The following is a 45,710-nucleotide window of genomic DNA, read 5'->3' on the forward strand; positions in this document are numbered from 1 at the left end:
AATGGAATGGTGCCCAGAAGAGGTGACAAACAACTGAGAATTTTCAATCTCTTGCGGCACCGTGGGACAAATTCATATCCACTGAAAAGATTATGCTTTCTGCATCGGGTGTCCCACAGCTCCGGAACTGTGAGGCAGTTTTGGCATGGTGCCCCGTGCCGGCGTACCTGAAGTTTTTGGCTTCAATAGCTTATTGAATTTCTGGACACGTCGGCGTTCAACGCAATCATTTATCTTTTCGAAGAAGTGTCCAGCCGGTTTTGTGGTGGCAGATCGGCATAACCTCTATCAATTCGATAATAATCTCTAATCTTCCCATCATGGGCCACCGCTCTATGTCGGCGAGATGATCGACATTCCTGCCGCGCCAGAAGATCCAAACGACGAAAACCGTAACCTGCTATGTCAGATGGCGGTGGAGCTTCCATTGCAAGATGTGATCGAAGCAGCCAAAGCCGCCGGATGGACCGCGGCGGAGACGCTGGCAGCCATCATCGAGGTCGCGGACAATCTCATGCTGGCGAACGTCAAAAACGCGGAGCTTGATGCTCTTTTGAAGGCGATGAAGCGAAGGCTGGAATGACCGGCGACTGGCAAAAGAAATACCGCTGGATGAGGACATGGCCGGGGGATCGCGGCTTGGACGGAAAGCTGCTGGAGGATTATTCAGCGTACGACGGCGAGCAATATGCGGGGAGGATTCGGCTGGACCAGGAGACCTTGAAAAAAGGTCAGTGGCAGTGGTCGGGCAGCTATCCGAAGGGATGGAGCGGCCAACCAATCATGCCGAACAGAGGGTATGCGCCGACGGCGGCCGAAGCGGCGCGCACCGCCGAGGAATATTGGGACGCAATGAAAAAGAAGAATGGCCTGGACTGAAACGCAAGAAGGCGCCCTGCACCCGGATAAGGGCACAGGGCGAGGCTAGAGAGATGCGGCGTTATCGATCGGCGCGCCTTATCTCCCGGTGGATGCGTAACTCCTCCCGGATGCGGTCGAGCTCGATCGCCATGGTTTCGGTTGCCCTAGTCCGGCGCTCCTCAACATCGATGGCTCGATGCATGGCCGCTGTATGCGCCTCTACGGCTGCTGTTGCTTTGTTGAGAGCAGTAGGATCGACGATGACCGCGGCTACCTGTGCCGACGCAGGCGACGACGATGGTGAGGTTTTCTGCCCCTGCCATAGCCCCAAGTACCGGACGGCGAAAATGACTGCCAGAACGGCTCCAAACGTGATCAGCGCAGGAGCCGGGAGATTAGCGAGTTGATCCATTCCTGATTTCCCCCTCGTCGTGTGCCGCACGGTGAATATTGACCAGCTCGCCAAGCGCAAAAAGCGGATAGATGGCGAGCCATGTCGAGACGACATCAGAGGAAGCGAATCCATATGAGATGCCTGCCCAGATAACACAGCCAACCCCGGCTGATATCTGTCTGATTTGCGGTGTGACCTTTTTTCTTGCTCCGTTGACGATGAGACCCACCAGGCGGAGGATACCTACCCAAAACATGATCCATCCGAGAAGGTCCTCAGATCGGAACAAGTCACGGAACGATGCCCATGCCGGTTGATTGAACGTTTCGGTTGGCAGGAGCAGGATCGAGCCGAACAGGATCAAATGCCCGGCCATGAACCACTCCATCATGCGCGGGCCAAAGCGATGCTGGATCCTTATCCAGATGCCTGGCCCGAGATAACCGTCAGTCATCTGGTGTTTCCTTGATGATTTAATTTGGGGTCGATTGCGGTATTCTCCCCTCCATGATCTGCCGCCGCTGTAGAGACACAACATGGTATGTGAGGAGCATCCCGATCGGCCTTGGGCCGGGACGCATGGGTGCGGCTGCGGAGCGGCGGGGATGCCCTGACCTCGCAATCGTTGTTAAGGCGATGCACTGTCCAGATTGATCTGTCTCTCCACCGTATTTGTTGATGAAGTCCCAGGGCACGCCGATGGTAGCGACCTACACCTTAGTACTTAGTTGCGCGAGGGGGCGAAGAACGTAATGATAACCGCGGATAGGAGAGACTCGTTATGGCAACACTTACAAAAAGCTTCCCCGGGGGCATTTATCCCTACCAGTATACTCCCGCGATCGCGGGTATCGATTACATGCCAACGATGGGCGAGCTAATCAATTTTGATGAAGCCACGCTGGTAAGTCGAAGCGCGACCTTGATGGTCTACAAATTTAGCAATGGGATTGAGTTCCGCGTCATCGGGAGCAGTTTCACCTTCGACGCACAAGGCAATGCTACCGGAGGCACGGTAACGTCTGTACAGACCCGAACAAGTGGCGGTGCCGTCATAGATAACCTGACCGGTCTGTCTTTGAGCCTTCCAGACTTCCAGGCGGCCGCCGAATCGTTCAACGGCTGGAATTTCCAACAATGGCTGATGAAGACAAACGACACGGTGAACGGAAGTTCCGGTAGCGACGATGTCTATGGATTCGCCGGGAACGACACGCTGAACGGAGGCGCAGGCGATGACTTCCTCGTTGGCGGCGAGGGTCGGGACACCTACGACGGTGGCAGCGGCATTGACCAACTAAGTTTCGACGACGCCTATTCGAGCCCAAACGCGCTCCGTGGCGTAATCGTGAATGCTGCTAATGGGACGGCGACTGATCAGTTCGGCAACGCCGAGACCTTCACGAGCATTGAGAGTTTTCGCGGCACCCAATTTGCGGACACTTTCACGGGGTCTTCCCTAAATGAGGATTTCATGGGTCTTGGCGGAGCCGACCGGATCAATGGCGGAGGTGGCTTCGATGTCGTTCGTTATCACCGCGATGTTCGAAGGGGTGGCGATAGCGGGGTAAACGTCGACCTTCAAAGCGGCGTTGCGCGAGACGGCTTTGGAAAGACTGATACGCTAACTTCGATCGAAGGCGTCCGGGCAACCGATTTTGCTGACATATTGAACGGTAGCACTGCCCGCAACATCCTACGAGGTGAGGGTGGAAACGACCTAATCAATGGCAGAGCCGGGAATGATGACTTGATAGGCGGAGGGGGGCTCGACTCCTTTTACTTCAGTACAGCTCTAAATGCCTCAACCAACGTCGACAACATTCTCGATTACTCCGTGGCTGAAGATACGATTAGGTTGGACAACGCCGCCTTTACGGCATTAGTGGGAACTGGCGTCATGACCGCCGCTCAGTTCCATTTTAGTACCGCCGGTACTGCGCATGATGCCGATGACCGCATCATTTACGACACCGACGGGGGTGGCCTCTATTATGACAGCGACGGCACTGGCAGCGCAGCACGTGTGCTCTTTGCAAGGGTAGATCCCGGTTTATCCCTGACATCGGCCGACTTCTTTATCTACTGACGAGCAACTCGTCGCCGCGCCGCGTAGCTCGATAAAGAGGTAGTCACACAGTCTCCCAGCTTGATGAGCATCGGCATCAGCGGGCTCTGCAATTGTATTGCTGGACCCGTCCACGGTGGCGCGCAATCGAGACGGCTGTCTCGCGGTCATTTGCCACGAGATAGCTGTTCGTCGCCGGCTTCGGGTCGATCGGCACCAGCACGTCGCAGGGCTTAGTCAGCGCTGTTGTCTGGCAGCTCGCACCCGCCAAGCAGAGCGCAAAGGCCGGGATCGTCAGCAGTAAGTGCTTCCGCATCGATCTTCTTCCCATCTTCGAGGATTGTGATCCGGTCGTCTTTGAGATCGGCAAGGACGCTTTCCTTGCCGTCAGAGCGCCCACTGAGATAACCGGCAGCGAAGGCCAACGTGGCGCCCGCGAGGGCGCCAAGGCCGATCTTGAGCCATGATGTGAGGCCGAACATCAGTTCTTGACCTTCTGGTAGATTCCCCAGATCGTCAGCCCCAGGATCACTGCCGCAATCGTGATGCGGATCCAGTCCCCACTGGAAAGCTCGTACTGCTGACCCGAGACAGCATCGAGGACATCCGGTATAACCGGAGCGGCCGTCGTGGCCGTCGCAGCCGCACCACCGCCGCCGATCGCTGCGACTTCCTTGTTCGGAACCCGCTTTTCAGCATCGACGAAGTTGGACGAGACAAACTCGCCCTTTGCCCAAAGACCAGCTTCCGCGGCGCGACGGTTGACCAGGCCCTTGACCTTCTTGCCGCCGGCATTGACCCACTTCATCAACTCGACCGGCACGGAATTGTAGTCGCCCTTGTTCAGCTTCTTGAGGAGCGTGGACTTGTGGAGCGCGCCAGTGTTGAAATCGAAGGAGACGAGCGTCGCGAACTGGTTGTCGGATAGCGGCACCTTCACGAGGCGGGAAACCCGATCCTCGAACTTCCGAAGATCGGACTGAAGGATCTGCTCCGCCTGGGTCTCCGAAATGGTCATTCCGTCACGTACCTCCGGAGCGCCGGCTGCAGAGGTGTGGCCGTAGCCGATCGTCAGGATGTTGGCGACATCACGATAGGCGCGGGTCCGTAGGCCTTCGAACTTTTTGATGTGCGAAAGCCCCTCCGCGTTGATGCGTCGGTTCATGGTGTTTTCCTTTTGTGGTGGCGGTTGGGATTGATTTTCGCTACGCGAGGCCGCAGCATCCGTCCCTGAAGAGGAAACGAAATGGACGACCAGACCAGGCAGGCGATTGATTTATTGGCAGAACGGATTGCGGAGCTGCAGGCTCAAAACATCGCGCTTCAATACCTGATGAAGCAGCAAATATTCGTCTCGGCGGCTTCCCAAGAGAACCCGAAAGCATTTTTCCAAAAGATGTTCGAATCGGTCAGTCGACAGGTTGACCAAGGAGAGCCCGCCTTTACGGACCCTATGATCGTCGGACAGATACGTGCGACTGTCGAGCAGGTCTATACAGCCGCCGGCGCAATGATCAAGCGTCTGTAGAAGCACCAAAAAATCTTGGCCGTCGCTTAAAGGACTCCCCCGAATGACCGAAGAACGTGCAAGTGTCGAAATTGGCGATGTAACTTTGATGTTCCGGAAAGGTGACGCCGGAGGCACACACTATTACCAAAGAGGCCATTCCGAGGAATATTACAGCCCGTTCTACGCGGTCTTGCGAGAGACGGTCGACCCAAAGGTCTGCATCGATGTTGGGGCAAATTACGGATACACAGGCATGCTGATGCGGCGGGCCTTTCCATCGAGCAAGCTTACGCTGATTGAGCCAATCCCATGGTTGGCGGATTTCATTGCAGACAATTTCGTAGCCAATGGCCTTAGGTACGACAGATTTTATTCCGCCATTGTTTCGGACGGCGAGGCTCAAAAGACTAAATTCGGCGTCAACGAAAAAGCCTCCCAGGATAGCCGCGTGATAGCCCAGCCCGGCTGGTCGATCGTAGAAACGGATGTTGTCACACTCGATATGCTGACAAAGGACGTCGACGCTGACAGCGGCGTTTACATCAAAATTGACACCCAAGGATGGGAGGAACGAGTGTTCGCCGGTGGTCGGAGGTTCCTTTCCTCGCACAAGAAGTGGTTCATCAAGACCGAATTCGCGCCCCAGTGGATGGACAGCCAAGGCACCGACCCGGTCACGTTCCTCCGCGACCTGACAGCAAACTACGCGGTGCATGAAAGCCCTGGTCGGCAGCGCTGGAACTGTTCCTCATTAGCCGAATTGATCGGACCTCCTCTCAAGGCGGGAAGTGAAGAGGATTTCGTCTCGTATGTCCGAAAGCTCGTATTGAATGGCAAGGGGTGGGTAGATCTTTACGTCCTGCCGAACCCAGAAAAGCGCGGATACCAAGCTAACAGCTCAGGCTTTTGGCGCAATCTTTGGAGACGTTGAAACCTCCCTTCCTAAACATTCGAGGGGCTAGCTACCCGCGTTAGAGAACCCGATCGGGCTACTCGACTCGAGTTCCGACCTATGTTTGTATGCGCCGATAGTAACGGCATGTCGAAAAGAGAGCCTTATGCAAGAGTCGATCAGCGACAAGGAAAAGAACCTCGAGTTCAATCGGAACCGTTGGGGTAAAGCAGAAAACTGGACCGGCAAAGACCAATTTGGTTATCGCTGGGGCGGCGGGGCTCAGCAGACTATCGGCCACATCGCTGATATAGCAGACGACCTTCTCCGCCCACATTTGGGCGGGCGCCGCGACCTCGCAATCCTCGAACTTTCCCCTGGCGGCGGGCGGTTTACGGCAGAGCTTATTCGGTACGCGTCCACAATGGATCTACTCGACATGAACCAAGCGTGCCTGGACGTTTGTCGCGAGCGATTTAAATACTATCCTGTTCCTATGCGGTTCTTCTTGAACGACGGTCAGAGCGTCGAAATGCTCGATCGCGACGATTACGAACTGATCGCGTGCTTCGACAGCGCCGTCCATATGCATCCTGAGATCATCAGAGGGTACGTTCTTCAATTTTCCAAGAGATTGAGGCCCGGCGGCATCCTGTGGATCGATCACAGTGGGAGCGGCCCAGCGGACTCTGGACATCGCACAGACATGACGCCCGAAAAGATGGCTGGGTTTGCGGCCGAGGCTGGCCTTACCGTTGTAGCCCAACCTTTCCGCAACCGTCACGACTGCATTTCAATCATGTCTCAGCCGCTCTAACCCCTACGCGAGATACTGATGCGTTAGCATCCAAGCGATAGTCGAAATCTTCGTCATCACATAGCGCCCGGGCTCTGAAACGCTCTTCATGCCTTGTATGCCGTTGATTTCGTCTGTCGGGTCCGGCGGGACAAACACAACATCGTTCAGTTCAGACGGTTTAAGAACCTCCAATTCATACCCGACGGGGAAAACGAACTTGGCAAGATCCATCCTGACGAGGAGACCGCCAGACTTAGTATCTAGAACGGCTGTCGATATCGCATCGCTGGGCGTGTAGCTTGACGATGTGTGGGTTAACCTCTTCTGAATGCCAGACAGGCAAACCAAGCCTCCAGCGCCCCCCTGCAAGCTCAATGTCCTCTTTGCATTGCCATCATGCCCCTGGATTATGGCCTCGCCCCCTGCGGCACCCAGCATTACCGACGCCTCCCCTTGTCGCCCAAATGACGCTGTCCCGGCCTGGGAGAGATTCTTTCCGTTGATCACTCTTCCATAGAACTGCATCGGTCGGGCCGGACTGTTGATCTCCGCAGAAGCCTCCGCGGCCTTTGGGCCGGCGAGATGCAGCAATTCGGCAGAGGTCATTTGTGCCGATGTCTGAAGGAAGACCTTCGCCCGGGTAACATTTGGGCCAATTATCGGAAGGTCTTTCACTCCGTTTCGCGACCACCGTTCCTCAAATTGGACCGTCTCGAAGCCATCAATTCGCGCTATGCCGAGTCCGTCGCGGTTTCGGTCGCCCCTGTTGTTTATTGCTGTCGCGCGAACGCGGCACTGTGCGAGGGGTGACGCGGAGCCGTTGAGGTCGAGATAGTATTCCGACGGGTTGCCGATGCAATTCCCTTCGAGGAACGCCCCATCGATATCAACCGTGCGCGCCGATCGAACTTTGATCCCACCTTTCTTGCCAAACTGAAAAGTTGCGTCGCCTCTGACAAAAAGCTCGAGGGTATCTGAGCCGACAGCGTGGATCCCATTTTCCTCGAAAACGTCGAAGCGCCCACCGATGACGTGAATTGCTCCATTATTTTTCCCGAGGTAGATGTGGTTGTCAGTTAGGCTCATCACAGCAGCACCTTCGCCGGTCCCGCCTTGTCCTCCACAGTTGGCTAGTTGAAATGTCCAACTCCAATCAATGTCAAAACCGGTTTTGCAGCCCTGATGCAAGACGCGCTCAAGCCCACTGTTGCGGATAAGATTCCGAAGCCTGAATGCCGAGGTCCGGTTGGACGGATCGCGGGATATAACAGTAAAGTCTCGGAACCACATGCCGTTGTGATATCGCCGGGTGGTACCGTCGCTTTCAAATTCCTGGACATCGAAGGCATAGAAGTCGCCGTGGCACTCGAAACGGGTGTGAGCTGGCCCGCGGCCCGCGATTGTTATCCCGAAAGGTATAGGGTTCACAGGCTGTTCCAAATGGATAGACCCGCTGCCGAGATCGATTGTGAACTTCGCCAATTGCAGGCCATTGTTTGCGGCCTGGCCCACAACATCTTCCGCAGCACCGAACATTGAGTTTAAGGCCGCCGATTGATCTCTCGCTACCCCCTTCTGCACCCCAAAATCTTCGGCAGTAAGCGCATCTCCTAGCTTGCTCGACAGAAAGCGCAGATAAGTTCCGCCGTCAGCCGTCACCTGCTCGGAAGACATCATTACGGGCTGCGAAGCGGCTGGAACAGCCGCCGCCGAGGCGCCGAATGCTTGAAGAAGCGCCCTTCTTTTAAATGAACTCATCCCCAGTTCCCTTGTGATCCGAGCGGACCTTAGAGAAAAAGTCAGCCCTGAGGGAGCCCTCTCGGGTGCATCAAATCGAAGAATTGAGATGCCCATACATCATTTGAGTTGCATCGCCACCGTCACATGCCCTATCCGTAACCCGCCTTTCTATGGTGAACGTGGGGTGATCAATGGATAATCCGGAAGTCTCGGTTGTCGTGCCGTCTTATAACTCCGGCCATTTCTTGGAGTGGACGCTAGCCTCTATTGCTGCTCAGACCTTCAAGAATTTCGAATGCATTGTGGTTGATGACTGCTCGACCGATGATTCCATCACCCAAGCCAAAAAACACTTCTCAGACCCTCGGTTCCGGCTGATCCGCCACAAGATGAATGTCGGCCTCTCTGGCGCTCGAAACACCGGACTCCGCGCTGCCAGAGGAGAGTTTGTCGCCTTTCTCGATGCTGACGATCTAATGATGAAGAACAGCCTTGAAGTTCGCCTGGCCACCTGCCGATGGGGTCAACGGACAGGTGACAGGTTCATCGGCTCCTACTGCGGAAGCGTCTCGATCGAGGAGACGCTTAAAGTTGCCCCGGAAAGCAAGGCTCAGTCTCTCGATTACGTCACCTTCGTCGGCTCCAGCGGACACTGCCCGTTTAACGCAAACCAGCCCATGATCCGCCGCGATATCCTTCGCATGGCAGGAGGCTTCAATCATGGCTTGAAGCAGGCCGAAGACTTTGACCTATGGCTTCGAATCCTGCGCGCCGGTTATATTTTTGCGCCCACTCGGTTCTCGTCCGTGACCTACAGGAGACGGGCCGGTAGCATGGTAAGACAGCAGCCCCTTGCCCACCTTGATCTCTCCCTAGCTATCATCAACAGCGCTGAAAAGCCGTTGGCGGAAGATCAACTAGACTGGTCCACCAGATACAGGATGGCTAAGCCGCTAAGCGCCTACACGTCGCAGCAGCGCAAAATTAACCGGACGATGGAGTTCGTCGGCATGAACCTCGCCAGCGATCACCCGGAAACGGATGAGACGCTTGTAAGTCTGGTCCGCCGCGAAATCCCAGATATTCACCTTCTCACCCATTCGGAAACCCACCTGGAGGGCATACTCCACCGTGGTATCCAACGCCAAAGATCAACGAGCGGACCTATCAACCCTGACGACCGTGACATGGCGGCTCGCCTTGTTGCCAAGATAACCGACGCCAAGGGGAGCCAGTTAGAAAGCAACATTGTTGGTACCGGGACCGTCTATGGCGATCCTTCTAAGGATCGTCCGTGGTTTTCCGGTATGCAGGCCCATCAGATCGCATTCATCCCCCATTCTGCCTATCACGTCTGGACTATCTCCCTTATCGGAAATGCTCTGAAAGAAATGGGCATCGATTTTATTACAGTCGATATCTCTGCAGAATGGCGCGATGGAAAGGTGCGCGCCGCTGCCGCCGAACATGGCGTAGAGCTGATTACCTTGAGCGAGTTCGTTCTCGGCCGCTACAAGCCCCGCGCTATTGTCACATTCAACGATTGGGATCCGGTCACTCGGCCTATCATCATAGCGGCAAAGGCTTCAGGTATCCGCACAATCGCGATTGTCGAGGGAATCCAGGACTACGACGACGCCGACGTTCACTGGAAGCGCTATGCCTACAAGACGAGCGACATCGTCCTGCTGCCCGGAGACTTCGACAAGAAGTACTTCGAGGACCACACGGCAATCATCGCCTCTGTCGGCGTTCCCCGGATGGAATCTCTCCGGCTTAAGCCGAAACGCGAATGGTCAAAGGACGTAACGCCTCGCGTCCTCATCAACTGCAATTTTTCCTATGGCGTTCTGGTCGAGCATCGCGACCGTTGGCTGACGGAAGCCGTTGAGGCTGTCCTTGAACTTGGCATGACGCCTATCATATCTCGACACCCGGGCGACACCGGAAACCTCTTCCCTGAATATGTCACGTCCGAAAACTTCTACGACGCAATGGAGCGTTGCGACGTTTCGGTCCAGCGATTTGCCTCCGGCGTTCTGGAATGCCTTGCTCGCGATATTGGCGTTATCTACTTCAACCCCCACGGGGAGAAAGTCGACAAGTTCCAAGCCGATCCAATGAGCGCTTATACCCTGGCGCTCGACAAACCGGCCCTGAAGGAACAGCTTGCCGATTGGTGGAGATTGCACGAGATGGCTGCCGACCGAGGACCTGCTTTCCTCGATCACCATTCCGGTCCCCTTGGCGAAGGCGCCATAGTTCGTTGTGCCCGTGCCCTCAACGATCATCTTGGAGACGAGCCGGACCCCGCAATCCTTTCGGCATTCCGGGCTAATCTTCAAGTTCTCGACGAGCATACCGCGTCGTTCACCCAAGTCCGGATAGACAACGAGCCACTTTTCCCCGATCCCTTTACGGCAGAGGAAAAATTGCTTTCAATGGGTGGTAGATCCTACCACGCAATGGAGCGCATCATGCAAGCCGTAAACAACCACGCCAATGAAACCGCTCCCGACTTCATCAGAAGGATTGCCAGGGACAAGAAGAAGGATGTCATATTCTTGACTTCCCTCGCCTCGCACCTCCTGACTGACGGGAAGAACGCTCTATCTCTCGTGGAAACCGAACCGTCAGTCAAAGAGGCTATCGACCGGGCTTCCGCAAACATTTCGCCCGACAACGCGCTGCTTTCGCACTTCCATAGCGTGATGGAACTGGCGAAGCGAAAGCACGGGTGATTATACCTCCGCTACTAGGTCCAAGGTTGCGGAGGCGTTTGTTGACCGGAGAAGCGTTGCATTGCCGGCAGTCAGGCCCGCGGCTACTGTCCCAACAAGACGACCGCTTTGATCGTTTGCCTGTGAGAGCGAGAGAGCGCTCAAAGCGATGTCCGCCCCTGTTGACCCAAGTGCCGAGAAATGCGCGGCGCTGGATACCGACAATGTGGGGGTCTTCCTCATCCGAGGAAAGCGGATACTGTAAACGGGCGCCGTCGCGCTGATGGCCTGACCTGCAAAACCTGTATGAAGGTCAATGCCGGAGACAAGACGGTTGAAGTAGGCGGAGCAGGCCGCAAACTCTTCCGACTTTGGTTTCTGCCGGTACAACGACGGCCCCCAAGCAGCCATCTCGATCTTAACGGCAGCAAGCTTGAGAGTGAATGTCCCCGACCCCTGATAGCGAAAGCGAATGCCCAGGTAGCTATCCGTCCCGATAGTCTTCCCCGAGATGGATGGTAGATCGATCGCAACCGAATGGCGTCGGAAGGTTGTCGATACACTCGGGTCGCTAAGGCCAACAGTGGTAACGGCAGTGCTGCCGCCTGAGCCGAAATTCTGGGTGGCATCAACCCGGATGCTTTTGAGCGCATCTACTGCGCCCCAGAACGAAACGATAATCCGCCGACCCGCATACTTGCGGACGTCTGCAGCTCGCCATGTCATGCCAGCATTGGCCGCGCCGACGGTCATCGTCATATTGAGGCAATATTCGGGGCTGGGAGCGTCAAATCCCTCCAGAGACCCAACCGTGATAGCCTCCTGGCTGACAGTACCAGTCCCTCCCTGAAAGCCTGCATACCATCGATCCGCCGTGTATCCATCTGCGGAGAACGGGCCAGCCCCACGCTGCCACACCGAGAAATCACCATTGATCATCTCGTTCTGGCGTTCGACAAAAGGTTCGGTTGGCCGACGCGATGAAAACGTGATGTCGTATTGGCAATTCTCCACCCGGTACTTGTCAGTGTTGGAATTGACCTCAAACAACCCCTTCAGATTTTCGAGCAGTATCCACTGATCGGGAAGGTTTGAACCGGCGTCGGTCGTTGCTACGTTGCTGTTGTTCCGGCCTTCGATCTTGATTGTCTGCTTGGCAAGCGAGCCGCCGTTGCCAGGATGGAAGAACCCATCCTTGACCACGAGCCCACCGTCGGAATCGGACTGGACAAGAAGAGGGCCAGCCGAATTTCCTTCGATGTATTCCGGTATGATAACTGTTGGGCCGCCATCCGCACCGCCGACGACAATGCTCTCACCATAGTATGCTCTGCCGAGGTTGCTCTCCGAGGATATATTGACCCGGCTCCCGCGCCCTATCCGTATAAGAGCGCCGCAGCCATATAGATCATACGGCAACGTCTGCCTTCCGGAGACGGCCGGTTGAGACGTCGTGCTGTTCTCGACGAAGGCTCCGCCTTGCCCGTTGTTTGCGACGTGGAAAGTCGAATTGTAAGCAAAGTTGGGGCTCTCGCCGCCGCCCCAACCGAAGATATCATAGCCAATGATCGCGCCCATATTCTGGCATTCGTAAGCAGCGAATACCCCGAAAAACGCGGCGAAGCAGCCTAGGTGGGTATGACCACTATACGCGGCACCCTCAACAGTTATCCCATCAATATTCGACTGGTTGCCAGCCCGATAGATATAGCAGCCAAAGTCCGCGCCGTTGGCATCGATGTGGAAGTTTTTTGCGACGACATTAACCAGATCATCCGTTTCAGGGCCTGCGAAGTCACTGCCGGCAACCCCTACAGCAGTCTGGGAAATACGAACGGCACAAGTATTATCTCCGGTTGCGCCGATATACTTGATAACGGACGCACCTTCAGGATCGGTCGCGTAGTCATAGCCCGTGCGGCGCTTCCAATACCCGCCAGCCCCCTCGAGGTGATATCCATCTGCAAACGGGAGCTCGGCGCTAATCGCATATGTCGTCGCAGGCCACATTTTGGTCGGTCCATGCAGCATCGCGTTCGAGATTGCCGCCAGCATGTCCGTCGTGCCAGGTGTGACGTTATCCGCCCAAAAGTCCGGCGCATGCGGCGTCACCGCCGGCAGCCAGGCGCGCGTCCCACCGTTCGTCGTCAAGGCAGGATTAAGTGTGACGCCGGGCACGCTACGGTAGTTTAACAGCATACCGTTTTGCGCTTTAACCCAAAGGGTTTCCACAATCTCCGGAACAGTAGCGGCGATAGCCGCGCTGCGAGACGGATAATAGGCAGCCGCCTGCACCAGTGCCTCGGCGGCAGCTAGCGCTGCTTCTGCCGCTGCCAGGATGGCTGTGCTTGCCTGGTCGCTCAGCAATCTGAACGTGGTTCCGGAGACCATACCAAGCACAATCATGCCAGATACCAGCCCGCCAGCCACGACGTCATTCCCGCCGTTTGCCTTGATGGTAAGCGCGGACCCGCCATTGAAGGAAACCGTAACCGGCGACGCCGTATTCGTGTCGGCGATGTTCATCCAGATCAGCGAGGACGCCGATACTGGAATCGCGGTGGTCGCTTGGATCGCGTTGGGGGTTCCCGCGCCGGCGTCTGTTGCTACAATAAAGGAGAACGGCAGGTCGCCGCGCCTTGCCCATGATCCAGATCCAGAGGCGCCGACCTTGCCGTAGATTCCATTATATGCAGCCGTCGAGTCTCCAAGTACCCATGCCATGGAGTTCGCGGCATGAGCTAGGTCGGCGAATAGTGCAGCCCTGGTGGAGTAGATCAAGCTGCCGCCAGCGACAAACAAGTCGACAAGCCTCTCAACCTCGGTTCCCCAAACCTGCACATCTTGATTATTGACAGATCGCGGGGTTCCGTTCTCGTCGACAGGCGCAAAGATGAGCTGAGCCAGCTTCGTGAAAATGCTCATTCAGGTCTTTCCTCAATGATATTGGGGTGGGCGGCCTATGGCGCCGTGTACGAGAAGATAAGAGGAGTTCCGGCCGTGCCGTTGCTCGTAAGAGTTTGGATCTGCCACTCAGTCACGGACCCACTGGAGCCATCCGCCAGGCTTTCGAAGGCGACCGGCGCGAATGGCTGGGTCTGGAATGTCGCCACCGTCGACCACGCGCCGAGATTGACCCGCCGCTGCAACCGGATAGCGGCGCAGCGCCCTTCCGGAGCGCTTACGGTAACGGCCAATTTTGTTGGAGGTGGATCTGTGACGACGCCGCCCGATACCAAGTTTGGCGCTCCGCACGGCGCATTGTCGACGCCAACCACAAGACTGGCAGGATCAGAAAAATAAGAGCCGTCATCGCCATTGAATACGCGCACCCGCGCATCAATAGTCTGCCCTAGGAAGTCGCCGTTGATACCGGCAACCGTACCGCCAAACTCGGCCATGCTTTGCCATGCGCCCGGTAGTCCGCCGGAATAGGTGCGGTAGTTTGCTTCGACGGTAGTGTATGGCTGCGCCGGAAGATTGTAGCCGATCCTCATTTCCTTGCCACCGCCAGGATAAGTGATCTGAATGGCGGCACCCGGAGGGTTCGGCGTGATCATGTCCGTCTCGTAACCGAGCTCGGGGATGACATCAGGCGCCGGCGCTTCGTCTGTCGCGGGGTTCCATGCCGCGAGCGTCGGCCAGACGGTGAAGGGAATTTCGACGGACCCGTTTTCATCGTCGATCCGCGGCGGGTCCATCCGAACCTTAATCAGGTCGCCAAGGTCTGGCTCTTCGACCTCGGCATAGAGCAGGCCCCAGGCGGCGAGACCAACCATCTTGGTGACCATTCTGCCTCTGTCCGCCCTTGCGATAGCAAACTTGCGGCGTGCGATCCTCTGCGCTTGAGAAGCAGAGGGGCAGAACGGCAATTCGAGATCGAAAAACTTATCTCCGTATCTGTCCACTTCGTCGTCAATCTTTGCCCAAGCGACGATACCCTCAAGCGTCAGGTCTGACAGCTCGTAGTTCCTCTCCGGAGAGTAATATTTGACCCGGCAGATATTTGGCCGCTCGACAGCCTCCGGCCCTGATTGCCACGAGTAGTCATAGATATCGCGAGGATCAAACTCGATCTCCGGCGCGATCACGTCGTCGATAAACTCGAAATAGATCAGCCCATCCTCATCCAGCCGTATTTCAAGCCCAGCGGAGTCGAGAAACTGCTGCATGGTCTCGCCACGCTCGCTCTCCCATGCCCACATACCCCACAGACGAGAACGCTTCTCCGTGCCGGTCCTGGTGGCGACAAGAACGTCCGCGGCGTTGGCGGTCGTGGCAATCTTCGTCCAGTTGAACCGCTCGAAGGTAAAGGCCGGATCGCGCCGAAGAACATGAGCGCAGATGATCGCGCTATTGTCCGACCAGGCGGTCAATCCGGTACGAGGGTCATAGATCAGCGATCCCCGAATGATCGATTCCGAGTTCGGTGCCCCGTTCTGGTAGAGGCTGAGGTACTTCTCCTCCGTCAGTCCCGGATTATAGAAAAGCAACTGCGATTGCGCGATGCCCCGAACCCGATGGTCGCTTGTCCAGAGTGTCGGGAACAGCGACATAAGCCCAGCCCATGCGGTCTCCGCGCCTGTCCCAAGCTTGTTCTGCCAGTTCGCCCAGGATCCACCGGGACGCGCCCATGGGGGAGAGCTGACATCTCCATTCGATTCGACGATGACCTCTCGCCCACCGAGATAGAACGTCTCGAAGGCGTCTACTGGACCTTGCAGCCGGCAGACGAGACGGGCGCGGGTACTGCCGTCCGTATTACCGAATGCCTGAAGGCCTCCGACGCGGACGCGGCCGACGCCTTCGATAACCGAACTCTCGCCGCTCTCGAACGTATTCTTTGCATCAGATGGCTTGATCGCCCCGCCGCGACGCTGGCCTCCGAGCAGGAGAGAGCCTGCCACCAATGCGCCGCCGACAATCACGTTTGCCGCAATCGTCGCGAGCGTGCCCGCCGCCGTCGCCGCAATCGCCGTGCTGGACAGCAAAAAGCCGTGGATGGCCGTCGCTATGAGCGAAACAGGGTCGGCATGGGCATGCGACACCATGGCGGCCCATGTGGCGCCACTGGCGAGCAAAAGCTTTGTCAGCTTCATTGAATTGACCAGACCTTTACGATCGTGTTCTGGCGCGGCCGAAGGATGCGATATCCTTTTGGCTCTGCTCGCCATGCGAAGTACCCGCCATCAAGGAAGATGCCGCCAGCCTCGCCATGGGCGTGACTGAGGATGACGCCGACATCGCCAATGCCGGCAACAGCAGTTTCATAGATCCCGCATTCCGACAGCGCCTCATCCCAGAGAGCGACGAGTGAACCCGCCTTGCGCATCAACGCATGCGCTTCCTCACGGCTGAACCAGGCCGGAAGCGGGACGCTAACGCCGCGCACCCTCTCCACCCATTTCGCTGGCCAGGTGCTACAGTCGTTTTCCCCCCAGATCATGGGAGCGTCTTCCGCCTCGGCAAGGTAAGCCTTCAGCATCTCGTAAACCTCGGTCATGCCTTGATGACCTCCTGCACTTTCACGCCAACGAACATCAGTCCCTTGTCGCCAGGATAGCGCCGGCGTTGATCGGCATCTGTCCACTTTCCGCCAAACGGGAAATTCTGGCTTTGCCACAGGCTCTCGACCGTGAAGGAGACCGTTCGAAGGCCGATCCCCACGCTCTGGCGTTTGGGTGCGGAGAGATAACCAGGGAACATTTTTTTCAGTCCGCCAGACCAAACCTCCTGCGTCTCCTGATCGAATGCGCACCAGTAAAGGTCCGCAATTGCCCCCTCCGTTTCGCGCGCTTGATCCTTGACGGATCGAAGGAACTCGACATTCACTCCAGAGAGGACGATATCGACTTTAGCGGCTTGACCAAATCGCGGGTCTTCAACGGCGGAAATGGAGACGAGCTGTCGGCCACCAGGGTCCGAAACACCCCGCCATTCCTCGCCGCCTACCGTCTGGCGCCCAACACCGCTATGCAGCCGCCATGTCCCGGAAGGCAGCCCCAATTCCGCAAACCACGCGCGAGCGATATGGGGCCGGCGCAGGAACGCACGATCCTCTTCAGAAAACAGAGGCATCAGCCGTTAGCCCCTTCCCATGCGGCGATCTCGCGGCGGTGCAACGCGACCAATTCGGAGACGCTCAACTGGATTTCAACCTTTTCATCCTGCGGGATAGCGTCGTCATGTCGCTCCGGCTCCGGAAACAGCGCCGCACTCAATTCGTTGGCGTGAAGCCTCGCCAGATCGCGACGCCTCATGGCAATCACCTGTTCGACCGTTCTCTCGCTCATGATCAATCCGCGAAATAATCCCTCACGTCGTAGTCGAAGACTTCCGACATGATGAGAGTGGTTTCCTGCCCGACATCGAGACCTCGCGAGAGATCGGCGGAGGCTTCGCTGTCGAGGGTCATGACCAGAACCGGCAACAGGGTGGCGAAATCTTCAGCACTTATTGCCTTTCGGAGCGGTGGCCATATCCGATACTGCCCGCCGCCAAGCTCTTCGGTGATCATGTATTTCCCGAAGTGAAGCGGAAAAAAGCCGATCTCATCGCCCATTCCAAGGGACAAGCCCCAGTATGTCGACGACAGCGAAATAACCGTCGCATCCATGGCTGCCGAAGCCGTGACTGGAACATTCGGTGGAGAAACGCCCCAGTTCTCGCCATTGGACCATGGCATGCCATTCGACCACGGCATGCCGTTCTGTTCCTGGCTGCTGGTGAAATTGGCACCAGCCTCCTGCAAGGTGAGCCCATCCGGGACAGGCCACGCAACGCGGACAGCATTGGCACCGCCATGCAAGGCGGTGACCAAACCCTCGATCCGGCGATAGAGGCGTCCTTTGGCGGCAGGAAGAACGAACTCATACTTCCAGTAGCCAAAGGCAGACGAAACGGCTTGGTAGCGACCGCCTGTGCTTTCCTGCCGGCCTGTCGCGCCTTTCGCCCTTGGACCGGACAGAGGCCTCCTTGACCGGATGCCAAGACCGTTCGGCCAGTTGAGAAGACGCCCCATTATCCCCTCGTTTTTCGAGTGTTGGAAACCTTCATCCGAGCGTCGACCATCTTCCCGAAGTTTTGGTATTGCTCGTTCACCCGCCGCTCCAAACGGGCCAGTCCCGCCGCATCGGAATTGGGGGCATTGATGACCGGCGCGTAGATCATATTCCCGCCCATCCGCTGACCGGGCTTGGTGACGCTGACGGTCTCGTTCGGAGATGCCTTGAAAGCGACAAGCTGGCTGTCGACGCCACCGGCACCACCCACCTGGAACGAACCGCCATTGGCAAAGCCGAAAAGTCCACTGAGGAGGCCGGTGAAGAGACCGCCGATCCCGCCACCTCCACCGCCAATCTTCGAAAACGCCATGCTGGCAATCTGCTGAAGAACGGTCTTGAGAACATCCGACCATTTCTGCGTTCCCGAGATAGCCCCCCCGATTGCAGAACCGATACTTTGGAAGGAGCCGCTGATATCGTCAGCGACGGCCACGACGCCGCTCTTCACGTCGACGCTGGTCATGCCGTTGTTAAGGCCGGTCATGATGTTGACGCCGATTTCGTGCATGACACGGGAAGGGGAGTGAATTCCTAGGGCGGTTCGAACGCTGGTGCTGATGCTGTCGGCAATGCCAGTAACGCCTGCCTTGACATTCTCCCATCTGGCTTGAATGCCTTGCCATAGGCCTTCGATAATCTGCCCGCCGATTTCCACCATCCGCGCAGGCAGTTCCAGGAAGGCGTTCAGCAGCTCGGCTGCAGCGGCGCGGGCATTGGCCCCGAATTGACGAAGCCGCGTGTCCAGATCGGTGAAAAACTGGACTATGGCCTGTATCTGCTCGCCGAATTGGGTCGCTTCGTTGCGGAAGCGCACGAATTCGTTGATCACGAACTGCAGGCCACTCGCGGTTTGGCCAGCCCACTGGGCAATCGCCGGTGCGTTCTGCACGAGCCAGTCCGTGAATTGCCGCAGATAGGGGAGAAGCTCCTGCGCGACCTTCGCCGCTAGGTTTCCAAACGCCCCCTGCAATCTCGAAATGTTGTCGTTGAACGCTTCAGCATTGGCGCCCATCTCAGCGGTAAAAACCTGTCCGAACTGATCGGCCTCCCCCATAAGCTGCTGGAGTGCCGCTGACCCGCCGTTGAGCAGCGGAATCATGTTTGCGCCGGACCGCCCCATCAGCTCCATTGCAAGCGCCGTCTTTTCCGCGCCGTCCGGCATTGTGGCGAAGCGGTCCGAAATCTCAGTCAGCACCTGGCTGGCGGTTTTTAACGATCCATCGGCATTGGTGGCTGAAACGCCGATGGAAGAGAACGCTTCCGCTGCTGCCTTGGAGCCGTTCTTCGCCTCGTTCATCTGCTTCGAAAGCTTGCCGACAGCCGTCTGAAGCCCCTCGAAGGATACGCCGGACAGATCCGCCGCATATTTGAGGCGCGACAACTCTTCGATCGGAATACCGATCTTTGCCGCCGCCTTCGACATGTCGTCGGCAGCATCGATGGAGCCCTTGACCGCCAAGGCCATTGCGCCGGCCGCTGCGGTTGCTCCAGCAGCAGCCGCGGCCAATCCAGTCTTGGCGAGCGCACCGAACTTGGATAGCCCGCTCTGCGCCTTTTTCAAGCCGTCAGAAAAGGCCGCGCTATCGATACCAAGATTGACGCGAAGAGCGCCGATCACGGAAGATGACATTACCAACGATCCCTATTTTCGGGAGGAAAACCACGCCGAAACGGAGGCGAAGTCACTCTCCCACGAGGAGGATTGGGGTTTCGCCTTGGGCGCCTTGCCTTTCGACAGAAGCTTTTCGAGCTTGGGTAGTTTTTCCTGACGAGCCAGCGCTTCGATATGCCAGGCGAGAACCATGTTCTCGTTGCGCTCTCGCTTTAGTTTCTCGACCGCGCCGTCCAAGATGACGGCGATTTCTTTAAGGGTGAGGCCCCAGAAGTGCGAAGGGTCCTGTCCGCTTTCTACCCATGATTTGAGCAGCTCTAGCGGGCGGAAGCCTTCGCTTTCCGAGGGTTTCCCGAGCCTGCCTTCGCCTCCGGAAATGCGAGGGAGAAGGCCTTGCCGATGGCTTCCATCGTCACGCCAATACCGGCGGCAGTCCCGATCACGCCAGCCCTATTCTCGTCGACGTCCGGATGATGGTCATGCAAGCTGACCATGATCAGCTTCCGGATATCCTTCATGCTGGTTTTCTCTTCATCTTCGAAGAGAGACGAAACCTTCGACGGCGGCATTCCGAAAACATCCTCAAGCTCACAAAGAGCATTGATGGAAAAGGAAATGGTGTAAGCCGTACCCCCGGCCTGGAGCGCCACCGAGCCGCGCTGACTATTCGTCATCGTTACCTCACGAAGCGGCGACGGCAGCCGTCTCGGTCGAATTGACCGACGTGCTGAAATCATCGTTGGAGCCGGTAACCGCCGCGCGGATGTCGTCGCCGACATCATCGGTTACGGGTACGTAGGCGAGGCCGGTGGCGCCGGTTATGTTCGCAAAGGTGCCATTGCCGGCATTGTCTTTCTGCCATTGGATGGCAAACGACTTCGCTCCAGCCCAAACCCCGGGATCGAGCGTCAATGGGGCGCCAACGACTGGCGTACCGGAGATTGCCGGCGCAACGATTGCCCTTGGCGCAGTGGGGTCCGTAAGAATCGGCTGCCCTGAGCGCTTGAACTCCACGGAGGCGGTCATCTTGTCGTCATGCGGGGCGGATGGCTCGTAGTTTTGCCGCGACCCGTACGTCATGAACTGGCAGCCATTCGGGAAGGTGATGCGGATCCACTTCCGCTTTCCTTTTGCGGCGGCAATCAGTCGATCAGAAGCCGATCCGGGAATGTAGTTCATTTCGAACGAAAGCTCTCCGGCGTCAGTGAACCCGTCGAGATACTCCCGGAACTTTCCAGGCGATTGGTAATGCGAGGCGTCGATCTGGTCCGTCGCCTCAGATCCGAGCGACAGATTGTAGACCTCGTCGACGTAGTCGAATACCGTCGGTGTAGCAGCATCGGCCATTTCGAAGGTCGTACCGTATCCGATCGATGCTTGGGTATCAGGCATCTCATTTCTCCGTGTGATGAACAGTGATATCGATGGACGTGCGGAACAGGTTGGTGACGTCCCCCGCGTCCGCGACGGGCAGGCTTCTCTCGCTCTCGATGAAAATGCCGCGGATCTTTCCGCCGCGATAACCAGACAGCAGCGCTTTGACCAAGCGAGCTGTGCCGGTCGCATCGGTGTACTTGTCGGCATAGACATCCATCTGCACGCGGCTGGAAACGTAGCCGGACGCGCCCTGCAGATGGTAGTCTGGCACACCGTCGATCACATTCATCACGATGAATGGCCGCGTCGCTTTCTGCGGCGCTCGGCCCCAATACCGCCGCCCGCTTGCAGCCGGAGCAAGTAAAGCCGTCAAAGCCTCTTCCATCACTGCCCCTTTGCGGCGAGTCGTGCAGCTTTGCGAGCGAGGCGCTGTGCTGCTTTATCGATCTCAGTCCAGGTCTCGGTCTTTATGACCTCAAGGACTTCTTTCTGTTTCCCGTCCCAGGCGGGGCGCGCGAAACTCTGGGGGGCATGGTTGATGTTTCCGAACTCCTGGTTCCAGGCAGCCGGATCTGGTCCCGGCCCGACAAATGCTTCCGCAAAAGCTTTGTCATTCCTCACCGCGCGCCGATGAAGCTTCGCCTGGCGCTGAGAGAGCTTCGTTCCAACGGCGATACTGGATTTCAGGTCATTGCCGCCGGTCTCCGGATCATCGGGAGCGAGGTTGCGCATCTCCTGCGCCAAAGGCTCACCCGCTTTCAGAAGAGTCCGGCGCAAAACCGCCTTAGCGGTCGACTTGGGAAGCTCGCCAAGGGCACGATCAAGCTCCCGCAACCCCTCGACCTTAACCTTCGTCACCAAGGTCTGCATCCCGTATGGCTGTGATCTCAAGAAACATATCGGGGGCCTCTTTGAGGCGTTTGATCTCTTTGATGCTCCAGATTCCATCTTCATGCACAAGGCGATCGGTGAACCTGATTTGATCGGCCTCGATAGAGCGACGAATAGCAAAACGCGCCATCAAGAACGCACCTACCTGCCCAGCCGCTTCCTTTTCGCCGGAGCTGGAATCCTCACGTCGCGCTCTGCATGTGTAAAGGTCGGCCCAGGTTTCCACCTGTTCGTTGAATTCATTTGGCGTGGCAGACGCTCGCTGAATAACGATCTTTGCCTTCAGGCTACCTGCTCCCAATGCCATCACGCCACCGTTGGATCACGGAGGGAATAGAGGAGGGACATCACGGGCGCCGGCAGATATCCAGGAATGAACGCGTTTTCCGGGTTGGCGTCGCGGTTCTTGTATAGATAACCAGTCATGATCATTGTAGCGACCTTGACGATGGGGGGCACCGGAGTCAGCGTCGCTGGATCAACTTTGAGGTAGGATGCGACAGCCTCCGTAGCAGCATCGATCATCGTGCTGATTAGAGCATCGTCATCGTCGAAGTCGACTACAAGCGCAGCCTTGGTCTCGGCCAGGGTTGCAAATGCCATCAGTTCTGCCCCCCCGCTATACCTACGCGGACTGGCTGCGGAGGTTTCAGTTCTTTAACCACCCCATCTTTCCCGTCGCGCCCCTTCTTTGCGCAGAGCGTCCATGACTTAGATCCTTCGCCGGGCTTCTCTGTCGTCTCAGCGTCGCAGTGCCAAAGAGAGCCGCCCCAGGTGACGGTGTCGCCACGATCGTACGCCTGGTCATCCTTGTATACGCCGCGGTAGAGCATGATTGGGAAACCGAGCTCGACCTTGTAATCCAGTGTCTCGCTGGTGAAGGACAGCAGCACTGTTCGGTGATCATCCATGACCTTCGCGTCAAAGTCTTCAAGGCTGAAACCGTCGCGTCCGGGCTTCCCGGGTTCGCCGGCTTTCCCGACGACACAGCCCAGGTTACGGGGCTCACCGTTGGTCATGGTGATGATCAGGTTCCCCTCACGGTCGATGAAGGCGCCCGCCAAGCCAACGCCGTCTTTACCGTGGTCCCCGTCTTTTGCTTTCGGAAGCCCAGCGATGTGCTTTTCGACCTCGGAAGAGATCAGCGGCGCGACGTCTTCGACGGTGACGCTTTTTCCGTCCTGCGGCGGTTGTATTGCCGATAGAAATTCACTTACCTGCCGTTCGAGCGTGGGCAGAACATCATCAATCGAGACGGATAGCCCATCTTTTCCTGGAAGCCCAGGGAGCGGAGGCTCCATCTGGTCTATTGCCGCCTTCACCGCCTTGATCTCCTCAGCAATGATCCCGCGGATCTCTGATATGTCCGCATACTTGCCGTCACGCGGCGCCGGCAGGTGGTCGATGCGCTTTTCAACCGCCGCGATTCGATCGATCATCGGCGCGATTGCCAATTGAGTGAACTCGCGAATGACCGGCGCAAGCTCCGCCATCATCGCCTTGATCTCGCGATTGTTCATACTACCGTCCCGTTGAATTTTTAGGCCGCGAGGCCGAGTTCCTTACGCAGCGTCGCACGCATGAACAGGGCCTTATCGGCCTCGACTGCCTCCGGTTCACTCTCATCGACGTTTGGCGACGCCTTTGGAAGGGTCCCAAAAGGATCATCTTGAGCGTCGCGTTTTGCCAGCGCCTCAAGGCTGAAATTCTGCTGCTGCAGCATCGGGCTATCACCGCCGGCAACCGGCTTCAAATCCAGCCGCTTGCGTTGTTCGTTCGGGGCCATGATGCCCTTCGACTTGTCCAGCATGTCCATTTGCGTAACGCTGTCCATGCGCAGAAGATTGTCGGTGTCGAACTCTGTCCCGATCGTCTCGCCAGTGCCGAGCCCCTCGTCCAGGCAGAGCTCAATGGATTCGAGTAGTACCTGCAGACACTGCGAATAATATTCGACGTTGAGGCTCTGGACGTTGTTGTTCGTCGGCATAGGACCGAGGCCGATCTTGTAAGGCGGAACATGGTAGGTCGAGCAGACGACCTCGCCCGACCATTTCAACTGCTCTATCAGCTGTGAGTCCGTCGCCTTCGCCTTCATCCCCTCATATTTCAGGCCGTCGCCGAGAACAGCAACCTTGCCGGAGTTCTTGCCGGAGAAGTTCGTATCCCAATGCGCCTTCAACCGGGCGGCCGTTTCGTCTGAAATAGCGCCCGGGGCGGTCAGGATGCCGCCAGGCTGGGCGCCGTTCTGGAAAAACAGGGCGCTGTCGTTCTGGATCGCAAGGCCCTGCATTGCAGCAAGGCCACCGGCGAAGATCGGCGACAGGCCGACCAGCGGATGAAAGAAGCAATTGAACCGGTCGTGGATGATCTCGCGGGCCGGCACGATCACGCTCTGCTCAAGCGAGGCGAGCCGGTCCTTACTCAGTTGGTAGAAGACGCTGCCATCGTCCGACACGAGCGGCGTCACATTTTGCCAGTCGAGCACGTAAAGGCGCCTAACGACGCCGCCGCCGTCTCGCTGCTTCAGGATGACAGTATTACCTTGCTGGAGCTTCGACAGCACCCAGTTTTCCATGAACTGGATACGGTTTTGGAAGTGGTTTGGCTTCCGAAGCACCGGGGAATAGGCCGAATTGCTCGTCTCGCTCCATATGCCATCGCCATCTTTCGCCACCAACTTAATTCGAAGCTTAGCGATGTCCGACGCGATGAGAGTGCGGCATGCGAAATCGGCGTGGTTCGACAGGACGGAATCAAACTTGACCTCGACGTTCTGCTGCCATGCTCCCGTAAAGGATTCCTTGATCATCGGCCACCACCCACCTCGGTTATCCGGGCGCTGGTATCCGGCAGCTTTCGCACGGGTGATGTTCAGACCAAGAAATCTCATCAGAGACGGACCTTCTTTCGGCGTTCAAGTTCCAGTTCGATCGAGGTTTTGGCGTCGTCCTTCGTTTTGATTGACTCATTGCTGAAAGAAATGGCGAGCGCTTTAAGGGCAGGCCATGGAAGGTCTCGCCATCCTTCTGGAATAGGATTGGCGTCGGCGCCTTGCTCCGTCGCCAGAGCTGTAACGTCGTAGCCGAGCTTTCCGAATATGCGGGCATACCGAGGATCGCGCGCTTTAAGTGCACGGTTCAAGTAGGATTGATGCTTCATAGCCGCCTCCAGAGTGAGGGCCGGCCGCTTGTTGCGGCCGGCGCGTTGACTTAAGGCTGGCCGTAAGCAGCACTGTCGATGTACTGAACGGCGCCCGGACGGCGCTTTGTCCAGTTGATGAAGCGTTCGGCGCGGATACCAACGAGGTTCATCTGCCACAGGCTAACCATGACAGTGTTCGCAACTGGCGGGTTGGTCGGAGCACTGTCCATCTGGAGAGATGCTTGGTTGCTTGCGTCGAGCAGGGTTTCGCCGTCGTCGGCAAGCATGATCTCTGATGCCTTGGCAAGAATGATGCGCGCGCCTGCGCCAACAATCGGGTCGCCCGCCCCGGGATTTGCCGGGATATTCTCCGACAGAACTACCGGAAGACCGAAGAACTTCCCGCCGCTATCACCGTTGATCTGGATGTCCGGGAATTCGCGCTGACCCAGGGGGTTGAGCATGAGGGCCAGCGCCAGCGCCTGCATCTCGGTCATGATAAAAACCGCGCCCGCAAGCGAAAGATTGGCAGTGACGAACTTCCCCATCAACTCCTGAACGTCTGCGCGGACAGCATCGGCATCGGTGCCGCTGGCGACCACCGGCGTCACGCCGTTGGTGATCGAGGCGGGCTTGACGTTCGCGGTACCGGCATTCGCCGGATCAACGAAGTCGCGGTCCATCGTCTGGACGATCGTGTCGATGAGGTCCTGCCGAACGATCTGCTCCGCCGACGGATTGGAGAAGCGGACGAGCTCGTCCGTCATGACGACGATACCCGCGAGCTTGGTCACGCCCAGGCTGATCTGATCAAACGCGAGCGCCGATACAGGCTTGGGAGCGCCTTCTCCGACCCACGAAGCGGACGATCCTCCCGTCTGACGAGGCACTTTGATATTGAAAGGAACGTTTCGCAGGCCGGGAATGCGACCGATAATCGTCTGCGGACGGAGGAGTTCGGCGAACTCAGAAGCCATGTTCTGATATTCAACCAGCGGCTTTGCCCATGCGGCATCGGTGGTGGTACCCGCCGCGACAGCAGCTTTGAGCACCGCCGATACTTCCGGTGTCTGGTCGTCCCAGCGCTTCGAGATCTCCGCCGCCTGCATCAGGTTCCCCTTCGAGGCCATGAGTGCCATGGCATACCGGGTGAACGCGGTTCCCTTTGCGACGTTTGGCTTAACCTGCACCGGAGCGCCGGTCCGTGCAGCAGCACCGTCAGCCGCAGACTTGATCTGATTGGCGACGACCGGCTTCGCGGAAGCGGCCTGAGCCTTTTCTAGCGAACGGAAACGCTTCAAGTCGGCGTCGATCTGTTCGACCTCCCCTGCAAGTGTGTCGAACTCTTCCTGTTCGCTCGCCTCAGTGGACCGTCCTTCATCGACGGACTTGGTCATGATTTCCTCCATGCGAGCGGCATGAGCGGCTCGCTTGGCTTCAAGAGCAGTGATCTGCTCGGCAATCGTCTTCATCTCAATGCCCTCCTTGGGGCGCAGGTTGACGGGGTTGTGGGATTTTCCCGAAGCGCCGGGAGAGGACTTCGCGGATTGCTCGATGGCGCCGGTCGCGGCGGGAGCGTTCGTGTCGAAGGACCTGATAAGCGCGACACCGGCCGCGTCCATATTTTTGATACTCGTCATCACCGCTTCCGGCTGGGCCGGGATGGTGACAGCGGAAAGCTCGTAGACTTCGGATTCCGTGAACTTGATGCCGCCGTTTTCCATGAAGCTGTATTCGACAGCTCGGAAGCCGATCGAGACGGCGCGGACCAGGCCGAGCTTGATCGACTGCCAGGCCTCGTCGATGCGATCCTTGAGGGTGCCAGGTTCGTCCATCACCGGGAGCTCGGCTTCGAACGTGATGCCGTCCTTGGTCGGTGGGTCGAACTTCACGGTGCCGATCGGCTTGCGGGCGTCATGCTGCCAGAGGAACGGCATCGGATTATTGAATTTCACGCCAAGGGGTTCGACGATGTCGCCGACGCGGTCAACGGCCGGCGTCGTGGCAATGCCGCGGATAATCCGCTTCTCCTCGTTCACGGTCTTTATCGTCAGGAACGAGTATGCGCGGCGCGTCACGGTCATGACGTCCTCCATTCATCAAAGGGTTTCGTGTGGATCAGCCGACGACGAGCATTTGATAGCTCGGCTCTTTTTTGACTTCCGGGTTGCGGCTCATCAGGGTGACCGCATTGAACATCGCCATGGCGGGGTCAATTTTGGCATCGCCCGCTGTCTGCTTCGTCGCGCGAATAGCCGTAGCGGTCGGCTCAATCTTCAGATTCGAGACGCACCATTCCATTAGGCCTCCACCGGAATGCCTGAGAAGTCCGCTTTTTAGCCGCCTCTCTGCTGTCTTGATGGCGTTCATCATGCCGATGCCTTGCGGGGCACCAACTAGCAAACCGTTTTCGATCGTCACGTCGATGCCACTGAGGACGTCAATGAGATCGCCGAGGCCCGCCGGGTCAACCGAAACCCCGGCTAGCTTGCCAGCCCGCTTGATCTGATCGACACGCTCGACAATTTCGCCCATGTCGGACAAACCGTCCGCGACGATCGTGAGCGTCTTTTCGGCTTTTAGCTCAAGAAGCTTTGGTGCAATCTTCTTTCGAATGCGCAACACGCCCTCGTCGCAATAGGCATGTGACCAGGACAGCCATCTCTTCATGGAAACTGTCTTTCGAACGCCGTCGACCTCGATCTGTACCTCAATATCCCGAGGCTCACGGCCGAGAACCGAAAATCCGAAGAGGTCATCGAGGCCGCCGCCATCGATCCCGACAACCAGGCACTCGCACCGGCGGATCAACTCCCCGAAGGCATCCAGATGAGGCAGCTCGGCAAGCGCCTTATCAGTTCCGCCGATCCATAAAGGCGCTCCGACCCATCGGTTCGCCCTGTTTCGCATCCCGATCTCGACATTGAGGTGCTTGGCAAGGAATGACTGGATCGTGTCACCTTCCTCGTCGTCACCGGCCTGGACTTTAGCAAGCTTGCGTTCAAGCCAATCCTGGCGGACCGACCTGTTCATGTTCGGATTGGTGACGTAGAAATTTGTCGGATCGAGGTAGGCCTTTTCCTCAATCATTTCATCCGGGAACTCATACAGGACCGGCAGGCTGCGTGGGTCGTCGATTTTTCCGTCCCGCACATCGCGGAAGTAGTTCAGTTTCTCCTTGAACACCCCCGTTGGCGGCTCATCAGACTGGGTCGTAAGGTAAATCACGAACCCCTCGGGTCGAGAGATAAGGCCCCCAGTCGCTTCCTGCAGCATCGAGCCGGCGCCCGCCTGCTTTCCGAACAGCCATAACTCCTCGATCAGTACAAAAGCAGCCTTTTTCCCGGACGATGTTTTTGAGTCGGCCGAAATGATCTTGAGAACAGCTTTCGTTCGTAGATGCGTGATCCTTTTGAGGTTACGGTTGACGTCGAGGAATTCCCGCAATTCCGGATCTGCATCGACCATATCGGCTGCCGGAACAAACGAATTGGCGGCGATTTCCTGTGTCGGCGCCAGGATAAGTAGCTCAGCCGAATGGCGCCAGTTGCGGATCAGCGCCGTAAGCATGATACCGGCAGCCAGAGTACTCTTGATGTTCTTTTTCGAAATGAGGAGAAAGAACTCTTCGATCAGGCGCTGGCCGGTCTTCGCATCATATGCCCCGAAAATGGCGCGAACGAAATCGAAGACATATTCTTCGCAGGCTTCTCCAAAGGTCGGCTGTCCTGCGACATCAACGATCTTTAGAGATTTAAAGACCTCAAGAGCGGCTTCCGCTTCGTCTGGAAAGAGCGGTTCGAACGGAATCAACGATCGACGGTTGACGATCCTCTCTTCCCAGTCGAGGCATGCCGTGGACCATTGCATCAACGGTTATCGACGACGAGCTTCGGGGCCGATGGAGGAGCGTACTTGCCGGATACCTTCTGCGCAGCCAGCTGTCTCTCCTCCTTTTTCCCGAGCTTTTTCGCCTTCTCCTGTTTCGGCTTCTCGCGGCCCTTGAACCTCGCCTCTGCATTTTCGGAGCCAACTTTATCGAGGGTGGCGAGTGCGGCATTGAGTGCCGAGGCATTACCCGCTAAGCCCTGCTTGATCTGGCTGACCCGAAGTCTCGTTTTCAATCGATCGAGCATCAGGTCCCGCTGCTTGATCAAATGCAAATAATGTTTGCGAAAAGTGGGGACCGACAGGCCAAGGCGTTTCGCGACCTCGGCATTCGTCATGCCAGATCCCAGTAAGACCATGACGAATATGATGTTTTCTTCCGTTGGCTCATGCTCCGGCCGGCCACGTTTGGCGTCTGCCGTCAGGAGTGGGTTGCCGAAGAGGTCTAAATCTTGATCCATGGAAAAAAATCGTGTGCGTGAGAAGGGCGCGGGTCTAGGGGGTAGGGCCTTGCAGACTTTTGACCCGCCCCCCCGCTGCAGGTCACCAGCCTTGCCGGCGCTCCTCGCGTTGCTTCAGCCGGTCATGGCAGTCCTTGCAAAGGCACTGCAGGTTTTGATCATCCCAGAACAACCGCTGATCACCACGATGCGCGATCTTATGGTCAGCAACCAGCTTCGATGTGTCAGCCTCGACGCGGCCACATCCCTTCATCTTGCAAGTGAAGAGATCGCGAACAAGAACGGACCAGCGCAGCTTTTGCCACCGTGCCGTCTTATACCAGCTGCGCCATTCGACGTTCTGATCACGATCGCGCAGGCGCTGCTTCTCATCACCAGGCAAACGACCAATGCGAGGTGCAAGTGTGGAGAGCTTCGGCTTGAGCGTGGTGAGGCGAGAGCGTCCCATATCCTTAGATGTGCGAAAGGCGACCCGAAGGTCGCCTTGCTCATATCCGTCCGCATCACATAGCTGTAGCACTGGCCCTGAATCGGTGCCTCGCTGAGGCTGTTAGGGCTGGGGCTGACCGGCGTACCGACCTCGGGATTTCTCCCCGCTGTTTAGGCGTTTTCAGAGGCTCACTTCAGGATCATCAGCTCATCCATTGACACGATCACTCTCACAACTTTTCGAGAAGCGCAAGAGGGATCAAAATTGGCCTTAGGACGCCAAACATTGGAAACTCAACCACAGCATCTCCTTTCCCATCATCGCGACACGAGACAATGACGGCCTTGAAATGAGCAAACGGACCTTCTGTGATTTTAACCTTGTCGCCCTGTCTAAACACCGTTACCGGCTTCTCCCAATCATATCGGCCTTCGTCTGCGTTTTCGTTGAAAAGCTTGACTTTTTCCGCATCAGAAAGGATGGGGGAAATCCATCCACCGAGCACGTCACGGACGTGGTCAAAGCTTCTCAGACCTGCCAACGCTCGGTCAGAAACTAAGCATCGAACAAGCACGTAACCTACCATAACCGGGATTAAGGTAGGGGGTATGATCCTATGCCTACGACGCAATTCCGGGCCTCGACGCATCGGCACAAGGCACTCGATACGAGCTTCCTCCAGAGCATTTTTCACAGCCTTTTCTCTCCCACTGTCGACGCGAAGCACCATCCAAGGAGAATCACCCGTAACAGGGCATGATGCAGCGGTGCGATGCGCCATCGCGATTCGCTTCATCCTGTCCTTAAAGCGCTCGCCAGCGTTGACGCCGATCGGTGTCCCAAAGATGTCCTTATGCTGCATCGTCATTGTCCGCCTCGCTGATCGCCGAAAGGAATTTCAAGAGCGCTTCCTCGGCAGCCTCACCAGGGCTGTCTGCTCCGTCAGGAGCTGCGGGAAGCCAAACATATTCGGGAGGGTGTTCGATGAAGGGCCAGCCACGCCGCTCGTGCAGATCGGCCCATGCCGCAAACAGCTCGCTGTCGCGATGCACCTGCCGGAAATCGGCAACGTATGGCAGCAGCACGAGCGAGGTCACGAACGGCTCCTTCCGCCGCGCGAGATCGCGCATGGTGGTCACCAGCGGCCACCCGTGCTCCATGCGCTTGTGGTGCAGCAATGCTTCCCGGCTCACCTCGCCATCCCGGATGCACTTCTCGTCGAAGGTGGTCAGCACGATCCGGCCTTTCGGCTCCTGCGAAAGCGCGCGCAGCCTCGTACCCATCCAGAGCTTGCCGCAAACCTTGGCAATGCCGCGCGCCGGAGCAGTGACGATCTCTTCGGGAACGTCGCGCCAATGGCGATTTTTGAGATAGACCGCCGCCGCCATCAGGTCGGAAGGCTTGGCCCACCGGAGATAGGCTGGCGTACGCTCGATGCATTCGGTTCGTTCTTCATCCGAAAGCGCGAACCATGCGTTTCTGGCGAAATCCACATCGCCCTTCTTCCAGCTGGCGAACCACAGCGTGAAGTCACGCTCCATCTTTTTCCGATCAGCCCGTCTCAAAACTCCCTCTTCCGCGCCAGCGGTTGGAGAGTTAGCTGGAATGTTAGCTGGAAGAATCTTATCTTGGTGGAGCTCCTCCACCACCTTCATGGAACCATTTCCACCACCTTCGGGAACCATTTCCACCACCTTCGTTTCGGAAGGTGGTGGAACAGCTCCACCTTCCGAAACGAAGGTGGTGGCTTGTTCCCCGGTCAGGTCGCGTCCAGGCCATCTGGCGACATATTCGTTGCGCTTCCATTTCTGGCCGCGAAAACCGTGCTGCGTGACCTCGATCCAGCCCTTTTCCTCGGCGATTTCGAGGTGCTTGAGCACGGTCTTCTTGTCGAGGCCCGTCAGATCAACAAGCTCGGAAACCGGCGGGTAACATGATCCGCCGGTTGCATCCATTTTCAGGCCAAGCGTATGCAGCACCAGCCGCGTGATCGGCGGCAGGCCGGACTTTCCCACCGCATGACGCCATGACCATGCGCGGGATGTGGCGTAATGATCCGGCTCGTTCACGCCGCCTCCCTCTGCACCACGAGGTGCCTGCAGTTGGCCGCGACGATCGCCGCATAGGGATTTGGAGAAACGGAATTGCCGACGCAGGATACCTGCACCGACTTCGCGAACGGCACCCATACCGGCTCGCCGCCGCCCGCGGGTTCAGCCCATCCGCCGTCAATGACGTAGTCCGGCGGGAAGCCTTGCGCGTTATAGAGTTCGCGCGGCGTCAGCATGCGCATGCCGATATCGACGATGACGAATGCTTCGCCGCCAATGTCGAGCGTCACGACCTCGCGTTCGTCCCAGAAGCCGTGGGAGCGTAGGAAGTCTGCCACCGTGCGAGCTCTGGACATCTGGTCAGACGTGAACGGTGGCACGTCGAGCGATGCCTCGACATGCCCGTGCCTGTCCTTCGTCGTGATGGTGCGGGTAGGCTGGTCTTCTTCGCCGCCGTCGCCGGTCCCATAATAGGCTTGCAGGTATGGCGCGACGAGGAGCGATTTCCGGCCACCATCCGCCGTTATGGTTGCCGATGGTTCGTCGACGGCGTGTCCGGTGGAGGTTCCGAACTGCCGCGAGATGAACGCGCTGATAACGCCCTGCTGCGATCCTGAGGCGGTTACGGTAGAGACTGGCTCGTCCGGCGACCGGCCCGGATTGACACCACCCTCCCGCCTGCTGTCCTTGTTGTGCTGCGCCACGAACGCCACCGCGGCGCATACGTCCGCTTTGGCCGTGATGGTTGCCATCGGCTCATCGCCGCCGCGCGGCCGGCTCTGTCCAGCTCTGCCGCCGCATCCGACCAGCGTTGGGATGATGACCGAGTTCTGGTCCTTCTTGCTTGCGGTGATCGTATGGTGGGGCTGCTCGACACTGCGGACCGCCCCGCCCTGCTGCGCATGGGTAAGGACCGGCGTGAGCAGACCGATCGGCGCTGCGCCTCCCGGTTTCTTGATGAAACTGTTCGCGGTGATCGTAGAGATCGGCTCGCGAAGATCCTGGCCGGTCGCGCCTGTGTTAAATCTCGTAATCGTCGTCGCCACTAGCGCGTGACCTATCCCGCCGGCAGTGACCACGCCGTAAGGATCATCGATAGGATACTCCCGCCTTCCGCCGCTGTCGCCGTGGTTGATGCTGACGAGGAATGGCTTCTCCGCATCCAGCACATAGCGTTTCATGCCGCGCGCCACGCGGGCCATTGTATTGTCGGCGAGCGGGCGGATGGCACGGAGCCCGTGCTTCGCCATGATCTCCTCACTGGTGTCGAAGATCGACGGGCAAGGGAGCGACCAGTCGATGATCTCGGCGGCAGTTCTCCATGGCAGCTTGCGGCCGGCGATCACGTCGGGATCGTCAGGTGCTCCATGCGTCGGCTTAGGCCATGCGATCTTTTTGCCATCAAAGCGGATCACCATGAACAGCCGCTTGCGGATCGTCGGAGCGCCGTAGTCGCAGGCGCGCAGCTCCCGATATTCGATCTTTCCGCCAAGCCTGCGCAGCATCCGGCACCACTTCCGGAAGTTCTCGCCGCGCCGTTCGGGATCGGGCATCATGCCCCGATCGGTGGCGATTAGAGGCCCGTAGTCCTTGAATTCCTCGACGTTCTCCATGGTGATGACATCGATCTTGCCGCCGCTCTTCTGTATCCGCTCCACCCATCCCGGAATAATCCAGCAAAGATCGCGTATGTTGCGCTCGACAGGCTTGCCGCCCTTAGCCTTGGAAAAATGCTTGCAGTCGGGCGAAAAGTGCATGAGACCGATATGACGACCGGCGAGATAGTCCAGCGGATCGACCTTCCAGACGTTCTCCGAAAGATGCATCGTCTGCGGATGGTTCGCCGCATGAAGCGCCAGCGCCGCCGCGTTGTGGTTGATGGCGATATCGGGCGAACGACCAAGCGCCATCTCGATACCGGTAGAGGCGCCACCACCACCCGCGAAGCTGTCCACGATCATCGGCGGAATCGTGCCGTAATCCCTCAGCACATCCGCCGTTGTCGCGTCCCCGAAGAGCGTCGAATGCATGTTCATGTCGCACATCCCCCATTTTGACCGGCTCAGGTTCGGCGATGCGATGAAGCCGCCCGTTGGCGGTGGCAAAGGCCATGAAATGCATCAGGTATCCGGTCTCGCGCCGGTCTTCGCCGAGCACGGATAAAATGGTTTCGAGGTAGGAAAGCCCGTCGCGGAACCCGTTCGCCTGCAGCCAGCGGCGAATGAAATGCTGGTCCGCGTACAGTGTGGAAAGCGGGCTCTGAAGCAGCCAGCGCGCCATGTCCTGGCGCGTCGCGCAATCGGAAATATCGAAGGGAAGCTCCGTCATTCTGCGGCCTCGCAAGTGGGCCGCTCGCCCGCTTCGAAACCCCAAAAATGCCATTTGCCGTTCAGCCGAACATCGCCAGTTACAAGGCTCTCTCGGCGCTGGAATAGCTCCAGCTTACGCATCTGCGGAAACAGCCGTTCGATCTCTTGGGCAAAAAATACTGGTTTGCGGCTGTGCGCGCCCTTCTTTTCGCGGTACAGGCTGCGTGGCTGCGTGCCGGGAAGAAGCCCAGGGAAATTCCCGCGCTTGCCAATCAGAATGTGTTCGGTCTGGTCGCGAAGCCAGCGACCCATACCCATGTCTTCCTTGTCCCACGTCCAGATGGTGACGTATTCAAACCCCCAATCACGCAGAACACCGATGCCGTCATCGATGCGATTACTCGTGGCCCAGAGAAAAATAATCGCATCCGGCGTGAAGGGAGTTTTGACGCCGGCGCAAAGCGCCTTAATGTCTTCGAGCGGCATGGATGGGTAAAGCAGGCCCTTGTCTTGCCCAGTCTCATCGCTCCACGCCTCCTGCTCCCATGGTGGGTCTGCGTAACCGACTGGGAAGGCCGCACGCGGCATTTCCCCTGCTATAAGCTTCCCGCGCTCGGCAGTAAGGTTGATCATGCTCGTTCGGACAGCACGCTTATCGGCCATTCGCTCGGTGCGGATTTCCTTCGCTCGTTGGAGGATCTGTTTTTTCTCGGCACGAAGAGCATCCTCTTGCGCCTGGCGCTCCAGGTAACTTAACTCTGCTCCTGCACTCACCGAGATTTTGCCGCTGTCGATGGCCCGGATTAGGTTTTCGGACCCGTGCTCTCGAATGCGCTTTGCCGACACGACAGCGCGTTCCGAGATCGACAACCTTCGAGCGGCTTCCCGGGTCGGCAAATTTGCCGACCCGGATGTGACTTGATTAATGCCCCTCTCCCAATCCACGATCTTCGCGGCGACCATGGCGCGCTGGCTTTCCGTCAGATGGCGGCGCCTCAGATTGAGCGAGAGTACGAAACCAAGTGGGTCGTCGCCCTGATATTCGCAGTAACGAGGCACTATACCTGCCCGATGGCAGGCCTCCTCGCGGTTCCGGCCGTCGATGATGCGTCCCTGAAAAATCCAAACCGGGTTTTCTTGACCGCGAGCGGCAATATCTTCCGCTAGCTCGTTCAGCTCGCCGTCGCTTAGCATCGGAAACAGGTCAGCTAGCACGTGGTGCGGATAGCGCCCGTTCGGTGGCTGCATAGTTGACTGCGCCGGATCTGCAGAAACTGGAACGTGACCATGCATCTTCCGGCCCTTCGGCGTGAAGGTGAACCGGTTACCGTCCTTCGGGTCGCGATCAAGGATGCCCTTTATGTTGAGCCGCATGGCAACCTTGGTCATGGGTTGCGATGGGCTCTGGTAGAAACCGTCCCGCCGGACGGCCTCCAGGATCTCGCGAGCACGATCACCCGCCAACTGGTGCGCGCTGTTCGTCATAGCGCCTTCCTCCGGTTCAGGCGCTCGATTGAGCGGGCGACGGTCTCGGCGCGACGGCCTTTCCTCAGCCGGTCTGAGATTTCGCGGGGATCATAGGGAAAACTCGCAGCGGCTATGGCGCGCCGGAGGCGATCGGGAAGATCGTCATAGGCCCGCATGACTTCGATGCGGTCGGATATCGCGAGGATATTCATGAGAACACCGCCCGGTCGCGCCAGCACTGGCTGTCGCCTTCCTCGATCAGCCTGCAAACATCCGCTTCGGGGATGCCGAGCCGTGCAGCGATGCAGAAAGTGGAAAGCTCGCTTGAATGCCACAGTTCCAGCACGCGGGCGAAACGGGACTGTTTGACCAGTAGCGCCTGCCACTTTGATGGGGGGGCGGTCGCGAGAGGATTGAAACCCATAAGTCAGGCTCCTCCCGACGCGCTGTCGCGGATCTGCTGCAGCAGACGGATCGCCTCGTCGCATTCCTTGACGATCGACTTGTTGTCGGCCGCATCCAGCTTGCCGTCCTGCAAGGCCTCGTGGATCGCCCGGACCACGTCCATCACCTCAAGCGACACGAGCGTGCCACTTTCTCGGGTGATCGCCCGGCGCTCCCGGCCTTCGCCCGCCACCAGGCGGTAACCGAGCAGATGCGCCATGGCAGACAGGATGACCGGGCTCTGCGCCTTTCGATCGGCCTCGATCGCAACGTCGACGGGGATCAGCGCTTCGCGGTTTTCCTCGTTGAAGGAGGCATATTTCGAAAGCGTCGAGACGGTGACGCGAGTCATCAGCGGGAAGTTATTCACCCCGCCGCCGAGCCTGTAGCTGGAATCAGTCGCACCCTTCAGGCTGCGGATTTCTTCTTCGGAAATAGTGCGCACGAAATCACCCCTGATTGCGGTCAAGGAAAGTTTTGTCGGAAAGGATTCGATGAAGCGGCGGCGGGGTCCGCCTAGGGTCCGCCTGTCAGATCAAGGGGGACCGCATGGATAGGCAGAATAGGGACAAGAAAACGGAGCCGGGGCGCGTCGTGCCATCGCAGCCCCGGCTCCAGTTGCCGCGCGGCGCGACGGGCGCTGCGCGGGGTTCGGCCATGGCAAGGGAGGAGATGCCACCGCCGGGGGAACATCGTGAAGGAGGCGCGTCATTCGGCGGCCTCCGGCATGGGTCCGTAAAGGTCTGGTCGAAGCTTATGTCTCGAAATGCAAGTGTGGCGTTCGATCGCCAGCACTCTTCCTGGGGGGATAGATTTCCATTGGGATATTGCGGAGGGGTCTATGTCCAACTCTGCAGCAAGCAGAACTCGACGCCCTCTCTCTTCGTCCAGCCATTTAAGCAAATCGTCCATGGCGGGAAATTAGTGTCACTAAAAATTTTAGTCAAGCTAAGTTTTAGTGAGGTTGGATGGTGCAGCGTCGTGAAAGTTAGGAATGTGCGCGCATGACGAAAGATACCGCGCTCGCGATCCCGCTCTTCATCAAGGAGCGCCGCAAAAAGTTGAACATGAGTCAAGAGACGCTTGCCGAACGTGTTGGAGTATCTCCGGCAACGATAAGCAATCTCGAAACAGGGCGAAACGGATTTTCGGACAAAACCCTTGCTGCAGTGGCGGATGCGCTCAAATGTCGGCCAGTGGACCTACTGCTACCACTCGGAGATCAAACCAGGGTCAGCGGAGAAGTTGCGGTTAAAGAGCTGCTCAGCAGGATAGAAGGGCTGCCGCCTACGGCGATTAATCCAATATGGAAGCTTATTTCGGGCTACATTGAAGACGCCGAGTAATATGGACAAAGCCTTCCTCGTGGTCGATTTGGACGCGCCAATCGCCGCCATGTAGCACAGCCATCGCTATCGAGATCTCGGCGGTCTTGCGTTTGATCACCGCCTCCATCTCATTCTCTGTCACCCCGCTCGTGCCATACAACAGATCCGCAACAATTTCTTCTTTACGGTTGCGGTACTTTGGCTGGATGCGGTGAATGATGGCCATATAAGACCTCCCGGTTAACGCAGGTTACCAGAGGCTTACATGACTCAAAATATCGAACATTACAAGAACAAATGACTCTGCATACCTCCCGGCGTGACAGTCCGCCCGCAGTACGCGGAAATTCATATTTTTAGCTGCACTAAAATTTCACGCTTGACGTGAACTTTAGTGTGACTTAAGTTTTTCTCCATCGGACCTGATAGTTGGTCCGACATACCCCAACCCCGCACGAGAGGGACCGGCGCAGGTCGCATCCTGCGCCGGTCCGGCGGGAAAGATGGAGAGAGATATGCAGACGCAACCCTACAATCCCGTCAGCCTTCGTGATGTCGCCTTCGAGATGGCATCTATCCAGCGTGATCGCGGCTACAGCCTGACGCGCGAAGACTTCCGCAAGGAAGGCTTTACCGACGAGCAGATCACCAGATACGGCCAGGACGCTGGCGTCCTGTTCGCCCGCATGGAGCGCGGCCTCGCTGCCTGATCCGCTTCGGTGCCCGCACTGCGGCGGTGCGGCATCCGAAACGGATCTTTCGAGGAGTTGCCTGCCATGATCCAGATTACCCCGATGACGCCGGATGTCCCACGCAAGGATCTCGGCACGTTCAGGAAGCAGCTTACCGAGGCTCGCGGACCGGTTTTCGACGCGATGACCGGGCTTCTGCTGTTTTTCGTGACGGGCTTTTCGCTCGGCCTGATGTTGGGTGCGCTCTGATGGGACGGCTGATCAGGCTGCCGGTCCGGCCGGCCCTTCGCGTCGTCGAGGCGCTTCCGCCGTCGACATCGGCCCATCTTCAGCGGGAAGTTCAGGAGGTGCAAATCAGCCTTCGGCGGGCCTTGCGGCACTTCGGTGCGGATGACGCCGCTTCCATATCGGAACTGAGCGCCGAACGTGGAACGGAGGAATTGGAGACCGCGCTCTTCTACGCGCTGAACTTGCGTGGCTGCCTGAATGCCGACATGGAACTACGGCGCGCGCTTCTGGCGCGCATCGAAAAGCGGGAGGCGGCCCGTGGTTAAGTTCCTGCTGCACAGCTCGCGTCCTGCGGCTGGCGCTCCCGCCCCCGCGCGTGAAGCGCCGAAAACTCCCATGTTCCAGTTTCGGCTGCATTGCCCCGGAGGCCTGAAGTTCGACGTTCAGGCCGCAACGGAGGAGGATGCGCGCCAGCACGTCCGCAGACGTCATTCGTCGAGGATCACCAAGGTTGAATTTATCGGAGAGGTAAAACGCCATGCCCCAATTGCACGTTGACCTTTTCGGTCATGAGACCGTTCTTTCGCGTCGCGAACCCGCCCATGCAGACGCTGTTCGGCGCGCCTTCCGCGCCCTTGCGGACGGCGAACCAACCCGAGAAGTGATGGAGATCCTTTATCAGGAGTTCGGGGACTCGTGTGGTTTGCGCCCCCCTGTCTCGGAACTCAACCTGGCCCGGAAGTGCGAGACGCGGAGTAAGAGCCGTGGCTGACGCAGCGCTTTTCCGTGTTCATCGTTCACAGCTTCTGCCGGCGCTGGATGCGGCATGCGCGGGAGCAGACCGTAGCGCCACGATCCCCATTCTCTCGCACGTCTTGTTGCGCCCCGAAGGCGATCAACTACGGTTGCGGGGGACCGATCTGAACATTGAGATCGAGGCTGTCTGCGAATTGCTTGATACTAGCCATTCCTCCGGGATCGCTCTTGCCGCCTCAGATCTTTTGGGTTTGGTAAAGAGCCTTCCTGAGGCGGCGGAGATTGAGTTTCTGCCAGGTCGCTTCGGTGGACAGATTGCCATCCGCACCAAGGCCTCAAAGTTTACGCTCCTGAGCCTCCCAGAAGCCGACTTCCCATCGATCTCAAGCCAACTTGATGGCGACCAATTCGGACTGGATGTGTCGCCGTTCATAAGTGCGATCGGGAAGGTTCTCTTTGCGGTCGACAAGGCAGACACAGGCCGTCCGTACACATTGGGGATATACCTCGCGCCAGAGGAGAATGGCGATCGGCTGCTTGTCGCGGCTACGAACACTCGAACACTTGGCATTATCAGGCTGCGCACTCAGTCCCCCGCCCGCTTCGATCCCGTCATCATTCCGGGCAAGCTGGCGCAGACGATGCGCAAGCTGTTCTCGGACGAAAAGTCCGTCGCAACAATGATGGTCTCCGATCATCTGATGCGCGTGAGCTGCGGCAACGTGTCAATTTTCTCTCGCCTGATCGATGGCGAGTTTCCGGTGAAGATATTCGAAACCCTTCCAAAGGAACCAGACTATCAGATCATCGCCTCTGTCGACGCGCTCAAGTCGTCCGTCCGTCGCATCCTTCTGGTCGCCGGCGACTACATGAAAGAGGGCGTGCGTGTCTCTTTGCAATCGGGCGGCCTGCGTCTGGAGCTGGTTAATTCGCAGGGCGAATCTGCTGTGGAGCATGTGCCGGTAGATTTCGAGGGGACCAGCGACTTTTCGATCGGCTTGAATGCGAAGCTCATAGACGGCGTCCTAGACAGTGTGGCCACGCAAGACGTTAGGCTTGGCCTGACGTCGGGCGGAAATACCGTATTCCGCCCCACCGCGGATATCGACGACATGTTTGCGATTGCGCCTATGAACGCGAGGGGGGTCGATCAATGACGATCTTCGACCTTCAGGGAAATGCAGTACAGGAACCGGCAAGAATACGCCGCACGGCTCTGTTCTCGGATAACGGCCTGTATCGATACCGGCTGACCCGTCAATGGGATCTGACCGGCGTGATGCTTCCAGTTTGCATGCTAAATCCGTCGACGGCCGACGCGGATAAGGACGATCCGACGATCCTTACCCTGATGAAGTTCGGTAAGGCATGGGGATATGGCGGGATCGTCGTCATTAACCTCTTTGCCCTACGCACCTCGTCCCCGCAGGATCTAAAGCGAAACGCGTGGCCGCACGGATTGGACAATAATCTGCATCTTGAGCAGGTGCTGTCGGCCGCGCGCCACACCTCGACGCCTGTCCTTGCTGCATGGGGAAACGACGGCGCCCATTGGAACCGGCAGGACGAAGAGTTCTGCAGGCGCGCCAAAACCGCGATGGTCGATCTCGTCTGCCTTGGCCTGACCAAGGACGGTTTTCCGAAACATCCGCTCGCGCGTGGAAAACACCGCATCCCCTCAGATCAAAAGCCGCTCATGTGGCGGCGCTGGATGGACCAGTGAGATGGCGACGCGAGAGGAAATCGACCGCCTTGCTCTTGTCCGTGCCCGCCACAGATCCGTGCCGCACGCTGCTATGAGGGTCGACGATGAAAGCGGCGCACACATGGACGCGGCGGATGGTGCGCGCCTGTTCTCGTTCTCAACCTCGTGCCCACATCCATACCGCACGTTTTTCACGGATGTTTATGACGACGTCACCTTTCTGATTGCGATGTTCGACAGGGCAACCAGAGACAATCGAGAGCTACGCCATCAGCTGACAAGCGAACGTCCGGATCTCGCGAAGGAATGCGCCCGCTACTGCGATGACTCGGTGTTCAAGCGCTACCTTGCCGACGTTTACGGTCTCGACACAGCCGACCGCGAACGGGTGGCCGCCGGAGTCAGAAAGATTCTCGGCATCAAATCCAGATCTGAACTCAACACAAAGCCAGAAGCCGCCAGAGCGTGGAACGACCTGCGAGGCCGCTTCGAGGCATGGAGGCTCACGGCATGAGTGAAGCAGTGGAAGCGTTGGCCCGCTCGTTGGCAGAGCAGGAAGGTTGGCGATGGGATGACGAAAACCAGATGCTGGATGTCGCGGCTGCCGGTTGGCAGAAGACGAACCGCGAGCGGCTGACCTGGAGAAAACGTGCCGAGCTTGCTTTGTCATCCTCGCTGCCAACTCAGCATCAAAATCTTTCCGCAGAAGATACCGCCATTGCGATATGCGAGGCTTGCGGCAAACACATCCAGGAGGGCGAGCCATATCTCTGGGGACCGGAAACTAGTCTCTGCAGCGATTGCGCGCCGACTTATCAGGCCCTTCTGGACGAGCCAGAAGGGTTTGTGAACGCGGATGGCGACCCTCTGACGCCAGAGCAGTGCCGCGCCTGGTACGACGAACATATCGCCGCCGGCGGCAAGGCGACGGACAGCATGGCGAAGGTCGATCGACCATTGTCCACCCCACCGCCCGTTCATCAAATGCGGGGTGCCGCTGATGCCTACGTTGCCGAACAGGGCATCGAGCATAGCGGCGGGATCATCGAGGCGGCATTTGAGGCTGGCGCGCTATGGGCCTCCCGCGCCGCCCTCGCATCGGAGGGCTCGACGGATGGACGCTAAGCAGCTCCACATTCTCCAGCACTCGCTTGGGCTCGACCAGTACGGACGCGGCACGTTCTACCGTAACAGGTTTGTCACCGGCGAAGGCAGCATCGATCATCCGATCTGCATGGAGCTCGTCGCGCTCGGCTACATGAAGCGCTTCCAGGCCGTCGAGCTGTTCGGCGGCAGTGACGCCTTCACCGTTACCGAAGAAGGCAAGCGCGCCGCCGTGGCGGAAAGCCCAGCGCCTCCGAAGCTCTCACGCAGCAAACAGAGGTACATCGACTTTCTCGCATACGACGGCTCCATGACCTTCATGGAATACATCAGGTGGCGGGACTACCGCGACAGGAGGTCCGCATGAGCCTGTTTCAGACCATCCGTTGCAAACTTGGCAAGCACATTTGGAAGTCTGTCCGCAATCGGCATTGGGTGCAGAGCGAGTGCGTTCATTGCGGTGCGCATGGTGCTACTCATTTCATCCCCCTCATGAAGAGCGTCGATGACTGCGAAGGCTTTGACGATCCTGAGGAGCGTTGCCCGCGTCATCCGAATGACTGCTTGTGCTGGGATGTGCGGGCCCCATCACCCTCGACGCATTTGCGGGTTAGCGAGATCATCGCAAAAATCAGGCATCAACTCGAAATCAATGTGCAGATTGCCGAAGATCAGTACCCGGAAGGGCCGATCGTGGACGGCAAGCGCGTGAAGGGCCTTACCCACTCTCAGGATATTCTTGCCCAGCACATCCGCGACCATTTGAGCGAACTAGAGTTGGTCATCGTCTCACCAGCGCCCGCACCCTCGACGCATGGGGCGGGTCTGCCGCCTGCTAGCGACATAGAAAAGCTCGGCGGGTGGACGCTCTCTCATGATTTCGTAGACCAGTTGGCACGAAAGGCAGAGGAGGAGACGACCTACCCCTGCACGATGGAGGTTGCCGAGCATATCGCCCTCGCAGTTGCCGATATTCTTCGTTCCAGCCCACCGCCCCAACATCAAAAGACGGCGCATGATGAGTTCCTAGACGCATCCGAGGAATTCAGCACTGAGAACAAGCGCCGGGAGGCGGAGCTTCATGCACCAGCGCCTGTTACTCATATGATGGTCACCGACGAATTGGCGACAACGTACAAGGCAGCCTTCCGCGCTGTCTTTGACCGCTGGCTCAACGACGAGGCTGGCATTCCTCAGGAGAACATCGGCCTGATTGCCACAAAAGCTGGCCTGCAAGCTGTCTTCGATACCCTCGCATCGGAGGCGTCCGAATGAGCCGGCAGGTCAACCGATACCTCAAAGACAAGGCGATGGATCAGATCGACCACGCGCTCGGCCGTCCAGTCGATCCTCTGATCGAAACCTACCGAAACCATTTCGCCGTCAATGCTGACAGCAAGACCGCGAAGGAATTCGACGCCTCTCCGTTCTGGAGCCGGAACGGCAAAGGCGCACCGGGTGGCATGGCGTTTTACCACGTTACCGCCGAAGGCCGGCAGGCTCTCAAGCAGCATCTGAAGGCTATCGGGGACAGACACCGCATCTTCAACGTGACTTTCGACGGCCACACTCAGCCGGTGGTCGCTGAGAGCGCGTCGAAAGCTCGATACAGCCTTTGGCTCGATATCTCCGATTGCTTCGCCGATCTCAGCTTCAAAAAGTTCTGTCAAACCGCAACCGTGAGGGTCGCAGCATGAAGGTTCACACCCTCAAAGTCTGGCCAAAGCAATTCGAAGAGCTGTCGATCGGCGACAAGACTTTCGAATATCGCCTCAACGACCGCGACTTCCGCGTTGGTGATACGCTGCACCTGCAAGAGTATCAGCCCGACAAAGACATCTACACCGGCCGCGTCATGAACCGGCTTGTGAAGCATATGCTGACCGAGGGGTTTGGATTGCCCGACGGTTATGTCGTGATGAGCCTCGGGCCATACCCATCACCCTCGACGCGGGAGGTGGGTCGCAAATGACCAGACGCGACAGCATCCGCGAAAAGATCATGACGCGCGTCCGGATCGACGAGCAGACCGGCTGCTGGATCTGGACAGGCCCAACGTCTGGCGCGACGGGTCGTGGAGCCGGTTACCCTCGCATGTCCCTCGGGGGGGCAGACCGTAGCGGTGCACCTGGTCATGTGGACCAACGAGCACGGCTACATTCCGGGGAAAAAAGAAATCGACCACTACTGCCGCAACCGTCTCTGCGTTCGTCCCGATCCAGAGCACCTGCAGCTCGTCACCCGCAAGCGCAATATCCTGCGCCAGTGGGAAGCGCGCAAAGCGGCGATGGCTTGTGAGGAGGTTTGAAGATTGAAACCGCTGCGCGTCGAAATCCTCCCCACCTCTCTTCCGCCACTTGGCATTAACCGGGAACAGGCAGCCGCCCTAGTCGGTATCAGCACATCGCTGTTCGACAAAGCGGTGACTGCCGGCACCATGCCGAAGCCTCGCATGATTGGCGAACGGCAAGTTTATGACGTTGGGGAGCTAGTTGAGGCATTTAGGAAGCTTCCTCATAAAGGCGGCGAAGATCTGGCACTTGACGCTCGCGCCTCCGAAGACAATCCTTGGGACTGATGAGCAAGATGTATCCGAAGCTTCCCAAAGGCGTGACGCTCGATCGCGATTGGCGAACGAAGGAGCCGCGTTTCTATTTTCGTGCTCCCGGCCGCCCAAAGGTCCGCCTAACTGAGGAGCCGGGAAGCGTGGCCTTCGAAAATGAAGTTGCCTGCGCACGGTTGGGCGTCCCGTATCTGAGGCCCGGAGAGAAGCCCAAGCCGGAGCCCTTGATCCGCGCTCCGAACGAGGGAACTCTTGACTGGTTGGTACTGAAGTACAAGGCGCGGGCTGGCAATACGATGGCGCCGGATCAGCTCGCCCGTCGTGCACGCCTTCTCGAAAAAGTTTGTGATAGCCTGACCCCAAAAAAGAAGAATAGGCGGGGAGATCTGCCGGTCGACAAGATCGAGCGGAAGCACATTCTGGAGATCCGCGACGAGCTGGCGCAGACAGCCGGGGCTCAGGACAATCTCGTGAAGTACATTTCGGCAATGTTCGGATGGGCAATCGAAAATGACCTGGTGAAGATCAATCCGGCCCTGCGCATCAAAAAGGTTGGCGGGGGAACCGGTTTCCATACCTGGACCGTCGACGAGGTGAAGCAGTTTGAGGCAAAGCATCCGCCAGGAACCAAGGCGCACTTGATGCTGAGTATGGCCCTTTTTACCGGCCTGCGCCTTCAGGAGCTTGCCATCATGGGTCGCCAGCACGTTCGCGATGGTTGGCTGACGATTCGGCCAGGGAAGACCTCGAAGTCAAGCGGCGTAACCGTGCAAATCCCAATCCTCCCGGAATTGCAGAAGAGGCTTGATGATCAGCCTGCCAAACAGATGACCTATCTCGTCACAGAGTACGGCAAACCGTTCACCGTCAATGGACTCGGGAACAAGATGCGCGACTGGTGCGACGATGCGGGGCTGTTCCATTGCTCTACCCACGGACTGCGGAAAGCAGGAGCGACGATCGCGGCGGAGAACGGTGCGACTGACGATGAACTGATGGCGATCTTCGGATGGACGACGAAGAAGCAGACCACGCTCTATACGAAGCAGGCTAACCGGAAAAAGCTCGCGGCCGGCGCCATCCATAAACTTCGGTCAGAACAAACTAGCAATGAAAATTGTCCCACACCCGAAGGGGTCGTAAAAAGTGGGACAAAAAGGGAGAAAAAGCCAAGCAAAAACAATGCTTGAAAAATGGAATGGTGCCCAGAAGAGG

General features: G+C 57.9%; 56 protein-coding genes and 1 pseudogene. 22 read left to right on the forward strand and 35 right to left on the reverse strand.

Annotated elements, in window-relative coordinates:
- The first annotated feature begins 346 nt into the window (after positions 1–346).
- Complete coding sequence (locus EDE05_RS26980; RefSeq protein ID WP_166675499.1) at positions 347–583, forward strand: hypothetical protein; 237 nt, start codon at positions 347–349, stop codon at positions 581–583.
- Entirely contained in the window at positions 580–879 is a 300-nt protein-coding gene (locus EDE05_RS23830; protein ID WP_132412453.1) for a hypothetical protein, read from the forward strand. Before EDE05_RS26980 ends, EDE05_RS23830 begins: the two co-directional genes overlap by 4 nt.
- Positions 880–940: 61 nt before the next feature.
- Here EDE05_RS23830 and EDE05_RS23835 read toward each other — a convergent pair whose 3' ends face one another.
- Positions 941–1,273, reverse strand: a complete 333-nt coding sequence (locus EDE05_RS23835) for a hypothetical protein (RefSeq protein ID WP_132412455.1) — start codon at positions 1,271–1,273, stop codon at positions 941–943.
- Positions 1,257–1,709, reverse strand: coding sequence for a hypothetical protein (locus EDE05_RS23840; RefSeq protein WP_132412457.1), 453 nt, complete (start codon positions 1,707–1,709; stop codon positions 1,257–1,259). The genes EDE05_RS23835 and EDE05_RS23840 overlap by 17 nt, the downstream gene beginning before the upstream one ends.
- Positions 1,710–2,036: 327 nt before the next feature.
- Here EDE05_RS23840 and EDE05_RS23845 point away from each other — a divergent pair, with 327 nt between their 5' ends.
- Positions 2,037–3,344 carry a calcium-binding protein gene (locus tag EDE05_RS23845; RefSeq protein ID WP_132412459.1) on the forward strand — a complete coding sequence of 436 codons (1,308 nt, stop codon included), beginning with the start codon at positions 2,037–2,039 and terminating at the stop codon, positions 3,342–3,344.
- Positions 3,345–3,556: 212 nt separating this feature from the next.
- Here the strand turns inward: EDE05_RS23845 and EDE05_RS23850 are convergent, their stop codons facing one another.
- Together EDE05_RS23850 and EDE05_RS23855 are read right to left on the reverse strand one after the other, a co-directional pair.
- Positions 3,557–3,805, reverse strand: coding sequence for a hypothetical protein (locus EDE05_RS23850; protein ID WP_132412461.1), 249 nt, complete (start codon positions 3,803–3,805; stop codon positions 3,557–3,559).
- Complete coding sequence (locus EDE05_RS23855) at positions 3,805–4,488, reverse strand: lysozyme (RefSeq protein ID WP_134102992.1); 684 nt, start codon at positions 4,486–4,488, stop codon at positions 3,805–3,807. Before EDE05_RS23855 ends, EDE05_RS23850 begins: the two co-directional genes overlap by 1 nt.
- 81 nt (positions 4,489–4,569) lie before the next feature.
- Between EDE05_RS23855 and EDE05_RS23860 the strand changes: the two genes are divergently transcribed.
- From EDE05_RS23860 to EDE05_RS23870, 3 genes are all read left to right on the forward strand, one after another.
- Positions 4,570–4,851, forward strand: coding sequence for a hypothetical protein (locus EDE05_RS23860; RefSeq protein ID WP_132412465.1), 282 nt, complete (start codon positions 4,570–4,572; stop codon positions 4,849–4,851).
- Positions 4,852–4,894: 43 nt separating this feature from the next.
- Complete coding sequence (locus tag EDE05_RS23865) at positions 4,895–5,764, forward strand: FkbM family methyltransferase (RefSeq protein ID WP_134102995.1); 870 nt, start codon at positions 4,895–4,897, stop codon at positions 5,762–5,764.
- Between the two features lie 127 nt (positions 5,765–5,891).
- The gene (locus EDE05_RS23870; protein ID WP_112803124.1) at positions 5,892–6,542 is read left to right on the forward strand and encodes a class I SAM-dependent methyltransferase; all 651 of its coding nucleotides are present in this window, start codon (positions 5,892–5,894) and stop codon (positions 6,540–6,542) included.
- A 3-nt stretch (positions 6,543–6,545) separates the two neighbouring features.
- Here EDE05_RS23870 and EDE05_RS23875 read toward each other — a convergent pair whose 3' ends face one another.
- Positions 6,546–8,282: a hypothetical protein gene (locus tag EDE05_RS23875; protein ID WP_134102998.1), complete on the reverse strand. Its 1,737-nt coding sequence runs from the start codon at positions 8,280–8,282 to the stop codon at positions 6,546–6,548.
- 173 nt (positions 8,283–8,455) lie between these two features.
- Between EDE05_RS23875 and EDE05_RS23880 the strand changes: the two genes are divergently transcribed.
- Positions 8,456–11,005, forward strand: coding sequence for a glycosyltransferase family A protein (locus EDE05_RS23880; protein WP_134103001.1), 2,550 nt, complete (start codon positions 8,456–8,458; stop codon positions 11,003–11,005).
- Here the strand turns inward: EDE05_RS23880 and EDE05_RS27065 are convergent, their stop codons facing one another.
- The 29 genes from EDE05_RS27065 to EDE05_RS24025 form a co-directional block, all read right to left on the reverse strand.
- Entirely contained in the window at positions 11,006–13,909 is a 2,904-nt protein-coding gene (locus EDE05_RS27065; RefSeq protein ID WP_208325234.1) for a hypothetical protein, read from the reverse strand.
- A 35-nt stretch (positions 13,910–13,944) separates the two neighbouring features.
- Positions 13,945–16,083 carry a phage tail protein gene (locus EDE05_RS23890; RefSeq protein ID WP_166675500.1) on the reverse strand — a complete coding sequence of 713 codons (2,139 nt, stop codon included), beginning with the start codon at positions 16,081–16,083 and terminating at the stop codon, positions 13,945–13,947.
- Positions 16,080–16,487, reverse strand: a complete 408-nt coding sequence (locus EDE05_RS23895; RefSeq protein ID WP_134103006.1) for a hypothetical protein — start codon at positions 16,485–16,487, stop codon at positions 16,080–16,082. The genes EDE05_RS23890 and EDE05_RS23895 overlap by 4 nt, the downstream gene beginning before the upstream one ends.
- Entirely contained in the window at positions 16,484–17,062 is a 579-nt protein-coding gene (locus tag EDE05_RS23900) for a transcriptional regulator (protein ID WP_166675501.1), read from the reverse strand. Before EDE05_RS23900 ends, EDE05_RS23895 begins: the two co-directional genes overlap by 4 nt.
- Positions 17,062–17,277: a hypothetical protein gene (locus EDE05_RS23905; protein ID WP_134103012.1), complete on the reverse strand. Its 216-nt coding sequence runs from the start codon at positions 17,275–17,277 to the stop codon at positions 17,062–17,064. Before EDE05_RS23905 ends, EDE05_RS23900 begins: the two co-directional genes overlap by 1 nt.
- Positions 17,278–17,279: 2 nt before the next feature.
- Positions 17,280–18,005, reverse strand: coding sequence for a hypothetical protein (locus tag EDE05_RS23910; RefSeq protein ID WP_134103015.1), 726 nt, complete (start codon positions 18,003–18,005; stop codon positions 17,280–17,282).
- On the reverse strand, positions 18,005–19,678 hold the full coding sequence (locus tag EDE05_RS23915) for a phage tail tape measure protein (RefSeq protein WP_134103018.1): 1,674 nt from the start codon (positions 19,676–19,678) through the stop codon (positions 18,005–18,007). The genes EDE05_RS23910 and EDE05_RS23915 overlap by 1 nt, the downstream gene beginning before the upstream one ends.
- A gap of 12 nt (positions 19,679–19,690) precedes the next feature.
- Entirely contained in the window at positions 19,691–19,897 is a 207-nt protein-coding gene (locus EDE05_RS23920; protein WP_134103021.1) for a hypothetical protein, read from the reverse strand.
- Positions 19,898–19,977: 80 nt separating this feature from the next.
- Complete coding sequence (locus tag EDE05_RS23925) at positions 19,978–20,334, reverse strand: hypothetical protein (RefSeq protein ID WP_134103024.1); 357 nt, start codon at positions 20,332–20,334, stop codon at positions 19,978–19,980.
- Positions 20,335–20,341: 7 nt separating this feature from the next.
- Positions 20,342–21,052 carry a phage tail tube protein gene (locus EDE05_RS23930; protein ID WP_134103027.1) on the reverse strand — a complete coding sequence of 237 codons (711 nt, stop codon included), beginning with the start codon at positions 21,050–21,052 and terminating at the stop codon, positions 20,342–20,344.
- 1 nt (position 21,053) lies between these two features.
- Positions 21,054–21,422 (reverse strand): DUF3168 domain-containing protein, encoded by a 369-nt coding sequence (locus tag EDE05_RS23935; RefSeq protein ID WP_134103030.1) that lies wholly within the window; start codon positions 21,420–21,422, stop codon positions 21,054–21,056.
- Complete coding sequence (locus tag EDE05_RS23940; RefSeq protein ID WP_245519957.1) at positions 21,422–21,895, reverse strand: HK97 gp10 family phage protein; 474 nt, start codon at positions 21,893–21,895, stop codon at positions 21,422–21,424. The genes EDE05_RS23935 and EDE05_RS23940 overlap by 1 nt, the downstream gene beginning before the upstream one ends.
- A complete protein-coding gene (locus EDE05_RS23945; protein WP_134103035.1) occupies positions 21,882–22,235 on the reverse strand; it encodes a head-tail adaptor protein in 354 nt (117 codons plus the stop codon). Before EDE05_RS23945 ends, EDE05_RS23940 begins: the two co-directional genes overlap by 14 nt.
- Positions 22,235–22,531: a head-tail connector protein gene (locus tag EDE05_RS23950; RefSeq protein ID WP_134103037.1), complete on the reverse strand. Its 297-nt coding sequence runs from the start codon at positions 22,529–22,531 to the stop codon at positions 22,235–22,237. The genes EDE05_RS23945 and EDE05_RS23950 overlap by 1 nt, the downstream gene beginning before the upstream one ends.
- The gene (locus tag EDE05_RS23955; protein ID WP_134103040.1) at positions 22,531–23,448 is read right to left on the reverse strand and encodes a hypothetical protein; all 918 of its coding nucleotides are present in this window, start codon (positions 23,446–23,448) and stop codon (positions 22,531–22,533) included. The genes EDE05_RS23950 and EDE05_RS23955 overlap by 1 nt, the downstream gene beginning before the upstream one ends.
- Before the next feature lie 20 nt (positions 23,449–23,468).
- The gene (locus tag EDE05_RS23960) at positions 23,469–24,737 is read right to left on the reverse strand and encodes a phage portal protein (protein ID WP_348631529.1); all 1,269 of its coding nucleotides are present in this window, start codon (positions 24,735–24,737) and stop codon (positions 23,469–23,471) included.
- A gap of 80 nt (positions 24,738–24,817) precedes the next feature.
- Complete coding sequence (locus EDE05_RS23965; RefSeq protein WP_134103046.1) at positions 24,818–25,087, reverse strand: hypothetical protein; 270 nt, start codon at positions 25,085–25,087, stop codon at positions 24,818–24,820.
- 50 nt (positions 25,088–25,137) lie between these two features.
- Entirely contained in the window at positions 25,138–27,153 is a 2,016-nt protein-coding gene (locus EDE05_RS23970) for a phage major capsid protein (protein ID WP_134103049.1), read from the reverse strand.
- A gap of 34 nt (positions 27,154–27,187) precedes the next feature.
- Complete coding sequence (locus EDE05_RS23975) at positions 27,188–28,939, reverse strand: terminase large subunit (protein WP_134103051.1); 1,752 nt, start codon at positions 28,937–28,939, stop codon at positions 27,188–27,190.
- Positions 28,939–29,418 carry a hypothetical protein gene (locus tag EDE05_RS23980; RefSeq protein WP_112803087.1) on the reverse strand — a complete coding sequence of 160 codons (480 nt, stop codon included), beginning with the start codon at positions 29,416–29,418 and terminating at the stop codon, positions 28,939–28,941. The genes EDE05_RS23975 and EDE05_RS23980 overlap by 1 nt, the downstream gene beginning before the upstream one ends.
- A gap of 82 nt (positions 29,419–29,500) precedes the next feature.
- On the reverse strand, positions 29,501–29,866 hold the full coding sequence (locus EDE05_RS23985; protein ID WP_134103054.1) for an HNH endonuclease signature motif containing protein: 366 nt from the start codon (positions 29,864–29,866) through the stop codon (positions 29,501–29,503).
- A 211-nt stretch (positions 29,867–30,077) separates the two neighbouring features.
- Positions 30,078–30,716 (reverse strand): transcription termination/antitermination NusG family protein, encoded by a 639-nt coding sequence (locus EDE05_RS23990; protein WP_134103056.1) that lies wholly within the window; start codon positions 30,714–30,716, stop codon positions 30,078–30,080.
- Positions 30,700–31,917, reverse strand: a complete 1,218-nt coding sequence (locus EDE05_RS23995) for a helix-turn-helix domain-containing protein (protein WP_166675498.1) — start codon at positions 31,915–31,917, stop codon at positions 30,700–30,702. Before EDE05_RS23995 ends, EDE05_RS23990 begins: the two co-directional genes overlap by 17 nt.
- On the reverse strand, positions 31,914–33,860 hold the full coding sequence (locus tag EDE05_RS24000; protein WP_245519958.1) for a DNA cytosine methyltransferase: 1,947 nt from the start codon (positions 33,858–33,860) through the stop codon (positions 31,914–31,916). Before EDE05_RS24000 ends, EDE05_RS23995 begins: the two co-directional genes overlap by 4 nt.
- A 363-nt stretch (positions 33,861–34,223) precedes the next feature.
- Positions 34,224–35,693 carry an MT-A70 family methyltransferase gene (locus EDE05_RS24005; RefSeq protein WP_134103061.1) on the reverse strand — a complete coding sequence of 490 codons (1,470 nt, stop codon included), beginning with the start codon at positions 35,691–35,693 and terminating at the stop codon, positions 34,224–34,226.
- Positions 35,690–35,887, reverse strand: a complete 198-nt coding sequence (locus EDE05_RS24010; protein ID WP_134103064.1) for a DUF6525 family protein — start codon at positions 35,885–35,887, stop codon at positions 35,690–35,692. Before EDE05_RS24010 ends, EDE05_RS24005 begins: the two co-directional genes overlap by 4 nt.
- Positions 35,884–36,099 carry a hypothetical protein gene (locus EDE05_RS24015; protein ID WP_134103067.1) on the reverse strand — a complete coding sequence of 72 codons (216 nt, stop codon included), beginning with the start codon at positions 36,097–36,099 and terminating at the stop codon, positions 35,884–35,886. The genes EDE05_RS24010 and EDE05_RS24015 overlap by 4 nt, the downstream gene beginning before the upstream one ends.
- A 3-nt stretch (positions 36,100–36,102) precedes the next feature.
- Positions 36,103–36,564: a phage regulatory CII family protein gene (locus tag EDE05_RS24020; RefSeq protein ID WP_134103070.1), complete on the reverse strand. Its 462-nt coding sequence runs from the start codon at positions 36,562–36,564 to the stop codon at positions 36,103–36,105.
- Positions 36,565–36,827: 263 nt separating this feature from the next.
- On the reverse strand, positions 36,828–37,031 hold the full coding sequence (locus EDE05_RS24025) for a YdaS family helix-turn-helix protein (protein ID WP_134103072.1): 204 nt from the start codon (positions 37,029–37,031) through the stop codon (positions 36,828–36,830).
- A gap of 92 nt (positions 37,032–37,123) precedes the next feature.
- Between EDE05_RS24025 and EDE05_RS24030 the strand changes: the two genes are divergently transcribed.
- The gene (locus tag EDE05_RS24030; RefSeq protein WP_134103075.1) at positions 37,124–37,465 is read left to right on the forward strand and encodes a helix-turn-helix transcriptional regulator; all 342 of its coding nucleotides are present in this window, start codon (positions 37,124–37,126) and stop codon (positions 37,463–37,465) included.
- On the opposite strand, the gene EDE05_RS24035 is transcribed toward EDE05_RS24030, so the two are convergent.
- Positions 37,434–37,673: a hypothetical protein gene (locus EDE05_RS24035; protein WP_134103078.1), complete on the reverse strand. Its 240-nt coding sequence runs from the start codon at positions 37,671–37,673 to the stop codon at positions 37,434–37,436. The two genes, EDE05_RS24030 and EDE05_RS24035, sit on opposite strands and share 32 nt — an antisense overlap.
- 289 nt (positions 37,674–37,962) lie before the next feature.
- On the opposite strand from EDE05_RS24035, the gene EDE05_RS24040 reads away from it, so the two are divergent.
- The 14 genes and pseudogenes from EDE05_RS24040 to EDE05_RS24100 all read left to right on the forward strand — a co-directional run bounded on the left by EDE05_RS24040 (position 37,963) and on the right by EDE05_RS24100 (position 45,685).
- The gene (locus tag EDE05_RS24040; protein WP_134103082.1) at positions 37,963–38,157 is read left to right on the forward strand and encodes a hypothetical protein; all 195 of its coding nucleotides are present in this window, start codon (positions 37,963–37,965) and stop codon (positions 38,155–38,157) included.
- A gap of 66 nt (positions 38,158–38,223) precedes the next feature.
- The gene (locus tag EDE05_RS26985; protein ID WP_162712545.1) at positions 38,224–38,388 is read left to right on the forward strand and encodes a hypothetical protein; all 165 of its coding nucleotides are present in this window, start codon (positions 38,224–38,226) and stop codon (positions 38,386–38,388) included.
- Positions 38,388–38,693, forward strand: coding sequence for a hypothetical protein (locus EDE05_RS24045; protein ID WP_134103085.1), 306 nt, complete (start codon positions 38,388–38,390; stop codon positions 38,691–38,693). Before EDE05_RS26985 ends, EDE05_RS24045 begins: the two co-directional genes overlap by 1 nt.
- Before the next feature lie 438 nt (positions 38,694–39,131).
- On the forward strand, positions 39,132–40,280 hold the full coding sequence (dnaN, locus tag EDE05_RS24050; protein ID WP_166675502.1) for a DNA polymerase III subunit beta: 1,149 nt from the start codon (positions 39,132–39,134) through the stop codon (positions 40,278–40,280).
- Positions 40,277–40,846: a DUF1643 domain-containing protein gene (locus EDE05_RS24055; RefSeq protein ID WP_134103090.1), complete on the forward strand. Its 570-nt coding sequence runs from the start codon at positions 40,277–40,279 to the stop codon at positions 40,844–40,846. Before dnaN ends, EDE05_RS24055 begins: the two co-directional genes overlap by 4 nt.
- Before the next feature lie 73 nt (positions 40,847–40,919).
- Positions 40,920–41,342 carry a hypothetical protein gene (locus EDE05_RS24060; protein WP_134103093.1) on the forward strand — a complete coding sequence of 141 codons (423 nt, stop codon included), beginning with the start codon at positions 40,920–40,922 and terminating at the stop codon, positions 41,340–41,342.
- Positions 41,339–41,953, forward strand: coding sequence for a hypothetical protein (locus tag EDE05_RS24065; protein WP_134103095.1), 615 nt, complete (start codon positions 41,339–41,341; stop codon positions 41,951–41,953). Before EDE05_RS24060 ends, EDE05_RS24065 begins: the two co-directional genes overlap by 4 nt.
- On the forward strand, positions 41,943–42,299 hold the full coding sequence (locus EDE05_RS24070) for a hypothetical protein (protein ID WP_134103098.1): 357 nt from the start codon (positions 41,943–41,945) through the stop codon (positions 42,297–42,299). The genes EDE05_RS24065 and EDE05_RS24070 overlap by 11 nt, the downstream gene beginning before the upstream one ends.
- The gene (locus tag EDE05_RS24075; RefSeq protein ID WP_134103101.1) at positions 42,296–43,207 is read left to right on the forward strand and encodes a hypothetical protein; all 912 of its coding nucleotides are present in this window, start codon (positions 42,296–42,298) and stop codon (positions 43,205–43,207) included. The genes EDE05_RS24070 and EDE05_RS24075 overlap by 4 nt, the downstream gene beginning before the upstream one ends.
- Entirely contained in the window at positions 43,204–43,629 is a 426-nt protein-coding gene (locus EDE05_RS24080; RefSeq protein ID WP_134103104.1) for a hypothetical protein, read from the forward strand. The genes EDE05_RS24075 and EDE05_RS24080 overlap by 4 nt, the downstream gene beginning before the upstream one ends.
- Positions 43,626–43,904 (forward strand): DUF3850 domain-containing protein, encoded by a 279-nt coding sequence (locus EDE05_RS24085; RefSeq protein ID WP_134103107.1) that lies wholly within the window; start codon positions 43,626–43,628, stop codon positions 43,902–43,904. Before EDE05_RS24080 ends, EDE05_RS24085 begins: the two co-directional genes overlap by 4 nt.
- Positions 43,901–44,240, forward strand: a pseudogene (locus tag EDE05_RS24090) (HNH endonuclease signature motif containing protein). Before EDE05_RS24085 ends, EDE05_RS24090 begins: the two are co-directional and overlap by 4 nt.
- A 3-nt stretch (positions 44,241–44,243) precedes the next feature.
- Positions 44,244–44,510, forward strand: a complete 267-nt coding sequence (locus EDE05_RS24095; protein WP_208325235.1) for a hypothetical protein — start codon at positions 44,244–44,246, stop codon at positions 44,508–44,510.
- Complete coding sequence (locus EDE05_RS24100) at positions 44,510–45,685, forward strand: site-specific integrase (protein ID WP_245519959.1); 1,176 nt, start codon at positions 44,510–44,512, stop codon at positions 45,683–45,685. Before EDE05_RS24095 ends, EDE05_RS24100 begins: the two co-directional genes overlap by 1 nt.
- Positions 45,686–45,710: the final 25 nt, after the last annotated feature.

This window comes from Neorhizobium sp. R1-B (assembly GCF_004368875.1).
Classification (GTDB): Bacteria; Pseudomonadota; Alphaproteobacteria; order Rhizobiales; family Rhizobiaceae; genus Neorhizobium; species Neorhizobium huautlense.

Excerpts from the sequence above, each read along its gene's own strand:
- EDE05_RS23935 (WP_134103030.1), bottom strand. The coding sequence starts at position 21,422 with ATGGAAGAGGCTTTGACGGCTTTACTTGCTCCGGCTGCAAGCGGGCGG.
- EDE05_RS23930 (WP_134103027.1), bottom strand. The coding sequence starts at position 21,052 with ATGCCTGATACCCAAGCATCGATCGGATACGGTACGACCTTCGAAATG.
- EDE05_RS23865 (WP_134102995.1), top strand. The coding sequence starts at position 4,895 with ATGACCGAAGAACGTGCAAGTGTCGAAATTGGCGATGTAACTTTGATG.
- EDE05_RS23875 (WP_134102998.1), bottom strand. The coding sequence starts at position 8,282 with ATGAGTTCATTTAAAAGAAGGGCGCTTCTTCAAGCATTCGGCGCCTCG.
- EDE05_RS24085 (WP_134103107.1), top strand. The coding sequence starts at position 43,626 with ATGAAGGTTCACACCCTCAAAGTCTGGCCAAAGCAATTCGAAGAGCTG.
- EDE05_RS24010 (WP_134103064.1), bottom strand. The coding sequence starts at position 35,887 with ATGAATATCCTCGCGATATCCGACCGCATCGAAGTCATGCGGGCCTAT.
- EDE05_RS23915 (WP_134103018.1), bottom strand. The coding sequence starts at position 19,678 with ATGTCATCTTCCGTGATCGGCGCTCTTCGCGTCAATCTTGGTATCGAT.
- EDE05_RS24100 (WP_245519959.1), top strand. The coding sequence starts at position 44,510 with ATGAGCAAGATGTATCCGAAGCTTCCCAAAGGCGTGACGCTCGATCGC.
- EDE05_RS23960 (WP_348631529.1), bottom strand. The coding sequence starts at position 24,737 with ATGATCAAGGAATCCTTTACGGGAGCATGGCAGCAGAACGTCGAGGTC.
- EDE05_RS24025 (WP_134103072.1), bottom strand. The coding sequence starts at position 37,031 with ATGGACGATTTGCTTAAATGGCTGGACGAAGAGAGAGGGCGTCGAGTT.
- EDE05_RS24030 (WP_134103075.1), top strand. The coding sequence starts at position 37,124 with ATGACGAAAGATACCGCGCTCGCGATCCCGCTCTTCATCAAGGAGCGC.
- EDE05_RS24045 (WP_134103085.1), top strand. The coding sequence starts at position 38,388 with ATGGGACGGCTGATCAGGCTGCCGGTCCGGCCGGCCCTTCGCGTCGTC.
- EDE05_RS24000 (WP_245519958.1), bottom strand. The coding sequence starts at position 33,860 with ATGATCGTGGACAGCTTCGCGGGTGGTGGTGGCGCCTCTACCGGTATC.
- EDE05_RS23850 (WP_132412461.1), bottom strand. The coding sequence starts at position 3,805 with ATGTTCGGCCTCACATCATGGCTCAAGATCGGCCTTGGCGCCCTCGCG.
- EDE05_RS23925 (WP_134103024.1), bottom strand. The coding sequence starts at position 20,334 with ATGACGAATAGTCAGCGCGGCTCGGTGGCGCTCCAGGCCGGGGGTACG.
- EDE05_RS23970 (WP_134103049.1), bottom strand. The coding sequence starts at position 27,153 with ATGACCGTGACGCGCCGCGCATACTCGTTCCTGACGATAAAGACCGTG.
- EDE05_RS23845 (WP_132412459.1), top strand. The coding sequence starts at position 2,037 with ATGGCAACACTTACAAAAAGCTTCCCCGGGGGCATTTATCCCTACCAG.
- EDE05_RS24060 (WP_134103093.1), top strand. The coding sequence starts at position 40,920 with ATGAGGGTCGACGATGAAAGCGGCGCACACATGGACGCGGCGGATGGT.
- EDE05_RS23870 (WP_112803124.1), top strand. The coding sequence starts at position 5,892 with ATGCAAGAGTCGATCAGCGACAAGGAAAAGAACCTCGAGTTCAATCGG.
- EDE05_RS23840 (WP_132412457.1), bottom strand. The coding sequence starts at position 1,709 with ATGACTGACGGTTATCTCGGGCCAGGCATCTGGATAAGGATCCAGCAT.
- EDE05_RS24005 (WP_134103061.1), bottom strand. The coding sequence starts at position 35,693 with ATGACGAACAGCGCGCACCAGTTGGCGGGTGATCGTGCTCGCGAGATC.
- EDE05_RS23950 (WP_134103037.1), bottom strand. The coding sequence starts at position 22,531 with ATGGCATTTGCAACCCTGGCCGAGACCAAGGCTGCGCTTGTAGTCGAC.
- EDE05_RS23860 (WP_132412465.1), top strand. The coding sequence starts at position 4,570 with ATGGACGACCAGACCAGGCAGGCGATTGATTTATTGGCAGAACGGATT.
- EDE05_RS24015 (WP_134103067.1), bottom strand. The coding sequence starts at position 36,099 with ATGGGTTTCAATCCTCTCGCGACCGCCCCCCCATCAAAGTGGCAGGCG.
- EDE05_RS23910 (WP_134103015.1), bottom strand. The coding sequence starts at position 18,005 with ATGGGGCGTCTTCTCAACTGGCCGAACGGTCTTGGCATCCGGTCAAGG.
- EDE05_RS23980 (WP_112803087.1), bottom strand. The coding sequence starts at position 29,418 with ATGGATCAAGATTTAGACCTCTTCGGCAACCCACTCCTGACGGCAGAC.
- EDE05_RS24080 (WP_134103104.1), top strand. The coding sequence starts at position 43,204 with ATGAGCCGGCAGGTCAACCGATACCTCAAAGACAAGGCGATGGATCAG.
- EDE05_RS27065 (WP_208325234.1), bottom strand. The coding sequence starts at position 13,909 with ATGAGCATTTTCACGAAGCTGGCTCAGCTCATCTTTGCGCCTGTCGAC.
- EDE05_RS23945 (WP_134103035.1), bottom strand. The coding sequence starts at position 22,235 with ATGGCATTGGGAGCAGGTAGCCTGAAGGCAAAGATCGTTATTCAGCGA.
- EDE05_RS23830 (WP_132412453.1), top strand. The coding sequence starts at position 580 with ATGACCGGCGACTGGCAAAAGAAATACCGCTGGATGAGGACATGGCCG.
- EDE05_RS23955 (WP_134103040.1), bottom strand. The coding sequence starts at position 23,448 with ATGAACAATCGCGAGATCAAGGCGATGATGGCGGAGCTTGCGCCGGTC.
- EDE05_RS23965 (WP_134103046.1), bottom strand. The coding sequence starts at position 25,087 with ATGAAGCATCAATCCTACTTGAACCGTGCACTTAAAGCGCGCGATCCT.
- EDE05_RS24070 (WP_134103098.1), top strand. The coding sequence starts at position 41,943 with ATGGACGCTAAGCAGCTCCACATTCTCCAGCACTCGCTTGGGCTCGAC.
- EDE05_RS26980 (WP_166675499.1), top strand. The coding sequence starts at position 347 with ATGATCGACATTCCTGCCGCGCCAGAAGATCCAAACGACGAAAACCGT.
- EDE05_RS23895 (WP_134103006.1), bottom strand. The coding sequence starts at position 16,487 with ATGACCGAGGTTTACGAGATGCTGAAGGCTTACCTTGCCGAGGCGGAA.
- EDE05_RS24040 (WP_134103082.1), top strand. The coding sequence starts at position 37,963 with ATGCAGACGCAACCCTACAATCCCGTCAGCCTTCGTGATGTCGCCTTC.
- EDE05_RS23905 (WP_134103012.1), bottom strand. The coding sequence starts at position 17,277 with ATGAGCGAGAGAACGGTCGAACAGGTGATTGCCATGAGGCGTCGCGAT.
- EDE05_RS23835 (WP_132412455.1), bottom strand. The coding sequence starts at position 1,273 with ATGGATCAACTCGCTAATCTCCCGGCTCCTGCGCTGATCACGTTTGGA.
- EDE05_RS23975 (WP_134103051.1), bottom strand. The coding sequence starts at position 28,939 with ATGCAATGGTCCACGGCATGCCTCGACTGGGAAGAGAGGATCGTCAAC.
- EDE05_RS23990 (WP_134103056.1), bottom strand. The coding sequence starts at position 30,716 with ATGACGATGCAGCATAAGGACATCTTTGGGACACCGATCGGCGTCAAC.
- EDE05_RS26985 (WP_162712545.1), top strand. The coding sequence starts at position 38,224 with ATGATCCAGATTACCCCGATGACGCCGGATGTCCCACGCAAGGATCTC.
- EDE05_RS23880 (WP_134103001.1), top strand. The coding sequence starts at position 8,456 with ATGGATAATCCGGAAGTCTCGGTTGTCGTGCCGTCTTATAACTCCGGC.
- EDE05_RS23985 (WP_134103054.1), bottom strand. The coding sequence starts at position 29,866 with ATGGGACGCTCTCGCCTCACCACGCTCAAGCCGAAGCTCTCCACACTT.
- EDE05_RS23890 (WP_166675500.1), bottom strand. The coding sequence starts at position 16,083 with ATGAAGCTGACAAAGCTTTTGCTCGCCAGTGGCGCCACATGGGCCGCC.
- EDE05_RS24035 (WP_134103078.1), bottom strand. The coding sequence starts at position 37,673 with ATGGCCATCATTCACCGCATCCAGCCAAAGTACCGCAACCGTAAAGAA.
- EDE05_RS23900 (WP_166675501.1), bottom strand. The coding sequence starts at position 17,062 with ATGCCTCTGTTTTCTGAAGAGGATCGTGCGTTCCTGCGCCGGCCCCAT.
- EDE05_RS24075 (WP_134103101.1), top strand. The coding sequence starts at position 42,296 with ATGAGCCTGTTTCAGACCATCCGTTGCAAACTTGGCAAGCACATTTGG.
- EDE05_RS23855 (WP_134102992.1), bottom strand. The coding sequence starts at position 4,488 with ATGAACCGACGCATCAACGCGGAGGGGCTTTCGCACATCAAAAAGTTC.
- EDE05_RS24055 (WP_134103090.1), top strand. The coding sequence starts at position 40,277 with ATGACGATCTTCGACCTTCAGGGAAATGCAGTACAGGAACCGGCAAGA.
- EDE05_RS24065 (WP_134103095.1), top strand. The coding sequence starts at position 41,339 with ATGAGTGAAGCAGTGGAAGCGTTGGCCCGCTCGTTGGCAGAGCAGGAA.